Here is a 57,671-nt window from a genome sequence, read left to right on the forward strand (position 1 = left end):
GCTGCGAATCCTGAATATAAAGGCAAAACTCTTTATGAAGTGTTATTCCGCAATGGTCAAGTAGACAAATTCCAAGTCCCAACAGATAAACCGGGTTATTTAAACGATGAAGCAGAACATTTCGGTTTCTATTTACAGAAAGGGCTATTTGAAGAATATGCTGTATTTGGTCGTGGTCATGGCCATGATTTAGCGGACTTCGAGGTATATCACAAAGCACGTGGTTTACGTTGGCCAGTGGTTGATGGTAAAGAAACTTTATGGCGTTATCGTGAAGGTTATGATCCATATGTGAAAGAAGGCGAAGGTGTTGCATTCTATGGCTACCCAGATAAACGCGCGATCATCTTATCTGTACCTTATGAGCCACCAGCAGAAGCACCAGATGCAGAATATGACTTATGGTTAAGTACAGGGCGTGTATTAGAACATTGGCATACTGGCACAATGACACGTCGCGTACCAGAATTACACCGTTCATTCCCAAATAACTTAGTTTGGATGCACCCATTAGATGCGAAAGCACGTGGTTTACGCCATGGAGACAAGGTGAAAGTAAGTTCACGCCGTGGTGAAATTATTTCTCACCTAGATACACGTGGACGTAACAAAGTGCCACAAGGCTTAGTTTATACCACTTTCTTTGATGCTGGTCAGCTAGCAAACTATTTAACCTTAGATGCGACTGATCCTATTTCAAAAGAAACTGACTTCAAAAAATGTGCAGTAAAAGTGGAAAAAGCGTAATTCGTTAAATTTAATGAGGAATGACCGCACTTATTATCTAAATAGTAAGTGCGGTTGGAAAACTAAATGAAAAAACCTGTTGTGAGTCCCGAACGTCGTCGATTTTTTAAAGAAGCTACCCGCACAGCCTGTGGGTTAGCTGGTGTTGGCTTGCTATTAGGATTGCAACAAAAACAAAGTTTAGCACGAGAAGGTGTAGCATTACGTCCACCCTTTGCTATTGCCGATGAGCAGGCCTTTTCAGCAGCCTGTATCCGCTGTGGGCAATGTGTCCAAGCTTGTCCTTACGATATGTTACATTTGGCGTCCTTGTTATCGCCGATGGAAGCAGGCACGCCTTATTTTATTGCTCGTGATAAACCTTGTGAAATGTGTGAAGACATTCCTTGTGCTAAAGCTTGTCCAACAGGTGCATTAGATAATCAAGCGACAGATATTAATGAAGCACGTATGGGCTTATCAGTCCTACTCGATCAGGAAACTTGTTTGAACTGGCAAGGGTTACGTTGTGATGTGTGTTATCGCGTTTGTCCTTTGATTGGCAAAGCGATTACGCTTGAAATGCAACATAATGATCGTTCTGATAAACATGCAAAATTTATCCCAACTGTCCATTCAAGTGCTTGTACAGGTTGTGGTAAATGTGAGGAAGCTTGTGTGCTTGAAATTGCTGCAATCAAAGTGTTACCAATGGATTTAGCAAAAGGTATGTTAGGGCAACATTATCGTTTAGGTTGGGAAGAGAAAGAAAAAGCAGGTCATTCACTTGCGCCAGAAGGCATTATTACTCTACCAACTCGTTTACCAGAGAGTTTGTAATGGCAAATTCACCAAAATATACAGGCAAAGAAGCGCGAGAAAAATTAGGCTGGTGGTATGCGAATCGTTTTTTATTTTGGCGACGTTTAACCCAGCTGAGTATCTTAGCAATGTTTTTAAGCGGACCTTATTTAGGTGTATGGATTTTAAAGGGTAATTATAGTAGTAGCCTTTTTTTAGATCTTATCCCAATGTCTGATCCTTTAATTATGGCAGAAAGTCTTGCTACGGGATTTCTACCAACGATGACTGCCCTGTTAGGTGTTGTCATTGTTATCGCTAGTTATGCATTGCTTGGTAGTAGAGTATTTTGTGCTTGGGTTTGCCCATTAAATGTTGTGACCGATGTGGCAGCTTGGCTAAGACGTAAACTAGGGATTCGTCAATCGGCGAAAATACCTCGTGGGTTACGCTACGGTATTTTGTTAATGATTCTTATCGGTAGTGCAGTCAGTGGCTTATTACTCTGGGAATGGTTAAATCCAGTTGCTGCTCTAGGGCGAGCATTAATTTATGGTTTTGGCGCGACAGCTTGGCTTGTTTTAGCGGTTTTTTTATTTGATTTATTCATTGTTGAACACGGGTGGTGTGGGCATTTATGCCCAATTGGTGCAGCCTATGGTGTCATTGGCGCAAAAGGAATATTACGCATTAAAGTAGAGCATCGTAGTCAATGTGATAACTGCATGGATTGCTATAACGTTTGCCCTGAACCACAAGTGTTACGTGCACCTTTACATGGAAAAAATAATGAAAGTCCATTAGTGCTTTCAAAAGATTGTATCAGTTGTGGACGTTGTATCGACGTTTGCCCTGAGAAAGTATTTATCTTTACAACTCGATTTAATAATTCAATTAGTCATTCGGGGGAGTGATCAAAATGAGAAAAAGTATCTTAATTTTAACCGCACTTTTTGCTTTCGCTGCACAGGCTGAAGAGGCGAAAGTTGGACATGGTATACAAGATTCACCAGAATATGTTGAGCCTGCGTTTCACAGTGCACCTAAAGAAAGTGGTTTATCGCCATTGAACTATGTGAATCAGCCACCAATGGTGCCACATGCGACAAAAAATTATCAAGTCACTAAAAATATTAACCAATGCTTAACTTGCCATAGTCCAGAAGCTTCTCGTGTGACTGGCGCAACGCGTATTAGCCCAACCCATTTTATGGATCGGGATGGGAATATTATTGGAGGCACATCTCCACGTCGTTACTTCTGTCTACAATGCCATGTCTCTCAATCTGATGTGGAACCTATTGTTCAAAATGAATTTAAACCAATGGCTGGCTTCGGCAAATAAGTTAAGGATTGAATTATGTTGAACTTAATTAAACGCTTTTGGAAATGGTTCCGCACACCAAGTCGTATTGCGGTAGGGACCTTGATTACACTTGCTTTTATTGCAGGGATCGTTTCATGGGTAGGTTTCAACTATGGTATGGAACAAACTAATACGGAAGAGTTTTGTGTGAGTTGCCATAGCAATGATGTCTATCCTGAATATCTACATACTGCCCATTATCAAAATCGTAGTGGTGTGAAAGCAACTTGTCCAGATTGCCATGTACCACATGAATTTATCCCTAAAATGATTCGTAAATTACAAGCAAGCCGTGAAGTTTACGCCCATGTGATGGGATATACCGATACGATTGATAAATTCAATTCTCGTCGCTTACACATGGCTGAACGTGAATGGGCAAGATTAAAAGCCAATGATTCACAAGAATGCCGTAACTGTCATAATTTTGAGAATATGGATTTTAGCCAACAAAAAACAGTGGCGGAGAAAATGCACACTTTGGCAGTACAGGAAGGTAAAACCTGTATTGATTGCCATAAAGGTATTGCACACCAATTACCTGATATGAGTGGTGTTGAGTCTGGTTTTAGTGTAGAACAAAAATAATTATTTCCCCTCACTTATTGCTCTCAGATTAATCTGCATCTCTTTGGAGTTGCAGATTTTTTTATTTTTCGATCTTATTCACAAATTCAGAACATCAAAAGTGAATAGATACAGACCGCACTTTACATTCTTTTCTTTTTGTTAAGAGTGAAAATAGATGGATCAGATGATTAATTTGTTATTACGGCTGAACCAGATTCCACGACTAGGGGCTGCACGTATTCAACATTTGTTAACCCAAGTCAGCATGGATGATTTATTACAATATGATACTGTCGCATTAAAACAATTAGGCTGGACAGAACAACAAATTAGGCGTTGGCAACAACCAGAAATGAAATACATTGAACCAGCGTTGTGTTGGGCAGAACAAGTTGGGAATCAGATAATACATTATTGGCAAGCCGAATACCCTTATTTATTACAGCAAATTGATAGTGCACCGCCATTACTATTTATTCAAGGGGATCTTTCTGTGCTCTCTCGACCTCAAATGGCGATAGTGGGCAGCCGATATTGCTCTCACTATGGTGAATATTGGTCAAAATATTTTGCTACAGAGTTAAGCTTAGCAAATTTTATTGTGACTAGTGGATTAGCATTAGGTATTGATGGATTTTGCCATCAAGCCGTAGTGGATATACAGGGAAAAACAATTGCAGTCTTGGGCAGTGGTTTAGAGTATCTCTATCCTTACAAACATCGACATTTAGCCACGAGTATTGTGGAGTATGGTGGGGCTTTAGTATCAGAATTTTTACCCAGTCAACCACCACTTGCAGAGAATTTTCCACGCCGTAATCGTATCATTAGCGGTTTATCTTTAGGTACGTTAGTTATTGAGGCAAATGAGCGCAGTGGTTCATTAATTACAGCGCGTTATGCATTGGAACAAAATCGTGATGTTTTTGCTTTACCAAGCAATATTCAAAATGAATGTAGTCGAGGTTGCCATCAATTGATTAAACAAGGTGCATTTTTAGTGGAAAATGTACAGGATATGTTAGACAATCTTTCACTATGCCACGTTGAAAGTTGCACTATCGCGCCGACACACTCAGTTCTTTGTCAGCCAACTGAAACATTAATGACACATGTTTATCAATCGAATGTGAAACAAACAGAGGTTTCCACTGAGCCTGCCTATCCAGATCTTTTCGCACAGATTAGCTATAGCCCGATTGGAATTGATGAGCTAGCACAAAAACTGGACTTATCCGTAGAGAGTTTATTGATCCAATTATTAGAATTAGAGCTGCAGGCGTTAATTGTTACTGAAAACGGATTGTATCGGCGAGCTTAAATATGATTAAAATATACCGCACTTTAGTTGGAATAAAGTGCGGTTCTTTTTTATAGCACAGCGCGTTAGCTGTGTCGATTCTTGAGGATGGTACTAAGAGTCTGCTGGATGTCCGTTTTGAAAAAGATCTGGTATATTTTTACTGTTGTATCAAATAGACTCAAAGTAAATAGATAGTTTGGCATGGGGCGCCTAAAACAAAAACTCCGTTAATTCATATCACATAGCCTTATGTGGTAAGCAAAATAAAGTAGCGTATCCTTAGTTTGAACTTATGAGTATGATAAGAAGTAAGTAATATAAAATATGATGTAAGATGGGCTAATAGATTGAAATGTAATCAGATTTTCTTTATTATTTTTTCTATATTTATCTAAAAATTAGCAATATAAACGAGCACACAAAAATCGTTATGACAGATAAACAATTTGCATTTTTACAGCGTTTTTTATTTCTTTTTTATCGCCATAAGAAATGGATTTTTATTCATTGGGGGATATTTGGTTTTCTTGGATTGTTTTTGTTATTAATTGAAGCAAACCTTATTATCTTTAATGATGCAGGAATAAAATATGCATCTTATTATGATTTGACTGTTGAGATTAAAGACAATCGTGTTTATGGTAAGTTAAATCAATATATTGAAGTAAAGCACAGAAATAATCATTGCTATACTGCACATTGTGGTTTCCCGAATGAGGGGCATTATACCTTATCTGAGTTGCAATTTATAACAGTGAATGGTGAAGATTTTATTAAGAAAATGTGCGTGAAAAATTCAGCTTGTTACCAAAATTTATTTGATGAACATATTGAGGCATATGTTAAAAAGCAACGTCATTATTTGATAGATGAATATGGGAGAATATTTTGGTTGCTTGTTTTGACGAGTTTTCTTTCTTTTCCTTTTATGCCTTATCAACTCGAGCATGCTAAGCAACGTTATCGTAAAATGCAAGAGGATGTAGAATTTATTCAAGTCAAAATTGAAGAAACGACGATTGAGTTATAAGTACTATTAATAATAAACAAAATTTTGCTAAAAATAGACCGCACTTTTCGTCTAAAAATAAGGCACTGGAATCAGTGCCTTAATAAGTTAATTGAATGCAGATTTAGTAGAGACTAAATGCTTGTAAATAAGGTAGTTTTCCTCTTTGTAGCATTTTTTCAATATTACCTTTGTGATCATCGCTACCTAAACCACGTAGCTCGATATTAATCCCGATACTTTTATCATACACAATTTCATTTTCAGCCTGATATTGACGGCTAGTGACATTACGTCTCGCCCCCACATTAATTGCCCAACAACAAGTACTGTATTCTACCCCTAAATATTGTTCAACAGGCTTTTTCAACGCTAAATCCTGGTAATGACGTGCGACAACAGCCCAATTATCTGTTAATTCCCATGCAATAGTTAAGCCAAGTTGCTTAATATCCTGACCATAACGGTTTGCATCAGCAGTTAAGTTTTGGTCAATATATTCTTGACTTGCATAACGGTAAGTTAATTGAATGATGTTATTGCTCATCGGGTTATATTCGAGAGTAAAGTTACCTAATGCAGATTTATCTAAACGAGTGTCATATTGATAACTACCTTGCCAGCGCCATTGGTCATTAATTTTCCAGTTAGACTCTAATGACCAAGAAGAGGAACGTCCATAACTACTATTATCAGGGTTAGAATCAATACGTGAATCACGTAAATAATAAATTTGACCCGCAGATAAGTTAAAACGTTCTTCGCCTGTTTTATCATAAAAACGTGTTGTACCGCCTAGCGTGAATTGATTTGCTGAAGCAATGCGATCTAACCCACTATAACGACGATCACGGAATAATGCGAAGTAGTCTTGTTGTAATAGCGATGAATCATAACCAAAACCTAAATAGGCATTGTTACGCTTTGAGCCGATATGACTTTGATCTTTGTATGGACGATATAAATATTGAATATGTGGTTCAAGTGTTTGAGTATAGCCCTTAATAAAGGTTTTATTACTTGCTAGTACAGTTTGTAAATCGACTTTAATTTGTGGTAAGACACGATTTACTGTACCTTGTACTTGCTCCGCATACTCGCCTCTTCCTTTACGCTGTTTATAATGTGTAGCGTAGAGCTTAGTTTCAATATTTAAACTACCATAACGATTTGAAAGTGGCAGATTTAAGCTTGGCTCAAGATGAAAACGCCATGCCGTTGGCATGAGAGCACTGTCATTATCGAAGCGAACGGCTTGTGAAAATAATTTAAAGTCGAATAAACCATGCACTAAATTATTTTTATAATAATTGAAATCTACTTGAGGTAATGCGCGATAAGGTCCAATCTCGACCTCATCAAAAATTTGGAATTGTCTTGCAGAAATCGCCAAATTGTAATTAGGCTGATAGTAAGCAATGCGTAAATTTTGATTTGCATAACCATCTGTACTGGAACCATAAGCAGAATCAAAATCAGAGAAATAACGTTTATCGCTTACATGCGTGTAATCTAAATTGAGTCGCCAATTTTGTAAGAAACTGGAATGATGTGTCCAATAGAATAAATGGCGTGAGCGATTATCGCTTTTATAATCCGTTAAGCGGTCTTTCTTTAAATACTCGCCTGCGATTTTACCTTCTCCAATTGGGCTTAAATAACGAAACTCACCATTAAGTTGCCAACCACGATGCGACATATATTTAGGTGTGAAAGTAGCATCAAGATTAGTCGCAATGTTCCAGTAAATTGGTTGAGCATAAAAATAGCCATCACGACTAGAAGTGCCAAAATTTGGCATTAGCAAACCAGAACGACGGCGATCGCCAATAGGAAGTTGTAAATAAGGCGTGTAGAAAATTGGTACGCCATGCACTTTCAAACGTGCGTGCCACATTTCTGCATATTCTTCTTGAATATATTGGCGCATTTCTTTTGCTTCAATTGACCAAGAATTATCTCCTGTCAAACAAGAGGTGAATACGCCATTTTTCATTAATCGGTAATTGTCACGTAGTTCAATTTCTTCTGCGTGCCCACGCCCTTGTCGGTCAACTAATTGATATTTAGCTTGTTTAATATTGGTGTCTTTATTATTTAAATTGACTTGTGCATCTTGTCCCGCAAGCTGAATTTGATTATCTTCATAATCAAATCCACCACTTATATGTACAAGGCGTTGCGTTTGGCTTGTTAATTGGCGTTGGGTGATTTCTGCACGATGTGCCTTTAATTGGCGGTTACCTTGTTGGATATCGACATTACCTTCATAAGTTGCACGCGATGATTGGATTAATTGAGCTTGATCTGCTTCAATATATACGGGTAACTCATTTGGATTTCCGTTGACCAACTCTCCTTTAAAATGAGGTACGCCTGCTAGACATTGTGCTTTTAAATCAGCCATACTTGATGTGCTATAAAGTGCACTCAAGATTGCAACAGAAAGTAAGGTATAAGAATTCTTTTTCATTGGATAACCGTATTTAAGTCAAAACTGACTTGATTATACTGGAAAATCAAGCAAAGGCATATTATTTGCACCAACAATCATTTTGGTGATCGTTGACTAGTCCCATCGATTGCATAAAGGCATAACAGGTAGTTTCGCCGACAAATACAAAGCCTCTTTTTTTTAGTGCCTTAGACATGGCACGTGATACAGCGGTTTTTGTCGGTACAGAGGCTAAATTGGGTACATTATTCGCTTGCGGTTGGTGATTGACGAAAGACCAAATAAACTGACTGAAATTTTCACCATTCTTTTCCATTGCTAAATACGCTTTTGCATTTTTGACAATTGCTTCTAATTTGGCTCTATGTCGAATTAACCCTGCATTTTGCATTAGCTTATCAATATCTAAAGTTGTCATTTGCGCGATCTTATTTGGGTCAAAATGATGGAAGGCATAGCGATAATTTTCACGCTTTTTGAGTACGGTGATCCAAGATAGCCCAGCTTGTTGACCCTCTAAGCAGATTTTTTCAAATAATTTTAAGCTATCATATTCAGGTTTTCCCCACTCGTTATCATGATAATCGATATAAATAGGTGAGTTATCTACCCAGCCACAACGTTTGCGCATACTGCCCTCCTAATGAAAAATACGGTTGATTTTTAAACATTTTAATACAAGCCTCTAGCTATTGAAATGTGAATGAAAAGATCATGCCATTTTTGTATTGATATGCTATTGTATGTAAGTTCGTAATTGATGAATTGTAATAATCTAAGTAGAGGAAAATTATGACTACACAACTTGACTCTCTCCGTAACATGACAGTTGTTGTTGCTGATACTGGTGACATTGAGGCGATTAAAAAATACCAACCAGAAGATGCGACAACAAACCCTTCTTTAATTTTAAGTGCGTCAGCACTACCACAATATGCCTCGTTAATTGATGATGCGATTGCCTATGCGAAAGCAAAAAGTGATTGCTCAAAACAGCAATTAATCGATGCTGAAGATAAATTAGCGGTAAACATCGGTTTAGAAATTTTAAAAATCGTCCCAGGACGTATCTCAACAGAGGTAGATGCACGCCTTTCTTATGATACTGAAGCGACGATTGAAAAGGCGAAAAAATTAATCGCACTTTACAACGAAGCAGGGATTGGTAATGAGCGTATTTTGATTAAAATCGCTTCAACATGGCAAGGTATTCGTGCAGCGGAGGTGTTGGAAAAACAAGGGATTAACTGTAATTTAACGCTGTTATTCTCAGAGGCGCAGGCACGAGCTTGTGCTGAAGCAGGTGTTTATTTAATTTCGCCATTTGTGGGTCGTATTTTAGACTGGTATAAAGCCAATAGTGATAAGAAAGAGTATGCACCAGCGGAAGACCCAGGTGTAATTTCGGTGACGAAAATCTACAACTACTACAAGCAACATGGTTATAGCACGATTGTGATGGGTGCGAGTTTCCGTAATGTAGGTGAGATTACCGAATTAGCGGGTTGTGACCGTTTAACGATTGCGCCAGCGCTGTTAAAAGAATTACAAGAAAACACGAGTACTCTTGAGCGTAAATTAAGTTATACGGGAGAAGTGAAGGCGAAGCCAGAGCCATTAACAGAAGCGGAATTTTATTGGCAGCATAATAGTGATGCCATGGCGGTGGAAAAACTGGCGGAAGGTATTCGTAAGTTTGCAGCTGACCAAGAAAAATTAGAAGCGATGTTATTAGCTAAATTTTAATTTAGGATTAGAGTATAAATATAAAAAGTGCGGTCAGTTTTGACCGCATTTTTTTACCTGTTCAATTAAAGTTTAACCTGATGTGTGTTATTCGCTATGTGCTAATGCTTATCTTATTGTAATTCTTGTATTTTTTATTACGAGAATTCGTATTATAGAAATACAATATTTCACATTCCTAAAGAGGTGTAATAAGTCATGCAATATGAAAAACAATGTATTGATAATGGACAAATTGTCATTGGAATCGAATTAGGTTCAACTCGAGTAAAAGCGGTCATTATTGATGTACATGGTGTGATTTTAGCAAGTGGTGATGCAGATTGGGCAAGCCATTTCATTGATGGAAATTGGACTTATCATCAAACTGAAATTTGGCGAACACTACAACAAGCCTATCGCAATTTACAAATAAATGTGAAAGAAAAATATGCGACGTTGATTAAGCATGCCAAAGCCATTGGGGTGAGTGCGATGATGCATGGCTATTTACCATTTGATAAGCATGGTAACCAGCTTGTCTCTTTTAGAACTTGGCGCAATAATACAACAGCAGTAGCGGCACAACGCTTGACTGAGCGATTCAATTACCCTATTCCACAACGTTGGAGTATTGCACATCTCTATCAATCGATTTTAAATCAAGAAAGCCATATTCAGCATATTGATTATTTGACGACATTATCAGGCTATATTCATTGGCAATTAACGGGCGAAAAAGTGTTAGGTATTGGCGATGCATCAGGTATGTTTCCAATAGATACTAGTACGCTTAATTATGATGCAGAAATGATAGCCATTTTTGACCAGCAGATTGCCGAAAAACACTTGCCATGGCAACTCGATAACATTCTTCCTAAGGTATTAGTGGCAGGTCAAAATGCGGGCAGATTAACGCCACAAGGCGCGTTATTGCTGGATCCAACAGGAAATTTAGTTTCGGATATTCCGTTTTGTCCACCTGAGGGCGATGCTGGCACTGGGATGATTGCAACGAATTGCATTAAAGCAAAAACAGGGAATATTTCTGCTGGTACATCAGTATTTGCTATGGTGGTGTTAGAAAAATCATTATCAAGAGTATATTCTGATATCGATCTTGTAACCACGCCAGCAGGGAAATTAGTAGCGATGGCACATGCTAATAATTGTACCTCAGATATTAATGCTTGGGTGAATTTAATTGGCGAAGCATTACAGGCTTTTGGTGTGAAAACAGATACACAGACACTCTACCAAAAATTATTTTTAGCGGCTTTACAAGGTGACGAAGATTGCGGAGGACTACTTTCATATGGTTTTTACTCAGGTGAACATAGTCTTGGGCTTTCTGAAGGCTGTCCGATTTTTCTACATCCAGCAAATGCGCACTTTAATTTAGCGAATTTCATGCGCGTGCATTTATATAGTGCATTCGGTGCCATGAAATTAGGAATGGATATTTTACGTGAAAAAGAACACGTCAATATTGAACACATGCTTGCTCATGGCGGAATGTTTAAAACAGAACATGTTGTGTCACAGATTTTGGCTTCAGCATTAAATATTCCTCTAGTCACAATGAATACTGCGTCGAATGGTGGGGCGTGGGGGATTGCATTGTTAGCTAACTTTTTACATAAATCTCAACACAAATCGTTAGAAGCTTATTTAGAACAAGAAATCTTTAATCAAGCCGACCTCACATTAGTTGAACCTGAACCGAGTGTTGTTGAAGGATATCGGGTGTTTATGCAACGCTACCAAAAAGGGCTTCCGATTGTAAAAACAGCACTTGATACAGGAGTAGTTAAATAATATCACTACTTATATTGGTATTATCAGAATTCTAGCGGTGAATAGTTTATTTTTGATAAACGATGCTATCCTCTTGTTGATTTTCAATGATCTGCTTTTCTTTGAGTAACTTCACGATTTCATTAATTTTGGCAGTATTACCGCGAAGATTTAATTTAGATGCAATTTCATTTTTTAAGCTAGATAATTTCTGTGGTCTTTTTAGTTTTTCTCTTTTCAATAAAAAACTCTCATATTTGGTATAGAGACTTGATAGATTAGTGATTTGATAATTAATTTTTTTATCTTTAATCACAATAAGCTGCTTATTTGATAGATTTTCTATAATTTGAGGAATAAGTGTTTTGACCGTCGTTTGGGGGAGTGTTTTCACATTTGTTTGTGAATAGATATGGTTAGTCAGTTTTTCAACTGTTGTTGGAAGGTGTCGAATATCAGTTTTTGACATAAATTGCTGATATTCATTGGTGTATTTTTCTATATCTTGAGTGGAAAGCACAAATTCATTTTTTGCTGTCGTAGATTGAGTTTGCTCATTGTTCATCGGTGTGATAGAAATTAACTGACACTTTCTGGCGTATTTTTGGTTTTGAATATAATCACAAATACCTTGATATCCTTTGTCTTTAGAAATGACATCAAAGCTAATTTGTTTATCTGCCTCTTGATCTGCTTTACCTAAAAAATAAGCAAGATGAAAATCGAGATTGTTCTTAGAAACATTTTTTATCGTAATAAGATGAATATTGAGTTGATCATTAAATTTTTCCGATAAACTGATATATTGTTGTTGAGCACCAAGAAATAAATAGATTTTTTCATATTCACCTAACTTAATATTATCTAATGAATGAATATTTTCATAATCAATAAAGGCATATTTCATTTTGATTGTCCTCATATAGTGAAAGTATTTTTAATACTCTCATTAAAATATAAATCTTATTTATTGTAATTATTTTTTATTTTGGAAGATACTAATATATATAACGTTTAATAAATAGGGTATTATTTTAAGTTAAATTATATAAAGGCTATTTTATGGTGTTTTATGACTTTCAAGATTATCTAAATACTTTCAATGTATTCAGAGAAATAAACTCACCTTTCAAATAATCCTTCACCGATTCAATCACTAATGGGCTACGTTCACATTGTCCCGCTTGTTGGATATAGTGATAAAACTCTTCTAAGCTTAGCCATAGGCCACGTGTAATGTCAGGATCTTGCGGTTGGATAGGGTACCAATCGTCAAGTTCTACGACAAATGTGAAACGAAGAAAGTCAGTTTTACTGCGTGGGGCACTCCATTGATAGATTTTGATTAAACCTTGCATGTCTGCATGAATTCCTGTTTCTTCAAATAATTCACGTTTTGCTGCTTCAAGGAGAGTTTCATCAGTTTCTAAATGCCCAGCAGGTTGGTTTAAAGTTAGATTGCCATGTTCAAATTCTTCTACAAATAAAAACTTGCCTTTGCAATGGACAACACAAGCAAGTGTGATATGAGGTCTATGCATTTTTTATCCTAATTTTTTTAACTGTAATTGTTGATAAAGTGCGGTCAGTTCTTGTTCAGAAATAACACGATACTCACCCTGAGCTAAATGTGTTAAATCAAATAATGCCATATGATAACGAATTAGACGTAAAGTAGGGAAACCAATATGCGCTGTCATTCGGCGTACTTGCCTATTACGTCCCTCACAAATTTTGATCTCCAACCAGCTAGTTGGACTATTTTTACGCTCACGAATGGGAGGATGGCGTGCCCATAACCAATCTGGCTGCGAAACTAACCGCACTTTCGCAGGTAGGGTTTGTCCATCTTTGAGTGTTACGCCTTGGCGTAATTGGTTTAAATCAGTTTCTTGTGGGATACCTTCAACTTGCACCCAATAGGTTTTTTCTGTGTTGAATTGAGGCTCAGCTAGGCGATGTTGGATTTGCCCATTATTAGTCAATAAGACTAAGCCCTCACTGTCGCGATCTAGTCGCCCTACGGGATAAATGTGTGGGATAGGAATAAAGTCTTTTAAGGTCTTACGCCCATTTTCATCGTTAAATTGTGTCAGTACGTCATAAGGTTTGTTAAATAAGACGACTTGTGTTTCTGCAAAACTAATTTGCTTTTTTTTATATTGGGCGTGAGGCGTTTTATATACTTGGGCATTTTTTCTCATATGTGTGTGAGAAGAAGATATGGCTTTGTATTTAGATGTTGGCTTTTTCGTTGTAAATTTTGTTTGCATAGAGAAAATATATTTAAGTTGAAAATGGGATCTAGATCGAAAAATGAAGAAATTTTTTAACAATTTTTTAATAAGTACTTGCGAACTTTATTCAGTTCCAATAGCTTTGTATAGATAATCTCGTTCGATCGAGTCTTTATACTATCATAGGCAACAGAATAAGGAAGAAATGATATGCAATCAAAAGTCGTTATCCCACAAGGTGAGAAAATTCAACTTGATGAAAAAGGTGCATTAATTGTGCCAAACAATCCAATTATTCCATTTATTGAAGGTGATGGGATTGGTGTTGATGTGACACCTGCGATGCGAACGGTCATTGATGCTGCAGTGGAAAAAGCCTATGGTGGCGATCGTAAAATTGCCTGGATGGAAATTTATGCGGGCGGCAAAGCGAATGAGGTATATGGTGAAAATACGTGGTTACCTGATGAAACAATGGCATTTATTCGTGATTATCATGTAGCAATTAAAGGGCCATTAATGACCCCAGTCGGTGGGGGGATCCGCTCATTGAATGTTGCAATGCGTCAAGGGTTAGATTTATATAATTGTTTACGTCCAATTCGTTATTATGAAGGGACACCAAGTCCTGTAAAACACCCAGAATTAGTTGATATGGTAATTTTCCGTGAAAACTCAGAAGATATTTATGCAGGGGTCGAATGGGTGGCTGGTTCACCTGAGGCAAATAAAGTGATCGAATTTTTACAAAAAGAAATGGGTGTGAAGAAAATTCGTTTTACGGAAGACTGCGGTATTGGAATCAAACCTGTTTCTAAACAAGGTACCCAACGTTTAGTGCGTGCTGCATTGCAATATGTTATCGATAATGACCGCAAATCGCTTACCCTTGTGCACAAAGGTAACATTATGAAATTTACCGAAGGGGCATTTAAGGAGTGGGGTTATGAAGTTGCGAAAGAGTTTGGTGCTGAATTGTTGGATGGTGGTCCTTGGATGAAATTAAAAAATCCAAAAACAGGTAACGAAATTATTATTAAAGACAGTATCGCAGATGCGTTTTTGCAAGAGATTTTGTTGCACCCAACAGACTATGATGTTATTGCTACGCTAAATTTAAATGGCGATTATATTTCTGACGCTTTAGCTGCACAGGTCGGCGGAATTGGTATATCTCCAGGTGCTAATATTGGTGCAGAAGCAGCGATTTTTGAGGCGACTCATGGTACTGCGCCGAAAATTGCAGGACAGGATAAAGGTAACCCTGGCTCATTGATTTTAAGTGGTGAAATGATGTTACGTCATCTAGGTTGGGTTGAGGCGGCTGATTTGGTCGTTAAAGCCGTATCAAAAACTATTGCGGATAAAACAGTAACATTTGATTTTGCTGAAATGTTAGAAGGGGCGAAATTACGCTCGACTTCTGAGTTTGCACAAGATATTGTGGCGAATATGTAATCTGACTTTCGTTAAAGATAAACCCCATTATTCGATCGAATTATGGGGTTTTATTCTGTGTGTTTGTTAAAATTTAGCGTAATTTATAGGAGAAAGTGCGGTATTTTTTCTTATTTCGCGGTAAACTATTTACTTTGTTATTAACTGCCTGAGAATCTATGCGTTTATTTATATTTTTATTAGTCGCTGTGTTATTACTATTCCAATATGATTTTTGGTTTGGTAAAAATGGCTATTTGGATTACAAACAAACTGCACAGCAAATAACTCAGCATAAACAAGAGAACGAAAAACTTTCACAGCGTAATCAGGTGATTGCCGCAGAAATCAAAGATCTCAAACAAGGTGTGGAGGCAATTGAAGAGCGTGCAAGATTTCAGCATGATATGGTGAAATCAGATGAAATTTTTTATCACATTGTGAAAGAGCACAAATAATGAATCAAGTTATCCCAAGAAGAGTTGTTGCTGTAGTGCCTGCTGCAGGTATTGGCAGTCGTATGCAAGCTGCTAAACCTAAACAATATCTTGAAATTCAAGGTAAAACTATTTTAGAGCATACTCTTTCTGTTTTATTAACTTATCCACAGATTGAGCGGGTTTTTTTAGCGGTTGCGCCTCATGATCCTTATATTGCTCACCTCTCTTTTTTAAATCACCCTAAAATAGAAGTAATAGAAGGTGGGGAAAATCGAGCAGACTCAGTACTAAATGGATTATATGCAGTATCACATCAACAACAAAATACAGTAGGCGTTTGGGTGATGGTGCATGATGCTGCTCGTCCTTGTTTAACGCATCAGGATTTAGATAAGTTAATGCAAATTGATGATGAAAATGGTGCTATTTTAGCGATTCCTGCAACGGATACCATTAAACGAGCATTACCAAATCAACAAATTAAGCAGACAGAGGATCGCAGTGAATTGTGGTTAGCACAAACACCACAGTTTTTTCCATTAGATAGCTTAAAGCAAGCATTGGAACAGGCATTTGCACGAGGTATGCAGGTGACGGATGAGGCTTCTGCAATGGAATTTGCTGGATTTCGACCGTACTTAGTCGCTGGGCGTAGTGATAACATTAAAGTTACTCGACCAGAGGATTTCGCTTTAGCAGAGTTTTATTTAACCAGAAAATCACAGTAAGAGAAAATAACATGAATATTCGAATTGGTCATGGTTTTGATGTTCACGCCTTTGGTGGAGAAGGTCCCATTATGATTGGTGGAGTAGCAGTACCTTATGAACGAGGGTTATTAGCACATTCTGATGGTGATGTAGCCTTGCATGCGTTAACTGATGCGTTACTCGGTGCTGTTGCTTTGGGTGATATTGGTAAATTATTCCCTGATACGGATATGCAATATAAAGGGGCGGATAGTCGAGGCTTATTGCGAGAGGCTTATCGTCAAGTACAAGAAAAAGGTTATCAAGTTAGCAATGTTGATGTCACTATTATTGCGCAAGCACCTAAAATGCGTCCATATATCGATGCGATGCGCGCAGTGATCGCACAAGACTTGGCTTGTGATATTGAACAAGTGAATGTGAAAGCAACAACAAGTGAAAAATTAGGCTTTACTGGGCGTGGTGAAGGGATTGCTTGTGAAGCGGTAGCTTTAGTAAGCAAAGCCTAGTTTTTAAATCAGAAAACAACATATTATGTTGTTTAATTATGGCGTAAAAATAAAGGCGAACAATGAAGTTCGCCTTTACTACAACATGAATGAAGGAATACATGGAACTGGCTTATTTACAGCACTCACATCAGGCGGAACCTACAGAAAAACAGACCGCCCTTTTAAAAGCAGAATGTGCTGATTTTATTGTTAAAGAATATCTTGGTTATGACATGGCAGGTGAGGGTGAATTTGTTGCCGTAAAAGTACGTAAAACGGATTGCAATACTTTATTTGTTGGTGAAAAACTCGCTCAATTTGTCGGCATTTCTGCACGTCATATGGGGTATGCAGGCTTAAAAGATCGTAAGGCTGTGACTGAACAATGGTTTAGTCTGCATATGCCAGGTCAGCCAACACCTGATTTTAGTCGTTTCCAGTGTGATGGCGTAGAAATTTTAGCCGTAACGCGTCACAATCGTAAAATTCGTATCGGTAGTCTGGATGGTAATTATTTTGAAATTTTACTACGTGGTGTGAAAGCAACAGATGAACTAAACATTCGTTTAGAAAATGTCAAAAAATCGGGTTTTCCGAATTATTTCACAGAGCAACGTTTTGGCCGTGATGGATATAATCTGACTCAAGCACTGCGTTGGGCGGAAGGTGAAATAAAAGTGAAAGATCGCAAAAAACGTAGTTTTTATCTTTCTGCAGCACGTAGCGAAGTGTTTAATTTAGTTGTATCGGAACGCATTAAATTACAGCTCGCACAACAAATATTACCAAAAGATATTTTGCAGTTACAAGGCTCGCACAGTTGGTTTCAAACAACTGAAAAGGATGATTTTGCTGCGTTACAAGTGCGGTTAGAAAATCAGGATATTTTATTAACAGCGCCTTTAATTGGTGAGCAAAATTTGTCTGCAACAGAGATTGAGAATCGTTTAGTTGAACAGAATCAAGTCTTATTAAAATTGATGGCACAAGAGCGTATAAAAGCAGCACGCAGACCAATATTAATGCAGCCACAGGAGTTACGTTGGGAATTTGTTGAGCAAGGATTAAGACTGTATTTTTATTTACCCGCAGGGAGTTATGCTACTGCATTGATTAGAGAGTTAGTCAATGTACAAGAAGAGTGATATTGAGTTATTGGATAAAATAAAAGTGATAACAAAAGGATAAAAAATATAATGAGGATTCTACTTAGTAACGACGACGGGATTCATGCTGAAGGAATTCAGACACTTGCGCGTGAGTTGCGTAAATTTACAGACGTAACAGTCGTTGCTCCTGATCGTAATCGCAGCGCAGCTTCAAGTTCATTGACTTTAGTTGAGCCACTGCGCCCATTGCATTTACCAAATGGTGATTATTGTGTAAATGGGACTCCTGCAGATTGTGTGTATTTAGCATTGAATGGTTTTTTATCTGGACAAGTCGATTTGGTCGTTTCTGGTATTAATGCGGGCGCAAATTTAGGTGATGATGTGATTTATTCAGGTACAGTTGCAGCTGCATTAGAAGGACGTTATTTAGGGCTACCTGCAATTGCTGTTTCTTTAAATGGTCGTCAGCATTATGAAACTGCTGCACGTGTTGTATGTGAATTAATTCCCAAATTACACGGACGGATTTTAAAAAGTCGGGAAATCATGAATATTAATGTGCCTGATATTCCTTATGATCAACTAAAAGGAATTAAAGTTTGTCATTTGGGTTATCGGGCATCCGCAGCAGAAGTGATTAAACAAAAAGATCCTCGGGGTGAAGCAATTTATTGGGTGGGACCAGCAGGCTTAGCAGAGAATGAGAAAGAAGGGACAGATTTTTATGCGGTTAAAAATGGCTACGTTGCTTTGACGCCAATTCAAGCTGATATGACAGCCTATCATTCATTACAATCTTTACAAGATTGGTTAGAAAGTGAATAATGATGCGTTTTTGATTATTTTTTAGGAAGGTGTGCGTTGAAAATTTTCAGTGCGATGTATGATAAAACGATGATATGGTCAAAACACCGCTATGCTACGTTTTTTCTTTCTTTTACAAGCTTTATCGAGGCGATATTTTTTCCGATTCCGCCTGATGTCATGTTGATTCCAATGTCAATGTCAAAACCACAAAGTGCGTTTAGATTTGCACTTTATACTGCAGTTGCATCAGTACTTGGTGGGGCAGTTGGTTATGGATTGGGCTACTATGCGTTAGATTTTGTACAGCATTACATACAGCAATTTGGCTATCAACAACATTGGGATACTGCGATATCGTGGTTTGAGCAGTGGGGAATATTAGTGGTTTTTGTGGCAGGTTTTTCACCAATTCCCTACAAAGTTTTTACGATTTGTGCTGGTGTGATGCAAATGGCATTTTTGCCATTCTTACTTACCGCATTTATTTCAAGAGCGGCGCGTTTTTTATTGGTCGCAAAACTTGCTGCTTGGGGTGGGGAAAAGTTTGCGGATAAATTACGTCGTTCAATTGAACTCATCGGTTGGTCAGTAGTAGCTTTAGCTGTGCTGGCTTATTTTATTTTGCGATAATTTAAGGCGAAAAATGAATAAATTACTTTTATTGTTGTCTATGATTCTAGTGTTAAGTGCCTGTACAAGAAATGTTCAAGATGAGAGTGCGTTGGCGCCAGGTATAATGGAGCCAGTTTCGGGAACAGGCGCTGTTGAAGGTGGTAGTTGGCTGCCAGAGATTACAAAACATTAATTAAAAATTGAAAATAAGAAAGAGGAAACTAGCAAATATGAAAAAGTCGTTTTTACTTTTGCCTATCAGTATTGCTGTGTTGGCTGCTTGTAGCTCAAATGCGCCAGCGCCTGTAGAGAGTGTTGATGGCACATTGACACCTGGTATTATGCAACCAGTTGATTCTGCTAATGGAGGTGCTTGGGAGCCTCAAATTCAACAACAAAATACAATGCCAGTCGGGATGGGAGAGCCAACTTATCAGCCAACTTCTCCTGTAAATCAACCTCTCTCAACTTCAACACATTTTGATATTCCGCGTGATCCTGTGACCAACCAGCCTGATTATAGTAAGATTGTACGTGGCTCTTACAAAGGAGACACTTATACTGTACGTAAAGGCGATAGTATGTACTTAATTTCTTATATTTCAGGTCTCAGTGTTAAAGAAATTGCTGCATTAAATAATATGTCTGAGCCTTATACTTTGAGTACTGGTCAAGTATTAAAAGTCTCAAATGGAAATAATACCTATCAATCTGGTGCAGTTACACCGACTGCTGTGGGGGCAGCCGCACCTACTTTAAAGCCAGTGAGCCAGGACTTTAAGATTCCTCGCAATCCGAATGACAATCGCCCAGACTACAGCAAAATAGATAAGGGTTTTTATAAAGGCGAAACTTATACAGTGCGTAAAGGCGATACGATGTATCTAATCGCCTATATTTCTGGAATTGATGTGAAAGAATTAGCATCACTGAATAATATGTCGGAACCATATCGCTTAAGCGTTGGACAAACATTGCGTGTGTCAAATGGTAAAACGGTAGCGACACCACAACCAGTCACACAACCTGTTGTGCCGCCAGTAGATCAACCAAAAACAAAAGAAGTGACTTACACACCAGGCCCACACGGTACACAATATGGCTCTGATGGCACTATTATTGGACCTATTAAATCAGGCGTGAGCTCGTCTCCTACAATAACTCAACAACCTCAACCTGTTGTGCAGCCTGTTGTTGATTCGCCAGTATCTGTCCCTGTACCAACAACAAAACAAGTTGTATCTAATGTGGCATGGCAATGGCCAACGAAAGGGAATATTGTACAGGGTTTTTCTACCGCAGATGGCGGCAATAAAGGGGTCGATATTGCTGGTTCTCGTGGTCAAGCTGTCAATGCTGCAGCAGCTGGGCGTGTTGTATACGCAGGAAATGCGCTACGTGGTTATGGTAATTTAATCATTATTAAGCATAATGATGATTATTTAAGTGCTTATGCACATAACGAAAGCATTTTAGTAAAAGATCAACAAGAAGTTCGAGCAGGGCAGCAAATTGCTAAAATGGGAAGTTCTGGTACTAATAGTGTTAAATTACACTTTGAAATTCGTTATAAGGGTAAATCTGTCGATCCTACCCGCTATTTACCAAAACGCTAAGAGCGTATCGAAAAATAGGACATACATAATGTCCTATTTTCTTATCTAGACTTGCAGCCAAAATGTGACGGGACCATCGTTTGTTAAACTGACTTGCATATCTGCTGCGAATTGTCCCGTCGCAGTTTTAATTTTTTTCGCACATTGTTGGGTAAAGTAATGATATAACTCATTTGCCAACATAGGTGGTGCGCCATTTGAGAAACTAGGGCGTAATCCTTTTTGTGTATCAGCTGCTAAAGTAAATTGTGAGACAATCAGTACCTCCCCATCAATTTGCTGTACATTTAAATTCATTTTTCCTTCTGTATCACTAAATAAGCGGTAGTTAAGGACTTTCTCGATAAGTCGGTCTGCTTTTGCTTGATTATCTTCTTTTTCAATACCAAGTAGTATTAATAATCCTTGTCCAATTTCGCCAACGACCTGTTCCTCTACGCTGACTTTGGCTTGGCTGACACGTTGGATTAATGCAATCATTTTTTTTCCTTTTCTTGCTCAATTTGAATTGCTTTTTGAGATTCATTTATCATTGTCATCTCTGTTAATACTGCGGATAGTTGGGCTCCTAGTAAAATAACGACCCAACTTAATTGAATCCAAAGTAACATAATAGGCAAAGTAGCCATCGCGCCATAAATTAATTGGTAAGATGGGAATGTAGCTATATACCAAGTAAATGCTTGTTTACCGAGTGTAAAGAAAAACGCGGCGACTAACGCACCTGCTGCGGAATGTGTCATTTTTACTTTTTTATTGGGTACAACGGCATACACTAATGTAAAAATCAACCATGTAAGTAGAAATGGCACAAAACTAAGAATCTTAAGCCCAAAAGGTAAGGATAAATCCGACTCAAAGACAGATGAAACATAAGTGCTAACATAAGCACTTACCCCAATACTTGCTCCGATAAGTAGTGGCCCTAGTGTTAAAATTAACCAATAAATGGCAACAGAGAAGACAAGTGGGCGTGTACTAGTATCATGCCAAATTGAATTTAGAGTACGATCAATTGAATTAATTAACATCAGTGCAACCGCAACTAAGCTGATGACGCCCACTGCACTCATTTGTTTTGAGTTTGTGACAAATTCATCGATATATTGCCCAACGATATCACTTGCTTGGGGAGCAAAGTTATTGAAAATAAAACTTTTAATTTCACCAGTTACTTCATTAAAAACAGGAAAGGCTGAAAATACAGAAAAGACGACCATAATAAGTGGTACTAGTGCGAGCATTGTACTATAAGTTAAGTAGCCAGCAGCCTGAGTCAGTTTGTTTTGTTGAAATCTCAACCAAAATGTTTTAAAGAATAATGTTGTATTTTTTAACGAATTTGTCACAGTAAACCTCCACAACAATGTTTAAATTTTTTCTTTGAGTTACAAATGCAAGGCTGTTTCATTGTGGGTAGTGAGACAGTTGGATCGACAAAATACCAACGACCTTCAATATTTACAAACAGCGATGTTTCATTATGCACCTGTGTTCCTTTGTCAGTAGTAAAGTATGCGTCAAATTCCACCCTACTATGTGTTTTAGATAGTAACTGATGTTTGACGATAGTTAGCCCCACCCACAGTGTTTGTTGCGCCCAGTCTTTTAATACATCAATAGGTAATAAAGATTGTTGAGCAGGCACAGTCGTTTGCACAATATAATCAATATTTTTTAATACATAAGCTGTATAACGAGAGCGCATTAATTGTATTGCATCAGTAGGGAATTGCTGCTGTTGATGAAATGGCGCACAGCAATCTTGATAAGGCAGGTCTGATTGACAAGGACAAAGTGCGGTTAGTTTTTCAGTCATTTTTTCCATCATATGTTCATACTAGATTAAAATTGTAACAAAGGCACCTTTGATTGAAAAATAGTTTCTCTTTATACTTCAATCTCTTTTTAGCGGATTTTTGATTTATAACTCTTTTAATAAGGTCACACCATAGTGGATTAGGCTGATAGCAATTGCCCACATAATTACGCCAATAATGAGATCTAAAATACGCCATGTAATCGGACGGCGGAAAAAGGGAATCAATAATCGAGCACCATAACCTAAGCTGAAGAACCATAAAGCAGATACACATAATGCGCCAATTAAAAATAATATTTTCTCTTGAAAGGCTAATGTTCCTGCAATACCGCCTAAAATCACGACTGTATCTAAATAAACATGCGGATTAAGTAAGGTAATAAGTAGAGTCGCAATGACAGCGTGTATTGCACGTTGTGGCGTATTTTCTTGCTCTTCAAACGTAAGAGAAGCATCACCATGATAAGCCGATAAGAAGGCTTTTAAGCCATAAAAGAGTAAAAATGTAGCGCCTAAAAATGCGAGGACTACTGTTGCCATTAAGTTTTGGCTAATTAATGAACCTAAACCTAACACACCTAATGAAATCAACACAATATCGCAAATAAAGCAAGTTAAAATAACAGCGAGAATATTTTGTTTAAGTAATCCCTGTTTCAATACAAAGGCATTTTGTGCGCCGATTGCAATAATTAAACCAGAGGTAACAAAAAATCCTTGCAAAAGCGGTTCCATAAAGAATTTCCTTAATAATTTAAACATAAAGTAGTACACTAAACGCAATATTTTCGCTTTGCAAGCGTTTAGTTTAACAACTTGTTTACAAGTGAGGTCAATGATGAAACCTTATTTAATTGCGCCTTCCATTCTATCTGCGGATTTAGCTCGTTTAGGTGAGGATGTTCAAAATGTATTAGATGCTGGTGCAGATGTTATTCATTTCGATGTGATGGATAACCATTATGTACCAAATTTAACCTTCGGTCCCGCAGTATGTAAGGCACTACGTGATTATGGTATTACAGCCCCAATTGATGTGCATTTAATGGTGAAGCCAGTCGATCGTATTATTCCTGATTTTGCAAAAGCAGGTGCAAATTACATTACTTTCCATCCAGAAGCAACTGAACATATTGATCGGTCTTTACAATTGGTACGTGATTGTGGCTGTAAGTCAGGACTTGTGTTTAATCCAGCGACGCCATTAAGTTATTTAGATTATGTTATGGACAAAGTGGATGTGATCCTATTGATGTCAGTCAATCCTGGATTTGGTGGGCAATCTTTTATTCCAAGCACCTTAGATAAATTACGTGAAGTGCGTCAACGTATCGATCAAAGTGGTTTTGATATTCGCTTAGAAGTAGATGGTGGTGTCAAGGTAAACAATATTGCGGACATTGCCAAGGCTGGTGCAGATATGTTCGTTGCAGGGTCTGCAATTTTTGATCAACCAGATTACAAGAAAATCATTGACGATATGCGTCAACAATTAGCAACTCTTTCATCATAAAAGCGCGGTGTAAAAATGACACAATTTAAACTCATTGGTTTTGACCTAGATGGTACTTTAGTCGACAGCTTGCCTGATTTGGCACTCTCAGTAAATTCAGCATTAGCAGAATTTGATTTACCACAAGCACCAGAAGAATTAGTCTTAACTTGGATCGGTAATGGTGCGGATATTTTGATTGCACGTGCATTAGCATGGACAAGTGAACAAGGTGGTGAAACACTCTCAGATGAACAAATTCGTGAATTAAAACGCCGTTTTGGTTTCTATTATGGCGAAAATTTATGTAACTTAAGTCGTTTGTACCCCCATGTAAAAGACACATTGGAACAGCTAAAAGCACAAGGCTACACCTTAGCAGTAGTGACCAACAAGCCAACAAAACACGTTCAACCTGTGTTAGCTGCATTTGGTATCGACCATTTATTTAGTGAGCTATTAGGTGGGCAATCTTTACCAGCGATTAAACCACACCCAGCGCCGTTGTATTATTTATGTGGTAAATTTGGCTTGTATCCAAAACAAATTTTATTTGTAGGCGATTCTAAAAATGATATTTTAGCTGCACATTCAGCAGGCTGCCCAGTGGTTGGTTTAACCTATGGCTACAACTATAACATTCCAATTTCTGAGACAAATCCAGATTGGGTGTTTGATGATTTTGCAGATATTTTAACGATTTTAAAATAAGGAATAACAATGACAAAACCTGTTGTATTAAGTGGCGTGCAGCCATCAGGCGAATTAACCATTGGGAACTATCTTGGTGCATTGCGCCAATGGGTAAAAATGCAAGACGATTACGAATGCCTATTCTGTATCGTAGATTTACATGCGATTACTGTTCGTCAAGATCCTGCTGCATTGCGTAAAGCCACCTTAGATGTATTAGCACTTTATTTAGCTTGTGGGATTGATCCTGAAAAAAGCACTATCTTTATTCAGTCTCATGTGCCAGAGCATACTCAATTAGCTTGGGTACTCAATTGCTATACTTATTTCGGTGAAATGGGGCGAATGACGCAATTCAAAGATAAATCTGCTCGCCACGCAGAAAATATCAATGTTGGTTTATTCACTTACCCAGTGTTAATGGCTGCAGATATTTTGTTATATCAAGCGAACCAAGTGCCAGTTGGAGAAGATCAAAAACAACATTTGGAGATTACGCGTGATATTGCAAATCGATTTAATGCACTTTATGGTGATTTATTTGCAGTGCCAGAGCCGTTTATTCCAAAAGCGGGTGCACGCGTTATGTCATTGCTTGAACCTGAAAAGAAAATGTCAAAATCAGATGAAAACCGTAATAATGTGATTGGGTTATTAGAAGATCCAAAAGCTGTAGCCAAAAAAATTAAACGTGCAGTGACAGATTCAGATGAACCACCTGTAGTTCGTTATGATTTACAAAATAAAGCAGGTGTGTCTAACTTATTAGATATTTTATCTGGCGTAACGGGCAAATCTATTGTAGAACTTGAAGCAGAATTTGAAGGCAAAATGTATGGTCACTTAAAAGGTGCGGTAGCAGATGAAGTATCAGCAATGCTAACTACATTACAAGAACGTTTCCATCATTTCCGCAATAACGAAGCGTTGCTAAATAAAATTGCTCGTGAAGGGGCAGAAAAAGCGCGTGAACGTGCGAAGAAAACTTTAGATGCTGTTTACCAGGCTGTTGGTTTTGTAGCGTAATTACTTCACTTATCTTTTAAAACTGAACCGCACTTTGGAGTAAAAAGTGCGGTTTTTTTATTTCTATCATAAAAAAGAGTTTTTATGATAGAGGATTGCATTCCTTTAAAAATATCGATAGATTGTAATGATATTCATTATCATTTAGTAAAAATAAGGAGAAAACATGCAACAGAAAGTGCTGGTAGGTTCACTTAGTTTAAGCTTCAGTATGGTTTTAGCAATACCAACAGTTGCTTTTGCTGAGTCCAACACAGAAAAAACAACCATAAATAAATTAGAGACTATTCATGTTAATGAGAGTGAAAAAGGTGGAGAGTATGATGAGAGCTTGATCAAAACTTACTTGTCTGCTGGCTCTTATTCTTATTTGACTCAATCTGATATTACTCAGTTTAGAGGAAGCTCTGTTGGAGACTTTCTATCAGGTGTACCAAGTGTGATTGTTGGGAATAAGCGTAATAGTGGTGCACTTTCAGTCAATATTAGAGGTATCGCCAATGAAAATAGAGTACCTGTTTGGGTAGATAATGGATTACAGTCAGTCCCATCTTGGCAAGGCTATGCTGGCTCATCGACACGTACATACTTAGATCCTGATTTAATAAGCCAAGTTGAGATTGAGAAAGGACCTTCTTTAGCGAATGATGCAACAGGTGCGATTGGTGGTGTTGTACGTATGAATACGATTAGCTGGAAAGACATTGTCACAGAAGGTAAAGATTGGGGTGTTCGCTTGAAACTGGGCACAATGACAAATACTGTTGCACCTCCTGCAAATTATACTAGAGGGGGTTATCAAACAAGATATATTCATAAATGTCTTAGCAATACAACGGGATTATGCCAAACACAAACTTATGCGCCCAATGCTCGTTATTCTTCTCATGGACTTGACTTCAATTCTTATAATTACAGTCTTGCATTTGCTAAAAAATGGGATAATGCTGATCTTGTTCTGGCATATGCTAAACGTAAACAAGGTAACTACTTTGTAGGAAGACACGGGCAAACGCCACAAATTGATAATATTAAAGTAGAAGAGGATTCTGTCGAAGTTTTAGAACCGCGTCAGCATGAAGATGTTAAAATAGGTATATTGTCATTTAAGAAAAATCGCAGCACACTTTATCGTCCTGGTGAAGAAGCATTGAATACATCACAAAATAATGACTCCTATTTAGCGAAAGTCAATTTTTATAATAACGAGCATCGTTTAGGGCTCGCATATCGTCATTATCGTAGCCATTTCGGTGAAATTATGAGTTCAATTTTAAATTTTAGGGCTTATGGAGCACTGCAAGGTGAAGGAACAGAAGTGAAGGTAGATAACTATAATTTAAGTTATCAATATAACCCGAATAATCCCTATATAAATTTGAATATCAATACTTATTATACACATAGTGACTCATCAAATTTTACTCCACTTATTGAAGAATATGGCTATTCATTATCTAGTCGCCATGCTCACTTTTTGATTTCAAAACAAAAAGGATTGAGTGTTGATAACACAAGTATTTTTCAAATTAACAACCAACCTTTAACTTTGAAATATGGTGTTGCACATAACTATGAGCGTATTTATCCACCTCGTAATGCATTACAAAGAGTTAGAGCAAAAGGCTATCCCGATAATGCGATTGCCCCACTCTATGTTCGTGATGGTAAACGGAAGGAAATGAGTGCATTTATTAATGTGAGTTATCCATTTGTATCTTGGTTAAAAGCTGATGTTGGATTACGTTATATGCGCTCAACAATTTATGACTATGTTGTGCGAGAAGAAAAAGTGCATATTGGTGATAAACCAGTACCTCGTCCAGGTGGTGGAGTTGATTTTATACCACAATATAAATATGTTGTGCATAAACAAGAACCAATTAAAAATAAAGGATTTTCACCGATTGTGATGCTCAGTTCAGAAATTATGAATGGCACGACGCTTTATGTGAAATATGCCCAAGCATTGCGTTCACCAAGTTTATTCCAAGCAACTAAAGGTTGGAGTATGCAATCAACAGCAGATAACTTGGAACGCCTTAAACCTGAACGCGCTAAAAATTGGGAATTAGGTATCAGTGGATTTTACGAAAATATTGGCAATAGAGATAATGTTGTTGGTTTTAAATTAGCCTATTTTCATAACAATGTGGATGACTATTTAACTCGAAGTTTTGATCGTAAAAGTGGTGTCACACAAACTTTAAATATTCAAAGTGCTCAGTTCACGGGTTTTGAAGCATCAGCCTATTACGATATGCGTAAGTTTTATACGAAGTTATCTGGCACGTATTATACAAAAACACAATTTTGTTTAACGCCTGAACAAGCAGGAAAAGAACCGCAATGTAATTCGGGTTATGTGTACCGTAGTAATCTAAATAATGCCGTTCCTCCTCGCTTAAATTTACATATTACATTAGGTTCACGCTGGCTGAATGAGCAATTAGATATTGGCGCTCGTTATAGCTATTATAGTAAACGTCTTGTACCAGTGCTTTCAGCAGAGCGCTTTGTGAATACTTCAAGTATTGAGTGGGCCCCTTACTCTTTAGTGGATTTATATGCGAACTATAATGTATCTGAGCATCTTAAGTTCACGATGACAATGGATAATGTATTTAATCGTTATTATTTAGATGTAAATAATATGGGGTTAAATACTGCACCTGGTCGTACTTTACATCTTGGTGTAGAGTATCGTTTCTGATCATAAACATTCTGTATAATAACCGCACTTTGTGATGAAGTGCGGTTTTTTATTTAGTTAAATTTAGGTTTTTTATCCCCTTTATTATATGATGCATACTGTTAGTAAAATTTAGATTGGAATTATTGTGCGGTATTGGTTGTCAAAGCGACTACAGATCAAGAGATCTTGATTGATAGCGTGAATGTTAATTTTTTAGTAGGTAAAGAGAGAGGAAAGTGCGGTGAGATTTTTAAAAAGTTTTTTTTATGTAGCTTTAGTTTACTTACCCAATGTATGGGCAAATGCGGATTTTAATATTAAGTATAGCTCTAATTATCTCATGCCTGCTTATGTGCATTTTAAAGCGGACGGTAGCCAGTATTCAGTCAATGCTAAAATTAATGTGCCACTTTATAATATTCAGTTCTTGTCTAAAGGTAAGCAAAGTAGTAAGCAGTTTGAAATGATCGATTATAAAGATATTCGCAATGGCAATCCCTATGCAACATCAACAATCCAAGGCGGCACTATTGAATATGGTAAAGTCAAAAATGGGCTGACTAAAAAAGCGTTAGAACTTCCCACGTTCGATTTGTTTACAATGGCGTTTCAGCTAAGCTATTACGACAAATTACCGATTAATTTTCAAATTACGAATGGAAAAAAATTGTACCCAATGCATAATGTGTTTGTGAAAAAAAGCGAAGATATCGTTAAATATAATAAACAAGAGGTTACCCAAATCACGTATCAATTTAAAACGGGTGATAAAGATATCGTAGTGAAAAAATTTGTAGGTGAGCAATTCCCTCGTTTCATTTCCTACAATCGAGATGGCGACAATTATGAGCTGACATTTAGTGATTTTGTGAAATAAGATGTATAGCAAAAAAGTGCGGTGAAAATGACCACACTTTTTTGTTGGTTTAGACTAAGAAATAACGATAGGCTGGGCTTTCCGTTACATCTTGATAAACGTAGCCGAGTTTTTCCAAATGTTGGTTAAATGCTTCAAGATCGTCATCATTTAGTTGGAAACCTGCAAGAACATTACCGTAATCAGCACCATGTGCACGATAATGGAATACGGAAATATTCCAATGTGTTTTCCCGAGTGTTTCAAGGAATTTTAATAATGCCCCTTTTTGTTCTGGAAATTCAAAACTGTATAAACGTTCTTTAAAATCGCTATTTGAACGTCCACCGATCATATAGCGCACGTGAGTTTTTGCAATATCATCATTAGATAAGTCGATTAAATCATAACCATTACGCTGTAATTGATCGATAATACTGTTTTTTTCCTCTTCTCCGCTGATGCGCACCCCTACAAAAATACAAGCTTGCGCATCATCAGCATAACGATATTTAAATTCTGTGACAGGCACTGCACCGAGAATATGACAAAATTTTAAGAAACTACCCGGTTTTTCAGGAATCGTCACCGCCAGTAAAGCTTCTTGTTGCTCACCAATTTCACAACGCTCTGACACATAACGTAGTGTATGAAAGTTTAAGTTTGCACCAGAAAGAACATTAATTAAGGTTTCCCCTTGAATATTATGTTCTTTCACATATTTTTTTAATCCAGCTAACGACAATGCACCAGAAGGTTCGGCAATAGCACGTACATTCTCAAAAATATCTTTCACTGCAGCACAGATTTCATCACTATCAACTAACACTACATCATCGATATATTGCTGACAAACTCGGAAAGTTTCATCACCAATCCGTTTGACCGCAACGCCATCAGCAAATAGCCCAACACGGTCTAGATCGATTGGTCTCCCCACTTTTAAAGCTTTATATAAACAGGCTGAATCTTTTGACTCAACGCCAATGACTTTGATTTCTGGCATAAGTTGTTTAATGAGTACAGCGATACCTGCGGCTAAGCCACCACCGCCAACAGGCACAAAAATACGATCAATTTGAGTATTTTGTTGCAATAATTCCATGGCTAAGGAACCTTGCCCTGCAATGACAGCAGGATGATCAAACGGAGGGATAAATGTCATATTTTTAGTTTCAGATAGTTCGATCGCTTTGGCTTTTGCCTCATCAAAGTTAGCGCCATATAACAAGACTTCACCCCCAAAACCGCGTACTGCATCGACTTTAATACTCGGTGTATTTTGTGGCATGACAATTAACGCACGCAAGCCCAATTGTTTTGCCGAAAGTGCGACGCCTTGAGCGTGATTTCCAGCCGAAGCAGCGATGACACCTGCACGTTTTTGCTCCTCGTCTAACCCTGCAATCATGGCATAAGCACCACGCAATTTAAAGCTATGCACAGGTTGGCGATCTTCTCGTTTGATAAATACCTTATTACCCAAACGTTCGGAAAGTTTTGGCATTTCTTGTAGAGGCGTCACTTGTGCGACTTCGTACACTCTTGAGCTGAGAACTGCTTTTAAATATTCGGCACCAGTAGGTTGAGTTGAAGTTAAGTTATTGACCATAAATTATATCCGTTTATTTCATTATGTTAATTTGTCGCCTGAGGGCGAGCTACTTTTGGGCTTGTGTAAAAAAGTAACCAAAAGAAACATGTCCCTGATTTTTCTTCTTTCTTTGTCTATTGCAAACCTTGGGAATCAACTTTAAAAGCGCCCTTGTTTGGCAAGCTCAAACACTGAAAGTTGTTCTCAAAAGTTAATGCAACCGCTACGGTAAAAATAAGGGGGAACAGGGTAAGTTATACTCATTTAAAGATAAGTTGAAATCTCTTAAAAACTCACCGCACTTTGAATACTTCTGTTCCCTCTTTATAAGATAGTAATGTTAAATTTTGCTTTTATCTCTTACCGCACCTTTATCGGCTGATGTGGCAAAATGGCCGTAGACTTTTAAGGCAAAGGAGACTTCACGTTGTCGGTTTGCAGGTTGCCAGCCGAGTTTATTTTGTTTTACACGGCGTTGTGCGAGTTCTTCTTCCTCCACACATAATTGGATCGTACGATTTGGGATATCAATTTCAATCGTATCTCCATCGCTGACCAGACCTATCGTGCCACCTGCTGCCGCTTCTGGCGATACATGTCCAATAGATAAGCCCGATGTTCCACCAGAGAAACGCCCGTCTGTTAATAACGCGCAGGCTTTACCTAATCCCATCGATTTTAAATAGCTGGTTGGATAGAGCATTTCTTGCATACCTGGTCCACCTTTTGGTCCTTCGTAACGGATTACGACAACGTGACCCGCTTGGACTTTACCACCTAAAATGCCTGCAACAGCATCTTCTTGGCTTTCAAACACAATGGCTTTGCCAGTGAATTTGAGAATTGACTCATCAACGCCTGCTGTTTTGACAATACAACCGTCTTGTGCGAGGTTACCAGAGAGCATAGCTAAACCACCGTCTTGGCTATAGGCAAATTCTTTACTACGGATACAACCATTCTCACGATCATCATCGACCGTATCCCAGCGGCAATCTTGTGAAAAAGCTTCTGTAGTACGAATCCCAGCAGGGCCTGCACGGAAGAATTTGTGTACCTTTTCATCTTGTGTGAGTTTGATGTCATAATGTGCCAATTGTTCAGCAAGACTTAATCCTAAAACAGTGTGTGTGTCATTATGCAATAAGCCTGCACGATCTAACTCACCTAAAATTGCCATAATACCGCCTGCACGATGTACATCTTCCATATGATATTTTTGTGTATTAGGTGCAACTTTACTCAAACAAGGTACTTTGCGAGAAAGGCGATCAATATCTGCCATAGTGAAATCCACTTCAGCTTCTTGTGCAGCGGCTAATAAATGTAAAACGGTATTAGTAGATCCTCCCATTGCAATGTCAAGACTCATAGCATTTTCGAACGCCGCTTTTGTAGCGATATTGCGTGGTAAAACACGTTGGTCATCTTGCTCATAATAACGTTTGCATAGTTCGACAATTTGTTTACCTGCCTCTAAAAAGAGTTGCTTGCGATCAGCATGAGTCGCGAGACATGAACCGTTACCAGGTAAGCTTAAACCGAGTGCCTCAGTTAAGCAGTTCATGGAGTTTGCAGTAAACATTCCAGAGCAGGAGCCACAAGTTGGGCAGGCAGACCGTTCGATTTTGTCACTATCTTCATCGGATACATTTGGATTTGCGCCTTGAATCATCGCATCAACTAAATCGAGTTTAATAATTTGATCAGATAATTTAGTTTTGCCCGCCTCCATTGGACCACCAGAGACGAAGACGGTTGGGATATTTAAGCGTAATGCTGCCATTAGCATGCCAGGTGTGATTTTGTCACAGTTAGAAATACATACCATCGCATCAGCACAATGTGCGTTGACCATATATTCCACAGAATCTGCAATTAAATCGCGTGAAGGTAGGGAGTAGAGCATTCCACCATGTCCCATAGCAATACCATCATCCACGGCAATCGTATTAAATTCTTTGGCAACGCCCCCTGCTTTTTCAATTTCACGGGCGACTAATTGTCCAATATCTTTTAAATGTACATGACCAGGGACAAACTGAGTAAAAGAATTGACTACAGCAATAATGGGTTTCCCAAAATCCTTATCTGTCATTCCTGTTGCACGCCACAGAGCTCTTGCCCCCGCCATATTGCGACCCTGTGTGCTTGTTGCTGAACGTAATTTTGGCATAATCTCTCCAAGTGTAATGTTGTGCTTGCTCTCATTTGCTGTGGTGTTACGCGCATGAGGGAGCATAGTTGTAAATATGATGTTTTTTTATTTAAAGCGACTTTCTATGAGGTCGCAATGAGCCCAAATAGATTGCTAACATCGTTAAAAATGCGCCGCACCATTGTAATCCGTTGATTGCCTTATGAAGCAATACATAATCAATTATTAATGCAGCTACGGGCTCCGATAGTAAAAGTAATCCCGTCACACTAAGTGATAAAAGTGGAATTGAATAGGCGATCATGCCCCAAGCTAAACATTGCATGATAGCGCCATAAACCAGTACTAATCCTACTTGTTCCCATGTTGTTGGATAAAGTTGAGTGCTGTTAAGCCATAAAGCAGGTAAGAGCAAAATCAACATTCCCCCCACACTAACACGAAACATTAACGGGAAAATAGGAGTAACTGCGGCTTGCTGTGTTTTGCGAATATAGACCATCGATAATGCCAACATCAAGCCTGATACGATACCCGAAATAAATCCCCACAACGCATTTTGATTTTGTTTAAACTCTGGGCTACCAATTAATGCAACACCAAAGACTGCGAGGCAGAGGCTAAATAATTGTAATTTGCTTTGCCGTTCATGAAACCAAAAGAAACCAATTGCTGATAGCCAGAAAATTTGTAGGCTATTTAATAAGGTTGAAATGCCTGGTCCTACAGCATAAATGCTTTCATGCCACAAGGCTAAATCTAAACCTAAAAATGCACCAGAAATAAGGGCATAATGTTTGGCTTGTTTTGATCTTGGCGCAATTTGTTTAAATAAGCTTGCTAATATATAAAAAATAATCGCGGCAACTAATAAACGCCAAAATGCAATAGCATAGGCACCAATAGGCACATAAGCTACAATTAAACTGCCAAGACCAAAAATAATACAGCCAACAACTAAGCCAATCATGGCGGTTTTTTCTGTGAGCGCGATATGTGCCATATTTTTCCTTTAAACAGCAATTATTCGGTGAGAATAAACTCAGCTGCTTTGTGTGCGTGTAATGTGGTTGTATCAAAAAATGGTAGCGTTGCATCCTGTTGATTAATTAATAAACCAATTTCGGTACAGCCTAAAATTACCCCTTGAGCACCTTGTTTTTCTAAATCTGCAATTACATCAAGATAAAATTGTTTCGATTCGGGGTTGCTTTTGCCGATACAAAGTTCAGTAAAAATAATACGATGAATTTCTTGTTGCTGCACATGGCTTGGGATAATAGGGATAATGTTATGTGCTAATAAAAGATCTCGATAAAAATGATCTTGCATTGTAAATTGTGTCCCTAATAATGCAATTTGCTTAACTTGTTTGGCTTTAATCGCTTCTGCCGTAGCATCAATAATATGCAGAAAAGGAACATCAATTGCTTCAATAATATGAGACGCAACTTTATGCATTGTGTTAGTTGCTAACAATATTCCTTCGGCCCCTATTTGGGTTAATTTTTGTGCAGCGGTCGCGAGGATTTGCCCAGCTTTTTGCCATTCGCCTTGTTTTTGTAAACGCACAATTTCTTCAAACTCAATATTCACCATCACTAATGGTGCACTATGATTTCCGCCTTTTGCTTGATTAACTAACTGGTTGATTAAACTATAATAAGTTACCGTACTTTCAGGTGACATACCGCCAATAATACCGAGTGTTTTCATGAGCAGCATCCTTATCTGTTTTATGCTTGAGTATGGTTAATAGTTAAGACATCGTACATTTTACTTAATTGATTAATGAGTAAACTTAAAGCTCGCTCACTTTTTAACGTAAAATGACAATATGCTTTGTCATTTTCTGTCTGTACTTGCATTGCTACAACATAAAAACCGCGATGACGGATCACACGTAAAATACGCTCAAGTGTTTCTGGACGTTGATTTGCTTCTAATGTGAATTGATAAGTTTGCATATAAAAATTTCCTCAAAATAGACCGCACTTTACATGTTTTCTAACATATCCATATTACACGCATTAGGTGGTACTAATGGCCAAACATTTTCATTACTTGGGATACAAACATGTAAGAAGTAGGCTTCTTTACTTGCGAATAAGCGATCTAGAGCAGCATCGACTTCTTCCCCTTTCGTAATACGTTCGCCTTGAATACCAAAAGCAGCAGCTAACATGACAAAATCAGGGTTATCATCTAAAATCGTGCTACTAAAACGAGCATTAAAGAACAGCTCTTGCCATTGACGCACCATACCTAAACGTTGATTATCTAATAACACGATTTTAATAGGTGCTTTACCTCGTTTAATTGAGCCTAATTCTTGAATATTCATCATGATAGAGCCATCTCCAGAGATAACAATTATTTCATCTTTTGGACGTGCTTTCTTCGCCCCAATGGCTGCTGGTAAACCAAAGCCCATCGTGCCATAACCTGCTGATGTAATGTAATTTGTTGGTGCAAAGTGCTGCATATGTTGGGCTGACCACATTTGATGCTGCCCCACATCTGTGGTGATCACCGCATTTTGTGGTTTTTTGTTGGATAAAGTATGTAATAACCAGAGTGGATTGATAAAAGTATCGCCTTGATTATCGCTATAACAAAAATCATGCTGTGCTTTAAGTTGAGCGACACGTTGTTGCCAGTCTGTAAGCGTTAATGGCACACTGAGTGCGGTTAAAGCTTGTACAATATCACCACACAATGCAACATCAGGGCGGCGTAATTTGCCGATTTCAGCGATATCAATGTCGGCATGAATAACTTTAGCATGAGGAGCGAATGTTTCTAATTTGCCCGTTACGCGATCATCAAAGCGTGCACCAAAGGCAAGTAATAAATCACATTCTTGGACTGCATAGTTAGCAGCTTTAGTGCCATGCATCCCAATCATCCCCATATAGTAAGGGTTATCTGGATTAATGCTACCTAGTCCCTTCAATGTGGAGACACTTGGCATTTGGGTGATATCTAAAAAGTGACGTAATGCAGGAACAGCATTTGCCATACCTACACCGCCACCAACATACATAACAGGACGTTTTGCCGATTGTAATAACGCGAGTGCTGCAGATAATTTGTCCTCGGACAGCGTAGCAGGTTGTTCATGCTCAAACACAACGGGTTTAAGTGTGGTTGGAGCAACTTGTACATCTTTTGGGATATCAATTAACACGGGACCAGGTCTACCGCTTGCGGCGATGTGAAAGGCTTTTGCGATAATAGTAGGGAGTTCTTCAATATTTTGAACTAAAAAACTATGCTTCGTGCAAGCGAGGGATAAGCCTAATACATCTGCCTCTTGAAATGCGTCGGTACCAATTAATGGAGACGCGACTTGACCTGTAATAGCAACAACGGGAATTGAGTCCATCAGTGCATCCCCTAGCCCAGTGATTAAATTAGCCGCACCAGGTCCTGAAGTCGCGATACAAACTCCCACTTGACCACTTGCTCTGGCATAACCAATGGCAGCCATTGCAGCGCCTTGTTCATTACGGCAGAGTAAATGTTCAAGCCCTGCATCATAAAGAGCATCGTAAACAGGCATAATTGCGCCACCAGGATAACCAAATACAGTTGTGACACCATGCGCTTTCAAACTTTCTGTGACTAATCTTGCCCCATTCATATAAATCACCCTTACTCATTTTATATATAAAAAACCCTCGCTGCTTATCAGACGAGGGTTATATTTGATCTATTTGGTTTCTTGCTAATCAAACATTAACACACTCGCCCCGCAGTGATAATAATCACCACGAGGTTAATAATAATGTTGATCACAGGGCGTAATGCCATCATTTTATGTCCAAATAGTAGTATGTTGTTGTGTGTTTTATATTCATATCATATTTTTTTTTTCACGCAAACAATTTTTTTAACAAAATTATAAAAAATATGAAAACGTTTTCGTTTATTGTGCTCTTGTCTAATTTATTCATTTCTTAGCGACACTCCCTTGGCTGTGCTATCATAGCGAGAATTTTTCGATAATAAGATAGAGATAGACTATGCAAAAATTTCCTTTTCGTGCCATTGTATCTGATTTAGATGGTACGTTGCTTAATACCAATCATGTGGTTGGTGATTTCACTATTGAGACACTACAAAAACTGGCTGCTAAAGGCGTGGATATTATGTTAGCAACAGGTCGTAATCATACAGATTTGCTCCCAATCTTAAAAAAAATCAACATTGAAAATGCGGTGATGATTACCTCAAATGGCGCAAGAGCACAGGATTTACAAGGTAATTTGTTAGTCCGTAATTACATCCCTGAATTGACTGCATTTGAAATTATGAACTTATCTTTTGATCGTACACGTGTATGTGTCAACTCATATCAAGGGGATGATTGGTTTATTAACATCGACGTGCCTCAGCTACGTAAATACCATCAGGATTCTGGTTTTATGTATGAAGTAGTGGATTTTGCTCAACATCATGGACGAGCCACAGAAAAAGTGTTTTTTATTGGGCGTGAACCTCAGGATTTAGTCCAGATCGAAACCCATCTCAAGACCGCATATGGGGATAGTACTAGCATTACTTATTCAACTCCTGTTTGTTTAGAAGTGATGAACCAAAATGTATCAAAAGCCAGTGCATTAGAGCAGGTATTAGCCAATCGTGATTATGGGATGCAACAATGTATTGCTTTTGGTGATGGTATGAATGACGTACAAATGTTAACCCAAGTAGGAAAAGGCTGTGTGATGGGGAATGCGGATCCGCGTTTAAAAGCTGCCTGTCCAGATTTAGAAGTAATTGGTTTAAATGCACAAGAATCGGTAGCAAATTATATTCGCACACTATTTAATATTACATAATTAAATTTCATTTATTGTTCATAATATGAGTTTGCTAGCGAATTTACTCTTAATTAGCTGTGGCGCCTCTCTTGGCGCAATGTCTCGTTATGGATTGACGTTATTGCTCAATCCATTTTTTACTTTTTTGTCTTTTGGCACATTAGTTGCGAATTATATTGGTTGTTTAATTATGGGGATAGTACTAGCCATATTTTGGCATTCTTCCCCTTTTGCAGCGGAATGGCGTTTGTTTTTTGTGACAGGTTTTTTAGGCAGTTTAACGACATTTTCGGCATTTAGCGCAGAAATAATTGAAAATCTGATTCAACATAAGTGGCTAGAGGGCATCACTATTGCATCATTGCATATCATTGGTTGTCTACTTTTTACTACATTAGGCGTGTTTATTTGGCGTTATTTTCAGTAAAAAACTGCTGAATTTTTGCTAATGCTAAATCTCGAATCGGATCGCGCTCAAATAAAATCTCATGCTTACTATGTTCGATCTGAACAAGTTGCCCTTGAGGCAACAGGTCAGTCAATTTTTGCAGATTTTGGTTATCTACAATTTTTTCTCTTTCTGATTGTAAAATCAGCACAGGAATTTCAATCCGAGACAAGATAGTTGGTAATTTTTTAATTGCATTAAAGCATAAATGTACCCAACGAAAAGTCGGTCCGCCTAAATGGATATGTGGATGACGACGATTAATACGATTCATCCATTTCATTCTAGTACGACAGCAACTCAGATCGTTTTTATCCAAATCAGCAGGTTTGTACTTGCCCTTACCAAATACATAGCGTGAGCCTTGTCCAAATAACATCATTAAATTAATAATCAATTCATCGCGCAATGAGTGTTGTAGTGGAATACCATAAAATGGCGCAGAAAAGACCGCACTTTTTACTTGATGATCGTAGTTAGCAAGGTAGTAAGTGCTGATTAATGCACCTAGAGAGTGAGCTAAAATATGTTGGCTTTGATAATGATACAGTGAAGTGATTTTTTCTAGTAACAACGCTATATCATCCGCATAAAAACGAAACTCATCGATATAGCCTTTGTCATGATCTTTTAATAGACGCTGTGAGTAGCCTTGTCCACGATGATCAAATACTAAGACATCATAACCTTGTTGGTAAAAATCATAAGCAAGTTCTGTCCATTTCAATAAGTTCTCCGCACGCCCATTGACTAAAATCACTAGTCTACGTTCAGTAGGCTGATCTTGGACAAAATGGCGGTAAGTAATACGTACTCCCTTCTTTCCCTTTACATCTTGCAATGGAAATTGTGCGGCAAAAGGATGCAGTTCTGCTAAAGCAAAATGAGTGAAGTGGGGTTCGCGCTGAATCATAATCTACTCTAAATCAAAACTAAAAACGGATTAATCATAGCATATTTCATCATTGTACTGATTGAAAATAATTGTGTTTCTGTAATGCGATGAGTGATGTTGAGGGCAGAAGTGCGGTCAATTTCAAACAAGTTTGTAAACTGACCACACGTTGTTGAGTCGCTAAAGTTGAACAATTAAGCGACTAATTGTTTTAAAATACGGCGAAGTGGTTCTGCTGCTCCCCATAATAATTGATCTCCTACAGTGAAGGCAGCTAAATACTCAGGACCCATTTTAAGTTTACGTAAACGACCGACTGGCACAGAAAGCGTACCTGTGACTTTTGTTGGTGTCAGCTCACGTAAAGTCGTTTCTTTATCATTCGGGATGACTTTCACCCATTCATTGTGGCTTGCTAAAATTTGCTCAATTTCGTCAAGTGGCAAGTCTTTTTTCATTTTGATAGTAAAAGCTTGGCTATGACAGCGTAATGCCCCAATACGCACACATAAACCATCTACAGGAATAGGATTGTGATCTAAGCCAAGAATTTTGTTGGTTTCGGCATAGCCTTTCCATTCCTCTTTAGTCTGTCCATCTTCCCATAATTTATCGATCCAAGGAATTAAGCTGCCTGCTAATGGTGCACCGAAATTATCAATAGGTAAATCACCACGCATTTTTGCGGTTACTTGACGTTCGATATCTAGAATGGAAGAGGCTGGATTATCGAGATCGGCTTTAACACTGTCTTCTAGTTGTCCCATTTGGACGAGCAATTCGCGCATATTTTTAGCGCCTGCGCCACTAGCCGCTTGGTAGGTCGCAACGGAAACCCATTCCACTAAATCTCGTTCAAATAAGCCACCTAATGCCATCAACATTAAACTTACTGTACAGTTACCGCCAACGTACGTTTTAATCCCGTTTTTTAAACCTTCGCTAATCACGTTTTGGTTTACTGGGTCAAGGACGATAATCGCCTCTTTTTCCATACGTAATGCAGAGGCTGCATCAATCCAATAACCGTTCCAGCCAGTAGCACGTAGTTTTGGATAAACTTCGTTAGTATAGTCACCGCCTTGGCAAGTAACGATAATATCCAATTTTTGTAGTTCATTGATATCAAATGCGTTTTTTAACTCACCCGCCTCTTTACCTGCAAAAACAGGGGCTTTTTGACCTGCTTGAGAGGTCGTAAAAAAGATAGGATTGATATTCGCGAAATCATTTTCTTGTTGCATACGATCCATTAATACGGATCCCACCATCCCACGCCAACCGATAAAACCAACGTTTTGCATAAAATTTTCCTTATATTAAAAGTGAATGATATTGTGTTTGAATAAAGTTAATTAATTACAAGATAGCTTAGATAAAAGCAAGTATTTTTGTTTAAAAAGCAACAAAAGTTAATGTGTTTTGCCTTTTTAATCATAGATTATCTAACTTTTTGCTTTATATTAAAATTGATGCCGCTGCAATATATAAATGTGCGGTCGGTTTTGTGTAAATTTAGTGAGGTTCAGGCTTCATTCTGTTAGATGAATATGAACTGGATAAGACAAGGATAGCGATCAAAATGAATAAATAAGGGCAACCAATCAAGGTTGCCCAATATAGTGTAGTGTTAATATCGAACTGATTACAAAATCTCTTTTGCTTTAGCGACAACATTTTCAACAGTAAAACCAAAGAGCTTAAACAATTGGTCAGCAGGAGCAGATTCACCAAAGCTATTCATCCCCACAACACGACCTTCAAAGCCTACATATTTATACCAGAAGTCCGAAATCCCCGCTTCAATAGCTACACGTTTCGTCACATTACTTGGTAATACGCTCTCACGATACGCCGCATCTTGTTTATCAAACACATTAGTACTTGGCATCGAGACCACACGGACTTTCACCCCTTCCGCATCTAATACCTCAGCCGCCTTCATCGCAAGCTCTACTTCCGAACCTGTCGCAATAAGAATTAAATCAGGACAGCTTTGTTTTTCACAGCAGTGACGTAACACATAACCACCACGGGCAACATTGGCTAATTGCTCTGCATTACGCGTCATTTGAGCAAGATTTTGACGAGTAAAGATAAGTGCACTCGGCCCCTCTTTACGTTCAACCGCCGCTTTCCATGCCACCGCAGATTCCACTTGGTCACAAGGACGCCATGTCTCAAGATTTGGAATTAAACGTAATGTAGTGGTTTGTTCAACTGGTTGATGGGTTGGTCCATCTTCACCTAAACCAATTGAATCATGCGTATACACAAATAATGAACGTTGTTTCATTAATGCCGCCATACGCACCGCATTGTGTGCATACTCCATAAACATTAAGAAAGTCGCGCCATAAGGAATAAAACCACCATGTAAAGCAATGCCGTTCATAATGGCCGACATACCAAATTCACGTACACCATAGTTAATATAGTTACCATCTGCATTTTCAACTGCACGAATTGGTTTTGAGCCAGACCATAAGGTTAAGTTAGAGCTGGCTAAGTCCGCTGAGCCACCTAAAAACTCAGGTAATAATTTTGCATAAGCTTCAATGGCATTTTGTGAGGCTTTACGGCTAGCAATATTGGCTGGATTAGCTTGGAGTTGTTCAATAAATGCTTGTGATTCTGCGGCCCAATTTGCAGGCAATTCAGCATTAACACGACGTGTAAACTCAGCCGCTAATTCAGGATAAGCTTTTTCATAAGCCGCAAATTTTTCTTCCCAAGCTTTCTGTGCAACATTCCCTTTGTCTTTAGCATCCCACTGCGCATAAATATCAGCTGGGATATCAAACGGTGCATGTGACCAATTTAATGCCTGACGAGTTAAAGCAATTTCTTCATCACCTAATGGTGCACCATGACTGTCATGTGAGTTTGCTTTATTTGGTGAGCCAAAACCAATAATCGTTTTACAAATAATTAAAGTCGGTTTGTCTTTTTCTGCTTGTGCTTGTTTTACTGCATCAATGATTTGTGCTGAATTATGCCCATCAATTGCAGGAATCACATGCCAACCATAAGCTTCAAAACGTTTTTGTGTATCATCTGTGAACCAGCCATCAACATGACCATCAATGGAGATATTATTATCATCATAAAAGGCAATTAATTTACCTAAGCCCAATGTACCCGCTAGAGAGCACGCCTCATGGGAAATCCCTTCCATTAAGCAACCATCACCCAAGAAGACATAAGTATAATGGTCAACAATCTCATGACCTGGACGGTTAAATTGGTGAGCAAGGGTTTTTTCAGCCAGAGCAAAACCTACGGCATTAGTGATACCTTGCCCTAACGGTCCTGTCGTAGTTTCAACGCCAGGGGCATAGCCGTATTCTGGGTGACCTGGTGTTTTAGAATGTAATTGACGGAATTGTTTTAGGTCATCGATAGACAAGTCATAGCCTGTTAAATGCAAAAGACTATAAATCAACATAGAGCCATGCCCATTGGACAGAATGAATCGGTCACGGTCAACCCAGCTTGGGTTAGTTGGATTATGTTTTAAAAAATCACGCCATAATACTTCTGCAATATCTGCCATCCCCATCGGGGCACCTGGGTGACCTGATTTTGCTTTTTGGACCGCATCCATGCTCAGAAAACGGATTGCATTTGCCAGTTCTTTACGTGTTGCCATAATGATTTACTCCTAAGTGAATTAAGACTTAAATTTGGACCGTATTTTACTCTATTTTGCCTATAAAGGATAATGAATTTGTTTTGTGTATGCGAGGAGGGAATGGGCGTTCCTTTTTGAATTGAAAGGCTCTATACTGTGATGAGTAAATAATGTTCAACACAGGAAAAAAGATGAAATACCAAGTCATTGCTTTTGATCTTGATGGCACGTTACTCAATAGCCAAGGACAAATTTTAACATCGAGTAAAATCGCAATTCAACGTTGTATTGATAAAGGTTTAAAGGTCATTTTAGTCACAGGACGACATCATACTGCTGCCTATCCTTATTATCATGAGTTAAATTTAACCACCCCTATGATTTGTTGTAACGGTACCTATGTTTATCAACCGCAAACTGATGCAGTACTTACAGCAAATCCACTCTCTTTAGAGCAAGCACGACAAGTCATTCAACTAGCGGATAAACATCATCTGCATTTATTAATGTATTCACGTGATGCGATGAATTACTCCGTAATGAATGCACATATGCGTAAGTTTTCTGAATGGGTGCAAAGTTGTCCTCCTCATGTACGCCCAAAACTACGTCAAGTTTCTGACTTTAATAGCTTATTAAATGAACAGGAAACAATTTGGAAATTTGTCATTAGTCATCCTGATCGTGCATTAATGCAAATGGCTGTTGATCATTTATCGCCAGCAGGATTTAGCTGTGAATGGTCGTGGATTGATCGTGTTGATATCGCAAATGGTGGCAATACGAAAGGTGCAAGATTACTGGAGCTGTTGCGCTCATGGCAAATTGATCCTCAATTTGTTGTTGCTTTTGGAGATAATCATAACGATATTTCTATGCTTAACTCAGTTGGGTTAGGTGTTGCAATGGGGAATGCAGAGACTGAAGTTAAACAGCAAGCACACTTAGTCACTTTAAGTCATGATGAGGCAGGTATTGCGTCTGTATTAGCCTCTATTCTTGACTGATATATCAGATTTAGTGCTAAAGCAATTTGCTTTAGCACTTGTATGCTATTTATTGTCCGTAATAAGCATTCTTACCATGTTTACGTAAATAATGCTTGTCAAGCAACTCTTGTTGCATTGAAGATAAATTAGGACGAAGTTGGCGGCTAAATAAGTTCATATAGCCAATCTCCTCTAAAACAACGGCATTGTGTACGGCATTGTCTGGGTCATTTCCCCATGCAAAAGGACCATGTGAATGGACTAATACGGCTGGTACGTCTTTAGGATTAATGCCACGTACACGGAATGTTTCGACGATTACTTTACCTGTTTCAAGTTCATAGTCACCTTGAATTTCCTCAGCTGTCATTTTGCGTGTACAAGGGATAGAACCATAGAAATAATCTGCGTGGGTTGTACCCGCTGCAATTAAATCTTCGCCAGCTTGTGCCCAAATCGTAGCATGGCGTGAGTGGGTATGAACGATACCGCCAAGTGTTGGAAATTCACGGTAAAGTTCTAAATGAGTTGCTGTATCAGAGGACGGTTTTTTAGTTCCCTCTACTACCTGACCTGTGAATAAATCGACCACGACCATATCTTCAGGTGTCATTACCTCATATTCCACACCAGACGGTTTAATCACGACTAGATTTTTTTCACGATCGATACCACTGACATTCCCCCAAGTAAATGTCACTAAATGGTGTTTTGGGAGCGCTAAATTTGCTTCAAATACTTTTTGCTTTAATTGTTCTAACATGGAAAACCACCTTCTTTCATTTTTTGTTCAATCCAACGGCGCGCATTAATAATTTCAGTAATTGGTTCTTCCGCTTTCTCTGTCCACATTTCGATCAGAAATGCACCGCGATAATTTAATTCTGCCAGAGTACGGAAACATTGTACAAAATCTACACAACCCTCACCAAATGGCACATCTCGGAATTGCCCTTTACAAGTGGCTGTTACTTTATACGTATCTTTTAAGTGGATCGCCGAGATTTTGTCGATACCTAATTTGAGTTCTTCGCTCACATTGTCATTCCAAGCAGAAAGATTACCTAAATCTGGATAAACCGTGAACCATGGTGAACGAATCATATCGTCCCATTTTTTCCAACGACTAATTGAGCTGATAAATTGTGTATCCATAATTTCAACAGCAATAGTAACTTGATGGCTCGCAGCAAGAGCAACCGCCCATTCTAATCCCTGTTGGAAACGTTGGATTGTGCCTTCATCTTGTTTTTCATAGTACACATCATAACCAGCCAATTGAATAGTCCGAATGCCAAGATCAACAGCAAGTTGAATGGCTTTTTCCATAATTTCATAGGCTTTTTTTCGAGTGACTTCATCTCGGCTGCCAAATGGAAAACGACGATGACCTGATAAGCACATGGATGGAATTGTAATCCCTGTTGAAATAATCGCAGTGACTAATTCAATGCGTTCGGCTTTACTCCAATCTAAACGTGCTAAGCGTTCATCTGTTTCATCAATTGAGATTTCGACAAAATCGAAACCACATGCTTTTGCAATAGATAAGCGATCTTGCCAGCTGAGGTGCTTAGGCAATGCTTTCTCATAAATACCGATTTTATGTGTTCTCACAATATACTCCCTGTTTATCTGCGTAATATTAGGACCAATATTTATCGATTTCTGACCGCACTTGTTCTGCAGTAAGTTTGCCTTTTTCACCTGTAAAAGCACGTCCTGCAATAAACGCCTTCGCATTAATATCTTTAAATAAATGGATATCTTCAGGCACAATACCGCCCGTGATTGACAGAGCTAAGCCCATTCCTGATAACTTTTTCATCGTTACTAAGTCATCTTCTGTCCAACCTTTACCTGCGGCTTCAGCATCGCGTGCACGGTGATAAATGGCTTGAGTAATGCCTAAATTGACCCAAGTTTGTGCATCGTCAAATGTCCAATTGCCATAGATTTCAATTTGAATTTCTTTTTGGAAACGATCTGCTATTTTTTTACAGCTCTCAATTGTTGCAATATGAGCAGCAGCAGAAACTGTGAGCCAGTCGGCACCTGCATTGAATGCCATTTCAGCTAGAATAGCGCCAGCATCTGTTGTTTTCATGTCACAAACTAAAATATGTTCTGGGTGGAGCGCACGTAACGTACGTACTGCTCGCATACCTTCTGCAAAAGCAAGGATCGTGCCAACTTCAATAATATCAACTGAATCAGCCGCTTGCTTGGCAGTGACAAGTGCGCTGTCTAAATCTGTTGCATCGAGTGCGAGTTGAATAAGTGGTTTTGTCATTTTTTCCTCATAAAATAATCATTAAATCATTGCTTTTAACGCTTCAGTTAGTTGTTGATAACGTTGATATTTCTGTTGATAAGCTGTGAAATAAATAGGATTAGGTTCAACACTGAACATTGTTTGTGCTTGGAAAACATCAGTGGTTGACTCGCCTGTGCCTTGCATTGCCATTAATGCAGCACCAAGACAGCCTGTTTCTTCAATTTGAGGTACGTCGAGTTTCATTCCTGTGAAGTCAGCAAGCATTTGTAGCCAGATTTTAGATTTTGTTGGACCACCTGTGACACGTAATAATGTCGCTGCTGGAAAGCGTTTTAACATACGATTGAGATGATGCATTAAACTAAACAACACGCCCTCATAAATTGCTTGCAATAAATGAGCTTGTGTATGATGCGCTTGCAGACCATAGAAACCTGCTTGCATCCCTAATCCAGCGTTTGAACCATACAAAAATGGGACAAATAAAACTGAGCTAGCAGCAGGCTCGAGCTCGCTAACAAGTTGATTAATTTGTTGATAATCAAGGTGCCACTGTTTCACAAACCATTCTAAATTCCCTGCCGAAGTTGGGCTGGCTTCATGAATAATCAATTTTTCGGATTGTGCATAGCGCCCATACACAAAAGGCAGGGTTTGGCTATCGTCGATATGATCGGTGATTCCGCTGACTACAGACCAAGTGCCCAATACAGCATTCAGTTTGGTTTCATCATCTAGATCCGCACAAAGGGCAGTTGACACAACATCAAATAAGCCACCAACCACAGCGGTACCAACACATAATCCTGTTAAGGCGGCAGCTTCTGGTGTGATATAGCCCGCAATTTGATTAGCTGCAATGATAGGTGGTAATTTATCGATGATGCCCGATAAGCCTAATAAGTCAGCCAGTATAGGGTCATATTGCCCTGTGACCATGTTGTATAAATTAGATTCGGAAATATTTGTTTCTTCACAAAAGAGTTTTCCTGTTAAGCAGTAGCGTAAATAGTCATGTGACATTAACACTGAGCCAATTTGTTGATAACGTTCTGGTTGATTATCTTTGACCCAGCGTAAAATCGAAACAGGGTGACCTGTCCATAAAGTTTGTCGCGTGATTGGATAAAGTTTTTCTGGGATACCCTCTTTTTGCCATTGTTTAACGATGTCTAGTGCACGTTGATCGGAAGATAAAATCGCATGACCAAGCGGTTTGTTTTGCTGATCAAGTAAAAATGCACCTTTACCTTGTGCAGAAATACCTACTCCTTTGATATGGCTAGGTGAAATCTGACTATGCTCGATGGTTTGGCGAATCACGTTTGCGCAAACTTGCCATAATTCATGCATATCACGTTCGGCATAACCTGCCTGTTCGCTAATCACATTGACATTTTCACGCACACAACTCAACATTTCCCCAGCCGTATTAAAGAGTGCTGCTTTGATAAAGGTCCCACCACAGTCTATGCCTAAGTAATAATTCATAGTCTATCCTCAGTTAAAAGTTAAACGATACAGACTATTGGTTGCTGTAATAAACAAGGTTTTTTGATCTGCACCAAAGGTGCAGTTAGAAGTGGTTTTATCCAGTAAAACTCGTCCTAAAAGCGTTCCATCAAGTAATAAAATCAGTAATCCTGTTTCACAGCTACAATAAATCACATTATTTTGATCAATACAGAAGCCATCAGGAATACCTGGCGAAATAGCGGCGATGGAGGTTCGGTTATGTAACTGGTTATCGACAACATCAAATACTACAAGATGGTGTAAGCCCTTTTTTGCAAACTCGACTGCCGACATATCTGCTACTACTAGTTTGGTTTCATTTGCACAGAAAGCTAAGCCATTTGGTCGCATGACATTGAAGGTCGCGATATGAATGTCGTCAGTTTTGGGATCATAACAATACACATAACAGCCAATAATTTCGCTAGGCGATTTTTTGCCCTCTGCATCACTTAAAATACCATAAGGTGGATCTGTGAACCAGATCGTTCCATCAGATTTCACAACCACATCGTTAGGTGAATTGAGTCGTTTACCTTCTAGTTTATCGACTAATATACGAATATTACCCACATGATCCGTTAAGCTAATAGCTCGACGACCGTGTTCACAGGTAATCAGATTGCCTACAGCATCTACTGCGTTACCATTGGCAAATTGTGATGGTTGGCGAAATATTTGGGTCCCTTGTTTTGCTGTCCAACGATACATTGTATTGCCTTTGACATCACTAAATATGACAGCTTGTTGTTTTTCTAACCAGACAGGACCTTCTGCCCAAATTGCCTTATCAAACAATTCTTCTAATTTAGCGTCAGCACCAACTAATTGGTAAAAACGTGGGTCATACACTTCAATTTTGGCTGATAACATATGCTCTCCTCATTAGGAAAGTGCGGTCGTTTTTTTACAGATTCTCACGACCGCCATGATTGATTACTTCACATCCCAAATCGCTTTATAGGCTTCTTTGTAACCATTTTGTGGGTCGTAAAGGTTCTTATCCCCTCCATCAAATGCCACATTGTCCTTGATTACTAAGTGAGCTGGTGTGATATAGCCCGAAGGTTTTTCTTTAGCAAAGGCACGATTGAGCTCATCAACTAATTGCCAACCATGTAAATTCAACGGCTCTGGTACAGTGGCAAATTGATGGTTGTTAGTGCGAATACGTTGATAGGCAGTAACTGAGCCATCACCAGCGGAAATGTTGTATGGCATTTCCCCTTTGTTTGCAGAACGTAGGGATGGCGCCATAAAGTCAAAATAGAGATCGTTAATAGCAAGTGTATATTGCAAGTTATCACCATATTTTTGTAACAAGCTAAAAGTTAAGCTCGGCATACGACTTGAGGTATCTGCAAGTGGAGTATCAATAAACTCTAACACCTGACATTCTTTACATTGCTCAATAACTTCTTTCATCACATTCGCTTTACGTAACGCAATTTCGTATAGTGAGTCGGTGAGAATGACTACTTTTGCTTTTCCGTCTGAGTTTGCAACGGCAAGTTGGGCAGAAAGTTTAGCAATTTGGTCAGAATCAGAAGTAACATTATAAAAAATATTATATTTATCGATTGGACCAGGCTCTGGTGTGGCGTGCCATGCTACCAGTGTAATGCCATTTTTATTTGCTTTGCTGAGTGGGATTTTTGCCACATTTGGATTCCAACCACCAATGACAATGGCATCAGGTTTACGGGCAATTGCTTGGTTTAAAGCAGAAAGTTGATTATTCACTGATCCTGCACCATCAAGTACATCCAGTTTCCAACCTGCTACGTTAGTTGCTTCTTTCATACCATCAATGACACCTAATACACCACCATTTTTCATATCAGAAGCAATGAAAATAATGTTTTTTCCTTGTTGTAATTTTGGACCTGTTGTTGGTCCATCCCAAGTCGTTTGTTGAGCAGTTGCCGCAGCAACTTGTTGTTTAGCTTCAGCAACAAATGGGTCATTTGCAATAGCATTGCTGGCAAAAGAGAGAGCGACTACAGCTGCTGCTACGCTTAAACTACGATGAAAAGACTGTTTCATAAGGTTTCTCCTTACAATGGATAATTAACACAACAACGAATTATTTTGTTGCTGCTTTCTTGTGTACTGCTTTTTGATTTAATAAACGTTTGCGTTGCGCATAACCTGCGATAGTGATAGATAATAATAACGTTGCGCCATTAAATAATGGTTCAACCCAGAAAGCGCCACCGAATTGTTGAATACCAGAAATACCAATAGCGAGAATCGCGATACCTACAACGGTACCCCAAACATTAATTCGCCCTGGTTTAATGGTTGTACTACCTAAAAAGGCACCTACTAATGCAGGTAACAGATAATCCATGCCCACACTTGCTTGTCCAACACCTTGTTGTGCTGCGATTAGGACGCCTGTGAAACCTGTGATTAAACTAGACACGATGAATGGCACAATCGTGTATTTCTTAATTGAAATACCATTTAAATGGGCAGCGGCAGGATTTCCCCCTACAGCATACATACAACGTCCTGTTGGAGTGTGTTCAGTCACCAACCACATAACAATGGCAATGATTAATACATAAAAAGCAGAGATAGGAATGCCAAAGATTTCAGTACTGTTAATCGCAATAAAACCATCAGGTAAATCACCAACAATTTGGCGACCACCTGAATGCCATAATGCAACTGCATAGAGTACCGTACCAGAGCCTAATGTAGCGACGAAGCTATCAATGTCAGCAAGAGCAACTAAAATCCCATTGAGCAAGCCATAAATTGCCGCCACGATTAGCACCGTGATAGTCGCCATTTGCCATGAAAAACCAAATTGGACCTGTAGTGTAATGGCTAAAATATGCCAAAGGACAATACCAAATCCCACATTTAAGTCGATTTTGCCTACGATCATGGTTGTCGTCGCAGCCAGTGCCAGTAGCGCGATTTTTGATTTACTTTCTAAAATCGCATTTAAAGTTAGCATGGAGGCGAAAGAATCTGTCGTCACAGAGAAAAGAATGACGAGTAAGAAACAAAGCCAAAGTAAACCATATCGAGTGAGCATTTGGGAAAACCACGCCGCAAAGCCATCACGCGCAATAGATACAGGCTGTTCTAAAGCAGTTGATTTGATATTTGTTTGAGCCATGATGCTCTCCTCTTTGTTTAAGTGCGGTCTAAAAACACGAAAATTAATTTATGCTAGCAGATGAGTCCGAAGCGAGTGCCAGCAAATTAGCAAATGTGACTTGTTCATTGAATAATTCCCCAGCAATATCACCACGGTTAAACACCAGCGCGCGGTTACAAAGATGTGCAATTTCTTCAAAATCGTTTGAGATCACAATAATGGCGACCCCTTTTTTCAATGCTTGATTTAATAAGTCATAGATTTCTGCTCGCGCACCAACGTCTACTCCCGCAGTTGGATCTTCTAAAATCAACACAGGTGTATTAAGATGCATCCAACGGGCAAGTACAATTTTTTGCTGGTTCCCTCCTGAGAGAGCGCTCACATCAATAAATAAGTTTTTCGGTCGAATATCAAAGAGCTGGAATTTGTACCAACTTTCCGCCCATTCTTCTTTACGCGCATAGTTTTTTAACGGTGAATGACCGCTTAGCACAGGATTAATAAACAGATTTTCTGTGGTTGTCATGGACATGACTAAACTTTCTCGGATACGGTCGCCAGCAACAAGCGCAATACCTTTATGAATCGCATCACGTGGCGAATCCGCATGATATACACTACCGTTTAAACTGATATGCCCACTTTCTAACTCGCGTAATCCGAATAATAAACGTCCAATTTCCTCTTGTCCTGCACCACGTAATCCCGCTAATGCAATCATTTCCCCTTGATGTAAACTAAAAGAAACAGGACCAGTGTCGCCAACGACAACGTCGTTAAGTTGTAATACTTCAGGTGTGTTTTTTGGTAATGGTTCGCGTTGCTTTCCTCTTGTTTCTTCACCTACAATGGCTTTTACTAAGGCTTTTACGTCATAATCTTTAGTCGGACCTTCTGCTACAGGATAGCCATCGCGCATAACTAAAATGCGATCAGAAAGCGTAATTACTTCATCTAAACGATGAGTAACATAAATCATACCAACTCCCTGTGCACGTAGGCGATTAAGCACCACGAATAAGTGTTCAACGTCGCTTGCTGGTAGGGAAGCTGTCGGCTCATCTAGGACTAAAATTTCAGCATTGACAGCAATTGCACGAGCAATAGCTAATAACGCTTTTTCTGTACGACTTAAGTCAAAAACGCGGGTTTGTGCAGAGAGGTGGATGCCGACAAAATCCAGTGCATCTTGTGCTTGTTGGTTGATTTTTTTCCAATCAATCAAACCAAAACGGCGTGGAAATCCCATTACAAATGCCATATTTTCAGCAATCGTCATCCATTCAATCAGGCCTAAATCTTGATGAATAAAAGCAATAGGTTGCTTGTTTGTATTTGTAAGTGATTGTGCCGATTGAATTTCTTGTTGATGAAAATAAATTTCGCCTTCATCACGTGGATAAATACCTGCAAGGATTTTAATTAAAGTCGATTTACCTGCGCCGTTCTCACCAAGTAATGCGACAATTTCGCCTCGATGAATATTAAGACTGACATCATTTACTGCTGTGTGGCTACCAAATCGTTTGACGATATGTTGTAGCTGAAGGATTGGAGACTGTTCACTGGTCACCATAGGCTCCTCCTATTGAATGAGGAATAAGTAAAAGTGCGGTCGATTTGACAAAAATATTTGTCTTCGACCGCTGAATAGGCTTATTTCGCTAAGGCATCAATTTGCTTGACTAAATCATCACCATTTTTCTCAATAAATGCTTTGCGTACTTCGCTTTCAATTGCTGCCTTAAATGGTTTAGTATCGACACTATCAATGACTTCAATACCTGCTTTTTGCATTTTTTCAATAATGCCTTTTTCATTTTCAAGGTTAAGCTGGCGTTGATAAGCCCCCGCTTCTTGTGCAGCTTCGACTAATGCCGTTTGTAGTGCTGGAGATAGAGCATCAAACTTAGCTTTGTTCATGACAACAATCAATGGAGTATAACCATGGTTAGTTAAGCTTAAGTATTTCTGTACTTCGTATAGTTTAGCTGACCAAACGATACCAACAGGGTGTTCTTGTGCATCTACTGCACGTGTCTCAAGTGCGGTATAAAGCTCGGATAATGGCATTGGAACTGGGTTAGCTCCTAAGATTGAAAACGCTTGGATATACATCGGATTTTGGTTAGTACGCACTTTTAATCCTTTAATATCATCAGGCGTTTTTACTGGATGTTTTGAGTTAGTAAAAGAACGGAAACCCACTTCCCAGAAAGCGAGACCTTTTAATCCTTGGGCTTCTAATTCTTTTAATAAACCTTGACCAATTTCACCATCTAATACGGCATAAGCATGCTCGCGGTTTTGGAAAATAAACGGAATATCAATCACATTTAATTTTGGTACCAGCCCAGAAAAGTTTGGTGAGCCTGACATTTCTAAATCGATTGTACCACCACGCACAGCGCTGATCATAGTTTGTGCGTTACCTAACGTACTATCTGGGAAAAGGGTGAGTTTAATTTCTCCTTTGGTTTTTTCTTTTAGAAGATCATTAAATTTCTTTGCAGCTTCATGTTGCGTATCACTACGAGGGGCTTCATAACCGAAACGTAATGTCGTTGCTGCACTTGCACTACCCGCGAATACAGCCATACTAGCCATTAACACTGCAAGTGTTTTAAGATTGAATAGTTTCATAATGTTCTCCTATAAAGAGTTAAGGTTGTAACCAGTTAAGTGGCGTTAAAATTAAAGCTGGGAAGAAAATAAAGGCAAAGAGTAATACAATCATCATCAGCAAATAAGGGAGTATGCCTTTTGCTGCTTGATCAAACGGCAACTTAGAGACGCCTGTAATGACATTAAGGACATTACCTACTGGTGGCGTAATTAAACCAATCGAAGTATTTAGAATAAAGAGTACACCGAAATAAACAGGATCAATCCCTGCTTCTTCAACTAATGGCATTAATACTGGTGTCAGAATTAATACAGTAGGTGTGAGATCCATCACCATACCAATCACAAAAACAGAGAGCATGATGACGATGAGTAGTAAAGTTGGTGTATCAATTAATGGCTCTAATAATTCTGTCATCATATGTGGTAATTCAGCAATTGTAATTAACCAGCCTGTAACTTGTGCGGCAGCAACGAGAAACATAACGACCGCAGTTGTTTTTGCCGCTGCGAGAACAACTTGGTAAAGTTGTTTGACTTTCAGTTCTTTATATACAAATAGTGAGACAATTAAGGCATAAAATGCAGCGACGGCACCTGCTTCTGTTGGGGTAAAAATACCAGAGCGGAAGCCACCAATAATGATCACTGGTAACATTAATGCCCAAATACTGTTTTTAAAGGAAATACACAGTTCTTCTTTGCTTGCTTTAGAAAAAGTCATTAAGTTAAGGCGTTTTGCTTGCCACCACCATAAAACAGCTAAACAAATTCCCATTAAGATGCCTGGCGCAATTCCTGCTAAGAAAAGTTTTGTAATAGAAACACCACTGGCGACACCAAAGATAATAAATGGAATAGAAGGGGGAATAATTGGTGCAATAATACCAGCGGTACCAATTAAACCAGCAGAACGGTCTAATGGATAACCTGTTGTTTTCATCATCGGTAGTAACATCGCTGCAACCGCAGCGGTATCTGCAACAGCTGATCCTGACAAGCTTGCCATAATCATTGCAGCGAGAATGGCAACAAAGCCTAGTCCACCACGTTTATGCCCGACTAATTTCATCGGTAGATCAATAATCCGTTTTGATAAGCCCCCTTCATTCATAATTTCACCAGCTAAGATGAAAAATGGGATTGCCATTAAAGAGAAGCTATCTGCACCACTCACGATTTGTTGTGCCAAAATTTGTGCATCAAATAAGTCCAAGTGCAACATTAATGCCACACCACACAATAATAGAGCAAAGGCGACGGGAATACCTAATAAAATGGCGCCTAATAAAGCAGAAAGAAAGATAATAACAGTCATTTGCTTTCTCCTTTTATAAGACGGCTAGCATTAGAAAAAAGACGAATGAGAAGTAATATGGCAATCGCTAAACCTGCAATAAAGCTCGCTAAATAAGTGATACCTGTTGGGATACCAGAGATGGGGGCCATATTAGTTAGGTTTAACTTAAATTGTACCCAGCTTCCTGTGATTAAAAGATAGCAGCAAAATAGCATTAAGCTATCGGTCAATAAATGCAGGAGGTTTTGTTTATGCTCAGATAAGCGAGCAGTAAACATCGTGACATTGACATGGCGATTTTCGCTAAAAGCTAAGATGGCACCAAGAAAGGCTAACCAAACAAAGAGGTAACGTGAAACTTCTTCTGTAATGTTGATACTACTATTGAAGCCATAGCGTAGTACAACATTCAGAAAAACTAAGCAGGACATCGTCGTTAAAATAATAACGACGAATGCTTCCAATAGTTTAGTTACGGCTGAGCTGAGCGATTTCATCATGCCACCTCTAATTCATTTACCGCAATTTTTACGACAACTTTACGGATTTTAGTTGATTGTTGATCAAGACAAGCTGGTCGATGGATATCTTGAGGAAAAAAGACAGCAAAGTTACCAGGACGCATAATAAGTTCCACTTCATTTTCAACGTCTTGATAGAACAGAATATCGCGTTCATTATCATAATCTTGAGCAATAGAATATTGACCCAAATCAGGCGTGACGCCAATTCGTTCAGTCCCACTATGTAAGTATTGCACATCAATATAGCGACGGTGAACTTCAGGTCGGATAGTCGTTTTTTCCTGTGTATCAAGATCTAATACTTGAGCATAAATACGATCACCTACAATAGGATAACGTCCCACTTCTAATGCATCAAAATCTGTATTAGCAAGATAATCCAGTGCGATATTGATCGCTATTGGATAATGCTTTTTATCAATTTGCGAAAGATGACCGAAGAACATAGTATTTCCTTATAGGGATTTAATTTTTTCCCAAACAGAATCATCAACAGGAATACCATTGGCTTTATTTTCCGCACGAATTGCCGTAAATTCATGACCTGGTAGGCGGATTGCTACATCAGGATCAGCACGCTCAGCGGTTTTTACATAGTCCATGATTTTATTGAGTTTCTCGTCTTTCGTTTTGCCATCAATTAAACGATCCACTTCAATAGCAATGAAGATTTGTGAAACACAATATTCATCATCTTTTTCTTCAGTGACTTCAGCGACGGATAACCCGTTAGAAAGTAGGGTGGCGATCATATCTAAGACGATAGATAAACCTGACCCTTTCCAAAATCCCATTGGCAGTAAACGGCGATTTTTTTCAACCGTGCCAGGATCACGAGTTAAATTACCTTCATCATCAAAGCCTGCATCAACAAATGTTTGGCGACCTGCTAAGCGATGCACTTCTAACATGCCATAAGAATACATAGAACAAGACATATCGACCATTGTGATAGGGCTCGTCGGTACAGCAATAATCAATGGGTTAGTGCCAATACGGCATTCTTTAGCGCCCCAAGGAGGCATGACTGCAATTGAGTTTGTCCAACAGATCCCGATATACCCTTTTTCAGCGGCTTGCCAACCATAGCCACCGCCTCGCATCCAGTGGTTTGCATTTTTCAGTGCAACAACACCAATACCAAATTGATCCGCAATTTCCATTGCGCGATCCATCATTTTTTTGGCAGTGAGATTACCGATAGCTTGGTGTGCATCCCATTGTTCAATTGCACCTAAAGAAAGAACTTTTGTTGGAGTCGCCTCTGGCACAATATCGCCTTTTTCGAGTTGAGAAATAAAACGAGGAAATCGGTTTACGCCATGAGAGTACACTCCTGACTCAGTTGTATCTGCAAACATTGTTGCACATTCTTCAGCGATATCTTCACGGACGTTTCTTGCGAGTAATACACGTTTAAATTCTTGCTTGAGTGTTTCGTAACTGACTTTCATCTTGCCCTCACTATATTAATTTTCATTTCATATATTGAAACGACGTTTTAAAAAATTATAAGATGAATAAAATTTGTACGCAAATAAAATGTGTAAATAAAAAGTCTTATAAATCATATGGATATAAGTTTTTTTATTTTTTGTGATCAAGATCTCATTTTTATTTTGCTGATATCTCATTAGAATAACGCCACATAAAACAGGCTATTTAGGAATAAAGAAGATGAAAGAAGAGGATAAAAATAAACGAGCCAGCAGTAATCAAAGCCTAATTAAAGGCTTATTACTGATTGATATTTTGAGTAATTTCCCTAATGGCTGTCCATTAGCCAAGCTTTCTGAACTATCAAATCTAAATAAAAGTACGACACATCGTATGCTACAAACACTACAAGCCTGTGGTTATGTTAAACCTGCAAATACAGTTGGTGCATATCGTTTAACAATGAAATGTTTGATGATTGGGCAAAAAACGCTGAGTTCTCTCAATATTTTAAATATTACCGCCC

General features: G+C 38.6%; 58 protein-coding genes (2 of these 58 running past the window's edge). 27 read left to right on the plus strand and 31 right to left on the minus strand.

Translation table 11 applies throughout. The annotated features are described in order from the left end of the window. The 7 genes from napA to DYE19_RS09525 form a co-directional block, all read left to right on the plus strand. Window positions 1-747, plus strand: partial view of a nitrate reductase catalytic subunit NapA gene (gene napA / locus DYE19_RS09495; RefSeq protein WP_115323607.1) — the end only. 1,740 nt of this gene lie to the left of the window's left edge; 747 of the gene's 2,487 nt are visible here — the last part of the coding sequence; its start codon lies off the left edge, out of view; it ends in the stop codon at window positions 745-747. Window positions 748-813: 66 nt separating this feature from the next. Next, complete coding sequence (gene napG / locus DYE19_RS09500) at window positions 814-1,566, plus strand: ferredoxin-type protein NapG (protein WP_049215746.1); 753 nt, start codon at window positions 814-816, stop codon at window positions 1,564-1,566. Next, the gene (gene napH / locus DYE19_RS09505; RefSeq protein ID WP_049215744.1) at window positions 1,566-2,441 is read left to right on the plus strand and encodes a quinol dehydrogenase ferredoxin subunit NapH; all 876 of its coding nucleotides are present in this window, start codon (window positions 1,566-1,568) and stop codon (window positions 2,439-2,441) included. The genes napG and napH overlap by 1 nt, the downstream gene beginning before the upstream one ends. Before the next feature lie 5 nt (window positions 2,442-2,446). Continuing rightward, window positions 2,447-2,872, plus strand: coding sequence for a nitrate reductase cytochrome c-type subunit (locus tag DYE19_RS09510; RefSeq protein ID WP_049215742.1), 426 nt, complete (start codon window positions 2,447-2,449; stop codon window positions 2,870-2,872). Between the two features lie 15 nt (window positions 2,873-2,887). Further along, the gene (locus DYE19_RS09515; protein WP_115323371.1) at window positions 2,888-3,481 is read left to right on the plus strand and encodes a cytochrome c3 family protein; all 594 of its coding nucleotides are present in this window, start codon (window positions 2,888-2,890) and stop codon (window positions 3,479-3,481) included. 157 nt (window positions 3,482-3,638) lie between these two features. After that, window positions 3,639-4,784, plus strand: coding sequence for a DNA-processing protein DprA (gene dprA, locus DYE19_RS09520; protein WP_115323372.1), 1,146 nt, complete (start codon window positions 3,639-3,641; stop codon window positions 4,782-4,784). Window positions 4,785-5,196: 412 nt separating this feature from the next. Continuing rightward, window positions 5,197-5,796, plus strand: a complete 600-nt coding sequence (locus tag DYE19_RS09525) for a hypothetical protein (RefSeq protein WP_049215737.1) — start codon at window positions 5,197-5,199, stop codon at window positions 5,794-5,796. A gap of 103 nt (window positions 5,797-5,899) precedes the next feature. Here the strand turns inward: DYE19_RS09525 and lptD are convergent, their stop codons facing one another. Together lptD and DYE19_RS09535 are read right to left on the minus strand one after the other, a co-directional pair. Next, window positions 5,900-8,248 carry an LPS assembly protein LptD gene (lptD, locus tag DYE19_RS09530; protein ID WP_115323373.1) on the minus strand — a complete coding sequence of 783 codons (2,349 nt, stop codon included), beginning with the start codon at window positions 8,246-8,248 and terminating at the stop codon, window positions 5,900-5,902. Between the two features lie 61 nt (window positions 8,249-8,309). After that, a complete protein-coding gene (locus tag DYE19_RS09535; RefSeq protein ID WP_049215734.1) occupies window positions 8,310-8,861 on the minus strand; it encodes a DNA-3-methyladenine glycosylase I in 552 nt (183 codons plus the stop codon). Between the two features lie 161 nt (window positions 8,862-9,022). Between DYE19_RS09535 and tal the strand changes: the two genes are divergently transcribed. Together tal and DYE19_RS09545 are read left to right on the plus strand one after the other, a co-directional pair. Next, window positions 9,023-9,976, plus strand: coding sequence for a transaldolase (tal, locus tag DYE19_RS09540; RefSeq protein WP_049215362.1), 954 nt, complete (start codon window positions 9,023-9,025; stop codon window positions 9,974-9,976). 198 nt (window positions 9,977-10,174) lie between these two features. Then, complete coding sequence (locus DYE19_RS09545) at window positions 10,175-11,773, plus strand: xylulokinase (protein WP_115323374.1); 1,599 nt, start codon at window positions 10,175-10,177, stop codon at window positions 11,771-11,773. A gap of 46 nt (window positions 11,774-11,819) precedes the next feature. Here DYE19_RS09545 and DYE19_RS09550 read toward each other — a convergent pair whose 3' ends face one another. The 3 genes from DYE19_RS09550 to DYE19_RS09560 form a co-directional block, all read right to left on the minus strand. Further along, window positions 11,820-12,659 (minus strand): PIN domain-containing protein, encoded by an 840-nt coding sequence (locus DYE19_RS09550; protein ID WP_115323375.1) that lies wholly within the window; start codon window positions 12,657-12,659, stop codon window positions 11,820-11,822. Window positions 12,660-12,837: 178 nt separating this feature from the next. Beyond that, complete coding sequence (locus tag DYE19_RS09555) at window positions 12,838-13,293, minus strand: NUDIX hydrolase (RefSeq protein WP_115323376.1); 456 nt, start codon at window positions 13,291-13,293, stop codon at window positions 12,838-12,840. Between the two features lie 3 nt (window positions 13,294-13,296). Beyond that, complete coding sequence (locus tag DYE19_RS09560) at window positions 13,297-14,025, minus strand: rRNA large subunit pseudouridine synthase E (protein WP_115323377.1); 729 nt, start codon at window positions 14,023-14,025, stop codon at window positions 13,297-13,299. A gap of 174 nt (window positions 14,026-14,199) precedes the next feature. Here DYE19_RS09560 and icd point away from each other — a divergent pair, with 174 nt between their 5' ends. From icd to nlpD, 9 genes are all read left to right on the plus strand, one after another. After that, window positions 14,200-15,447 carry an NADP-dependent isocitrate dehydrogenase gene (icd, locus tag DYE19_RS09565; RefSeq protein WP_115323378.1) on the plus strand — a complete coding sequence of 416 codons (1,248 nt, stop codon included), beginning with the start codon at window positions 14,200-14,202 and terminating at the stop codon, window positions 15,445-15,447. A gap of 158 nt (window positions 15,448-15,605) precedes the next feature. Continuing rightward, on the plus strand, window positions 15,606-15,884 hold the full coding sequence (gene ftsB / locus DYE19_RS09570) for a cell division protein FtsB (RefSeq protein ID WP_049215314.1): 279 nt from the start codon (window positions 15,606-15,608) through the stop codon (window positions 15,882-15,884). Then, the gene (ispD, locus tag DYE19_RS09575; RefSeq protein ID WP_115323379.1) at window positions 15,884-16,594 is read left to right on the plus strand and encodes a 2-C-methyl-D-erythritol 4-phosphate cytidylyltransferase; all 711 of its coding nucleotides are present in this window, start codon (window positions 15,884-15,886) and stop codon (window positions 16,592-16,594) included. The genes ftsB and ispD overlap by 1 nt, the downstream gene beginning before the upstream one ends. Window positions 16,595-16,605: 11 nt before the next feature. Further along, window positions 16,606-17,085 carry a 2-C-methyl-D-erythritol 2,4-cyclodiphosphate synthase gene (ispF, locus tag DYE19_RS09580; RefSeq protein WP_049215319.1) on the plus strand — a complete coding sequence of 160 codons (480 nt, stop codon included), beginning with the start codon at window positions 16,606-16,608 and terminating at the stop codon, window positions 17,083-17,085. 101 nt (window positions 17,086-17,186) lie between these two features. Continuing rightward, complete coding sequence (truD, locus tag DYE19_RS09585) at window positions 17,187-18,212, plus strand: tRNA pseudouridine(13) synthase TruD (RefSeq protein WP_115323380.1); 1,026 nt, start codon at window positions 17,187-17,189, stop codon at window positions 18,210-18,212. A gap of 51 nt (window positions 18,213-18,263) precedes the next feature. Next, a complete protein-coding gene (gene surE / locus DYE19_RS09590; RefSeq protein WP_115323381.1) occupies window positions 18,264-19,004 on the plus strand; it encodes a 5'/3'-nucleotidase SurE in 741 nt (246 codons plus the stop codon). Between the two features lie 36 nt (window positions 19,005-19,040). Beyond that, complete coding sequence (locus DYE19_RS09595; protein WP_049215325.1) at window positions 19,041-19,616, plus strand: YqaA family protein; 576 nt, start codon at window positions 19,041-19,043, stop codon at window positions 19,614-19,616. A 13-nt stretch (window positions 19,617-19,629) separates the two neighbouring features. Then, window positions 19,630-19,791, plus strand: a complete 162-nt coding sequence (locus DYE19_RS11270; RefSeq protein WP_162837297.1) for a hypothetical protein — start codon at window positions 19,630-19,632, stop codon at window positions 19,789-19,791. 37 nt (window positions 19,792-19,828) lie between these two features. Beyond that, window positions 19,829-21,214, plus strand: coding sequence for a murein hydrolase activator NlpD (nlpD, locus tag DYE19_RS09600; protein WP_115323382.1), 1,386 nt, complete (start codon window positions 19,829-19,831; stop codon window positions 21,212-21,214). A gap of 45 nt (window positions 21,215-21,259) precedes the next feature. Here the strand turns inward: nlpD and dtd are convergent, their stop codons facing one another. The 4 genes from dtd to DYE19_RS09620 all read right to left on the minus strand — a co-directional run bounded on the left by dtd (window position 21,260) and on the right by DYE19_RS09620 (window position 23,771). Beyond that, window positions 21,260-21,694, minus strand: a complete 435-nt coding sequence (gene dtd, locus DYE19_RS09605) for a D-aminoacyl-tRNA deacylase (RefSeq protein WP_115323383.1) — start codon at window positions 21,692-21,694, stop codon at window positions 21,260-21,262. Further along, entirely contained in the window at window positions 21,691-22,563 is an 873-nt protein-coding gene (locus DYE19_RS09610) for a virulence factor BrkB family protein (protein ID WP_049215331.1), read from the minus strand. Before DYE19_RS09610 ends, dtd begins: the two co-directional genes overlap by 4 nt. Then, a complete protein-coding gene (locus DYE19_RS09615; protein WP_049215364.1) occupies window positions 22,560-23,033 on the minus strand; it encodes a YchJ family protein in 474 nt (157 codons plus the stop codon). Before DYE19_RS09615 ends, DYE19_RS09610 begins: the two co-directional genes overlap by 4 nt. A 105-nt stretch (window positions 23,034-23,138) precedes the next feature. Continuing rightward, window positions 23,139-23,771 (minus strand): LysE/ArgO family amino acid transporter, encoded by a 633-nt coding sequence (locus DYE19_RS09620; protein WP_049215333.1) that lies wholly within the window; start codon window positions 23,769-23,771, stop codon window positions 23,139-23,141. A 103-nt stretch (window positions 23,772-23,874) separates the two neighbouring features. On the opposite strand from DYE19_RS09620, the gene rpe reads away from it, so the two are divergent. The 5 genes from rpe (at window position 23,875) to DYE19_RS09645 (ending at window position 29,819) form a co-directional block, all read left to right on the plus strand. Further along, complete coding sequence (gene rpe / locus DYE19_RS09625; protein ID WP_049215335.1) at window positions 23,875-24,549, plus strand: ribulose-phosphate 3-epimerase; 675 nt, start codon at window positions 23,875-23,877, stop codon at window positions 24,547-24,549. Window positions 24,550-24,564: 15 nt separating this feature from the next. Then, window positions 24,565-25,239 carry a phosphoglycolate phosphatase gene (locus tag DYE19_RS09630; RefSeq protein ID WP_115323384.1) on the plus strand — a complete coding sequence of 225 codons (675 nt, stop codon included), beginning with the start codon at window positions 24,565-24,567 and terminating at the stop codon, window positions 25,237-25,239. A 9-nt stretch (window positions 25,240-25,248) separates the two neighbouring features. Further along, complete coding sequence (gene trpS / locus DYE19_RS09635; RefSeq protein ID WP_115323385.1) at window positions 25,249-26,247, plus strand: tryptophan--tRNA ligase; 999 nt, start codon at window positions 25,249-25,251, stop codon at window positions 26,245-26,247. A gap of 166 nt (window positions 26,248-26,413) precedes the next feature. Then, window positions 26,414-28,960, plus strand: coding sequence for a TonB-dependent receptor domain-containing protein (locus DYE19_RS09640; protein WP_115323386.1), 2,547 nt, complete (start codon window positions 26,414-26,416; stop codon window positions 28,958-28,960). A 223-nt stretch (window positions 28,961-29,183) separates the two neighbouring features. Then, window positions 29,184-29,819: a hypothetical protein gene (locus DYE19_RS09645; protein ID WP_115323387.1), complete on the plus strand. Its 636-nt coding sequence runs from the start codon at window positions 29,184-29,186 to the stop codon at window positions 29,817-29,819. A 49-nt stretch (window positions 29,820-29,868) separates the two neighbouring features. On the opposite strand, the gene ilvA is transcribed toward DYE19_RS09645, so the two are convergent. The 6 genes from ilvA to ilvG all read right to left on the minus strand — a co-directional run bounded on the left by ilvA (window position 29,869) and on the right by ilvG (window position 37,196). Next, window positions 29,869-31,410: a threonine ammonia-lyase, biosynthetic gene (gene ilvA, locus DYE19_RS09650; protein ID WP_049215344.1), complete on the minus strand. Its 1,542-nt coding sequence runs from the start codon at window positions 31,408-31,410 to the stop codon at window positions 29,869-29,871. 322 nt (window positions 31,411-31,732) lie between these two features. Next, window positions 31,733-33,568 carry a dihydroxy-acid dehydratase gene (gene ilvD, locus DYE19_RS09655; RefSeq protein WP_115323388.1) on the minus strand — a complete coding sequence of 612 codons (1,836 nt, stop codon included), beginning with the start codon at window positions 33,566-33,568 and terminating at the stop codon, window positions 31,733-31,735. A gap of 91 nt (window positions 33,569-33,659) precedes the next feature. Further along, window positions 33,660-34,553, minus strand: a complete 894-nt coding sequence (locus tag DYE19_RS09660) for a DMT family transporter (protein WP_174694528.1) — start codon at window positions 34,551-34,553, stop codon at window positions 33,660-33,662. 20 nt (window positions 34,554-34,573) lie between these two features. Then, on the minus strand, window positions 34,574-35,266 hold the full coding sequence (locus DYE19_RS09665; RefSeq protein WP_115323389.1) for an aspartate/glutamate racemase family protein: 693 nt from the start codon (window positions 35,264-35,266) through the stop codon (window positions 34,574-34,576). Between the two features lie 20 nt (window positions 35,267-35,286). After that, complete coding sequence (gene ilvM / locus DYE19_RS09670; RefSeq protein WP_115323390.1) at window positions 35,287-35,517, minus strand: acetolactate synthase 2 small subunit; 231 nt, start codon at window positions 35,515-35,517, stop codon at window positions 35,287-35,289. Window positions 35,518-35,546: 29 nt separating this feature from the next. Then, on the minus strand, window positions 35,547-37,196 hold the full coding sequence (ilvG, locus tag DYE19_RS09675) for an acetolactate synthase 2 catalytic subunit (protein ID WP_115323391.1): 1,650 nt from the start codon (window positions 37,194-37,196) through the stop codon (window positions 35,547-35,549). A gap of 382 nt (window positions 37,197-37,578) precedes the next feature. On the opposite strand from ilvG, the gene DYE19_RS09680 reads away from it, so the two are divergent. Further along, on the plus strand, window positions 37,579-38,397 hold the full coding sequence (locus DYE19_RS09680; protein ID WP_115323392.1) for a Cof-type HAD-IIB family hydrolase: 819 nt from the start codon (window positions 37,579-37,581) through the stop codon (window positions 38,395-38,397). A 25-nt stretch (window positions 38,398-38,422) separates the two neighbouring features. Then, window positions 38,423-38,806: a fluoride efflux transporter CrcB gene (crcB, locus tag DYE19_RS09685; RefSeq protein WP_115323393.1), complete on the plus strand. Its 384-nt coding sequence runs from the start codon at window positions 38,423-38,425 to the stop codon at window positions 38,804-38,806. Here the strand turns inward: crcB and DYE19_RS09690 are convergent. The 3 genes from DYE19_RS09690 to tkt form a co-directional block, all read right to left on the minus strand. Then, window positions 38,784-39,737, minus strand: coding sequence for an alpha/beta fold hydrolase (locus DYE19_RS09690; protein ID WP_174694538.1), 954 nt, complete (start codon window positions 39,735-39,737; stop codon window positions 38,784-38,786). The genes crcB and DYE19_RS09690 overlap by 23 nt on opposite strands. Window positions 39,738-39,916: 179 nt before the next feature. Next, a complete protein-coding gene (gene asd / locus DYE19_RS09695) occupies window positions 39,917-41,026 on the minus strand; it encodes an aspartate-semialdehyde dehydrogenase (RefSeq protein ID WP_115323395.1) in 1,110 nt (369 codons plus the stop codon). A 341-nt stretch (window positions 41,027-41,367) separates the two neighbouring features. Beyond that, a complete protein-coding gene (gene tkt, locus DYE19_RS09700; protein ID WP_115323396.1) occupies window positions 41,368-43,374 on the minus strand; it encodes a transketolase in 2,007 nt (668 codons plus the stop codon). Window positions 43,375-43,547: 173 nt separating this feature from the next. Between tkt and DYE19_RS09705 the strand changes: the two genes are divergently transcribed. Next, window positions 43,548-44,363: a pyridoxal phosphatase gene (locus DYE19_RS09705; RefSeq protein WP_115323397.1), complete on the plus strand. Its 816-nt coding sequence runs from the start codon at window positions 43,548-43,550 to the stop codon at window positions 44,361-44,363. 49 nt (window positions 44,364-44,412) lie between these two features. Here DYE19_RS09705 and araD read toward each other — a convergent pair whose 3' ends face one another. From araD to yiaK, 13 genes are all read right to left on the minus strand, one after another. After that, window positions 44,413-45,108, minus strand: a complete 696-nt coding sequence (araD, locus tag DYE19_RS09710; protein ID WP_115323398.1) for an L-ribulose-5-phosphate 4-epimerase — start codon at window positions 45,106-45,108, stop codon at window positions 44,413-44,415. Further along, window positions 45,102-45,962 carry an L-ribulose-5-phosphate 3-epimerase gene (locus DYE19_RS09715; protein ID WP_115323399.1) on the minus strand — a complete coding sequence of 287 codons (861 nt, stop codon included), beginning with the start codon at window positions 45,960-45,962 and terminating at the stop codon, window positions 45,102-45,104. Before DYE19_RS09715 ends, araD begins: the two co-directional genes overlap by 7 nt. Window positions 45,963-45,990: 28 nt before the next feature. Beyond that, the gene (locus DYE19_RS09720) at window positions 45,991-46,638 is read right to left on the minus strand and encodes a 3-keto-L-gulonate-6-phosphate decarboxylase UlaD (RefSeq protein ID WP_115323400.1); all 648 of its coding nucleotides are present in this window, start codon (window positions 46,636-46,638) and stop codon (window positions 45,991-45,993) included. A gap of 21 nt (window positions 46,639-46,659) precedes the next feature. Next, a complete protein-coding gene (locus DYE19_RS09725; protein WP_115323401.1) occupies window positions 46,660-48,114 on the minus strand; it encodes an FGGY-family carbohydrate kinase in 1,455 nt (484 codons plus the stop codon). A gap of 9 nt (window positions 48,115-48,123) precedes the next feature. Next, a complete protein-coding gene (locus DYE19_RS09730) occupies window positions 48,124-49,011 on the minus strand; it encodes an SMP-30/gluconolactonase/LRE family protein (protein ID WP_115323402.1) in 888 nt (295 codons plus the stop codon). A 63-nt stretch (window positions 49,012-49,074) separates the two neighbouring features. Next, window positions 49,075-50,184 carry an ABC transporter substrate-binding protein gene (locus DYE19_RS09735; protein ID WP_115323403.1) on the minus strand — a complete coding sequence of 370 codons (1,110 nt, stop codon included), beginning with the start codon at window positions 50,182-50,184 and terminating at the stop codon, window positions 49,075-49,077. A gap of 40 nt (window positions 50,185-50,224) precedes the next feature. Beyond that, window positions 50,225-51,274 carry an ABC transporter permease gene (locus DYE19_RS09740; protein WP_115323404.1) on the minus strand — a complete coding sequence of 350 codons (1,050 nt, stop codon included), beginning with the start codon at window positions 51,272-51,274 and terminating at the stop codon, window positions 50,225-50,227. A gap of 43 nt (window positions 51,275-51,317) precedes the next feature. Beyond that, window positions 51,318-52,835, minus strand: a complete 1,518-nt coding sequence (locus DYE19_RS09745; protein ID WP_049214785.1) for a sugar ABC transporter ATP-binding protein — start codon at window positions 52,833-52,835, stop codon at window positions 51,318-51,320. An 80-nt stretch (window positions 52,836-52,915) separates the two neighbouring features. Next, window positions 52,916-53,902: a TRAP transporter substrate-binding protein gene (locus tag DYE19_RS09750; protein ID WP_049214786.1), complete on the minus strand. Its 987-nt coding sequence runs from the start codon at window positions 53,900-53,902 to the stop codon at window positions 52,916-52,918. 19 nt (window positions 53,903-53,921) lie between these two features. Further along, a complete protein-coding gene (locus tag DYE19_RS09755) occupies window positions 53,922-55,202 on the minus strand; it encodes a TRAP transporter large permease subunit (RefSeq protein WP_115323405.1) in 1,281 nt (426 codons plus the stop codon). Beyond that, the gene (locus DYE19_RS09760; protein ID WP_115323406.1) at window positions 55,199-55,681 is read right to left on the minus strand and encodes a TRAP transporter small permease; all 483 of its coding nucleotides are present in this window, start codon (window positions 55,679-55,681) and stop codon (window positions 55,199-55,201) included. The genes DYE19_RS09755 and DYE19_RS09760 overlap by 4 nt, the downstream gene beginning before the upstream one ends. After that, window positions 55,681-56,154 (minus strand): NanQ anomerase/TabA/YiaL family protein, encoded by a 474-nt coding sequence (locus tag DYE19_RS09765; protein WP_049214789.1) that lies wholly within the window; start codon window positions 56,152-56,154, stop codon window positions 55,681-55,683. The genes DYE19_RS09760 and DYE19_RS09765 overlap by 1 nt, the downstream gene beginning before the upstream one ends. Window positions 56,155-56,163: 9 nt before the next feature. Continuing rightward, entirely contained in the window at window positions 56,164-57,162 is a 999-nt protein-coding gene (gene yiaK, locus DYE19_RS09770) for a 3-dehydro-L-gulonate 2-dehydrogenase (protein WP_115323407.1), read from the minus strand. Window positions 57,163-57,385: 223 nt separating this feature from the next. Between yiaK and DYE19_RS09775 the strand changes: the two genes are divergently transcribed. Continuing rightward, on the plus strand, window positions 57,386-57,671 hold the beginning of the coding sequence (locus tag DYE19_RS09775; protein ID WP_049214791.1) for an IclR family transcriptional regulator. Its footprint extends 503 nt past the window's final position; only the first 286 of its 789 coding nucleotides appear in the window; the start codon lies at window positions 57,386-57,388; its stop codon lies off the right edge, out of view.

Origin of the sequence: Pasteurella canis (genome assembly GCF_900454865.1) — a bacterium.
In the GTDB taxonomy this organism is placed as follows: Bacteria; Pseudomonadota; Gammaproteobacteria; order Enterobacterales; family Pasteurellaceae; genus Pasteurella; species Pasteurella canis.

Coding starts and splice junctions, on each gene's coding strand:
- napG (WP_049215746.1), top strand. CDS start 814: ATGAAAAAACCTGTTGTGAGTCCCGAACGTCGTCGATTTTTTAAAGAA.
- napH (WP_049215744.1), top strand. CDS start 1,566: ATGGCAAATTCACCAAAATATACAGGCAAAGAAGCGCGAGAAAAATTA.
- DYE19_RS09510 (WP_049215742.1), top strand. CDS start 2,447: ATGAGAAAAAGTATCTTAATTTTAACCGCACTTTTTGCTTTCGCTGCA.
- DYE19_RS09515 (WP_115323371.1), top strand. CDS start 2,888: ATGTTGAACTTAATTAAACGCTTTTGGAAATGGTTCCGCACACCAAGT.
- dprA (WP_115323372.1), top strand. CDS start 3,639: ATGGATCAGATGATTAATTTGTTATTACGGCTGAACCAGATTCCACGA.
- DYE19_RS09525 (WP_049215737.1), top strand. CDS start 5,197: ATGACAGATAAACAATTTGCATTTTTACAGCGTTTTTTATTTCTTTTT.
- lptD (WP_115323373.1), bottom strand. CDS start 8,248: ATGAAAAAGAATTCTTATACCTTACTTTCTGTTGCAATCTTGAGTGCA.
- DYE19_RS09535 (WP_049215734.1), bottom strand. CDS start 8,861: ATGCGCAAACGTTGTGGCTGGGTAGATAACTCACCTATTTATATCGAT.
- tal (WP_049215362.1), top strand. CDS start 9,023: ATGACTACACAACTTGACTCTCTCCGTAACATGACAGTTGTTGTTGCT.
- DYE19_RS09545 (WP_115323374.1), top strand. CDS start 10,175: ATGCAATATGAAAAACAATGTATTGATAATGGACAAATTGTCATTGGA.
- DYE19_RS09550 (WP_115323375.1), bottom strand. CDS start 12,659: ATGAAATATGCCTTTATTGATTATGAAAATATTCATTCATTAGATAAT.
- DYE19_RS09555 (WP_115323376.1), bottom strand. CDS start 13,293: ATGCATAGACCTCATATCACACTTGCTTGTGTTGTCCATTGCAAAGGC.
- DYE19_RS09560 (WP_115323377.1), bottom strand. CDS start 14,025: ATGCAAACAAAATTTACAACGAAAAAGCCAACATCTAAATACAAAGCC.
- icd (WP_115323378.1), top strand. CDS start 14,200: ATGCAATCAAAAGTCGTTATCCCACAAGGTGAGAAAATTCAACTTGAT.
- ftsB (WP_049215314.1), top strand. CDS start 15,606: ATGCGTTTATTTATATTTTTATTAGTCGCTGTGTTATTACTATTCCAA.
- ispD (WP_115323379.1), top strand. CDS start 15,884: ATGAATCAAGTTATCCCAAGAAGAGTTGTTGCTGTAGTGCCTGCTGCA.
- ispF (WP_049215319.1), top strand. CDS start 16,606: ATGAATATTCGAATTGGTCATGGTTTTGATGTTCACGCCTTTGGTGGA.
- truD (WP_115323380.1), top strand. CDS start 17,187: ATGGAACTGGCTTATTTACAGCACTCACATCAGGCGGAACCTACAGAA.
- surE (WP_115323381.1), top strand. CDS start 18,264: ATGAGGATTCTACTTAGTAACGACGACGGGATTCATGCTGAAGGAATT.
- DYE19_RS11270 (WP_162837297.1), top strand. CDS start 19,630: ATGAATAAATTACTTTTATTGTTGTCTATGATTCTAGTGTTAAGTGCC.
- nlpD (WP_115323382.1), top strand. CDS start 19,829: ATGAAAAAGTCGTTTTTACTTTTGCCTATCAGTATTGCTGTGTTGGCT.
- dtd (WP_115323383.1), bottom strand. CDS start 21,694: ATGATTGCATTAATCCAACGTGTCAGCCAAGCCAAAGTCAGCGTAGAG.
- DYE19_RS09615 (WP_049215364.1), bottom strand. CDS start 23,033: ATGACTGAAAAACTAACCGCACTTTGTCCTTGTCAATCAGACCTGCCT.
- DYE19_RS09620 (WP_049215333.1), bottom strand. CDS start 23,771: ATGGAACCGCTTTTGCAAGGATTTTTTGTTACCTCTGGTTTAATTATT.
- rpe (WP_049215335.1), top strand. CDS start 23,875: ATGAAACCTTATTTAATTGCGCCTTCCATTCTATCTGCGGATTTAGCT.
- DYE19_RS09630 (WP_115323384.1), top strand. CDS start 24,565: ATGACACAATTTAAACTCATTGGTTTTGACCTAGATGGTACTTTAGTC.
- trpS (WP_115323385.1), top strand. CDS start 25,249: ATGACAAAACCTGTTGTATTAAGTGGCGTGCAGCCATCAGGCGAATTA.
- DYE19_RS09640 (WP_115323386.1), top strand. CDS start 26,414: ATGCAACAGAAAGTGCTGGTAGGTTCACTTAGTTTAAGCTTCAGTATG.
- ilvA (WP_049215344.1), bottom strand. CDS start 31,410: ATGGTCAATAACTTAACTTCAACTCAACCTACTGGTGCCGAATATTTA.
- ilvD (WP_115323388.1), bottom strand. CDS start 33,568: ATGCCAAAATTACGTTCAGCAACAAGCACACAGGGTCGCAATATGGCG.
- DYE19_RS09660 (WP_174694528.1), bottom strand. CDS start 34,553: ATGGCACATATCGCGCTCACAGAAAAAACCGCCATGATTGGCTTAGTT.
- DYE19_RS09665 (WP_115323389.1), bottom strand. CDS start 35,266: ATGAAAACACTCGGTATTATTGGCGGTATGTCACCTGAAAGTACGGTA.
- ilvM (WP_115323390.1), bottom strand. CDS start 35,517: ATGCAAACTTATCAATTCACATTAGAAGCAAATCAACGTCCAGAAACA.
- ilvG (WP_115323391.1), bottom strand. CDS start 37,196: ATGAATGGGGCAAGATTAGTCACAGAAAGTTTGAAAGCGCATGGTGTC.
- DYE19_RS09680 (WP_115323392.1), top strand. CDS start 37,579: ATGCAAAAATTTCCTTTTCGTGCCATTGTATCTGATTTAGATGGTACG.
- crcB (WP_115323393.1), top strand. CDS start 38,423: ATGAGTTTGCTAGCGAATTTACTCTTAATTAGCTGTGGCGCCTCTCTT.
- asd (WP_115323395.1), bottom strand. CDS start 41,026: ATGCAAAACGTTGGTTTTATCGGTTGGCGTGGGATGGTGGGATCCGTA.
- tkt (WP_115323396.1), bottom strand. CDS start 43,374: ATGGCAACACGTAAAGAACTGGCAAATGCAATCCGTTTTCTGAGCATG.
- DYE19_RS09705 (WP_115323397.1), top strand. CDS start 43,548: ATGAAATACCAAGTCATTGCTTTTGATCTTGATGGCACGTTACTCAAT.
- araD (WP_115323398.1), bottom strand. CDS start 45,108: ATGTTAGAACAATTAAAGCAAAAAGTATTTGAAGCAAATTTAGCGCTC.
- DYE19_RS09720 (WP_115323400.1), bottom strand. CDS start 46,638: ATGACAAAACCACTTATTCAACTCGCACTCGATGCAACAGATTTAGAC.
- DYE19_RS09725 (WP_115323401.1), bottom strand. CDS start 48,114: ATGAATTATTACTTAGGCATAGACTGTGGTGGGACCTTTATCAAAGCA.
- DYE19_RS09730 (WP_115323402.1), bottom strand. CDS start 49,011: ATGTTATCAGCCAAAATTGAAGTGTATGACCCACGTTTTTACCAATTA.
- DYE19_RS09735 (WP_115323403.1), bottom strand. CDS start 50,184: ATGAAACAGTCTTTTCATCGTAGTTTAAGCGTAGCAGCAGCTGTAGTC.
- DYE19_RS09740 (WP_115323404.1), bottom strand. CDS start 51,274: ATGGCTCAAACAAATATCAAATCAACTGCTTTAGAACAGCCTGTATCT.
- DYE19_RS09745 (WP_049214785.1), bottom strand. CDS start 52,835: ATGGTGACCAGTGAACAGTCTCCAATCCTTCAGCTACAACATATCGTC.
- DYE19_RS09750 (WP_049214786.1), bottom strand. CDS start 53,902: ATGAAACTATTCAATCTTAAAACACTTGCAGTGTTAATGGCTAGTATG.
- DYE19_RS09755 (WP_115323405.1), bottom strand. CDS start 55,202: ATGACTGTTATTATCTTTCTTTCTGCTTTATTAGGCGCCATTTTATTA.
- DYE19_RS09760 (WP_115323406.1), bottom strand. CDS start 55,681: ATGAAATCGCTCAGCTCAGCCGTAACTAAACTATTGGAAGCATTCGTC.
- DYE19_RS09765 (WP_049214789.1), bottom strand. CDS start 56,154: ATGTTCTTCGGTCATCTTTCGCAAATTGATAAAAAGCATTATCCAATA.
- yiaK (WP_115323407.1), bottom strand. CDS start 57,162: ATGAAAGTCAGTTACGAAACACTCAAGCAAGAATTTAAACGTGTATTA.